The sequence below is a fragment of the Fluviirhizobium alvei genome, from assembly GCF_030551875.1.
Lineage (GTDB): Bacteria > Pseudomonadota > Alphaproteobacteria > Rhizobiales > Rhizobiaceae > Rhizobium_E > Rhizobium_E alvei.
The window spans coordinates 115,344-173,014 of sequence record NZ_JAUOZU010000003.1 but is presented as its reverse complement, the minus strand read 5'-3'; the positions used below and the strand labels follow the sequence as shown (position 1 = coordinate 173,014).

The following is a 57,671-nucleotide window of genomic DNA, read 5'->3' as shown; positions in this document are numbered from 1 at the left end:
ACCGGATCCTGACCGAAGTCGAGAACTTCTTCCAGATCCACTATGCCGAAGGCACCCATCCGGGTGGCATCCATGTCGAAATGACCGGCAATGACGTGACCGAATGCACCGGTGGCGCGCGCGCGCTTTCGGGTGCAGATCTCGGCGATCGTTACCATACCCATTGCGACCCGCGTCTCAATGCCGACCAGGCGCTCGAACTCGCCTTCCTGCTGGCTGAAAAGCTCAAGGCCGGTCGTGACGAGCGCAAGCTGGCCGTCAACGGCTGATTGCGGCCAATTCGGCAATAGAATGAAACCGGTCCCGGCCAAGCTGGGGCCGGTTTTTTATTGCGTATATACGCAAACTCTAATTTACACTTTTATGGCCAACTTGTAGTTTTGTCGCCAAAATGCAAGAGATGTTTTCCCGATCATTATTTTGCGTCGATTTAACTATGCCTGTTCGCGCCCTCTTGGCCCGTTCGGTGGCAAATTCCGCGAACTGTAGCCAAGCTTGCAATTGTAAATTCATTTGTAAGGGGAATTCGTGACCTATTCCATCTGGAAAAATACCAGCGGCATGACGGCCTATTCTTTTACATCGACCTAGGCCGAAACGACAGACATTTTCGGCGCAGTTGGGCTTTCCAATGGCGCTTCGGTCCTCCTCGATAGAGCGGAGAACTCGACGATGGATGTGGCGCAGACCATGTATTTCGGAGGCGCGGTTGTTTTCGAGAACGATGTTATCGGCGACGCGCCGGACATCGCCGCTTTCGGGGTTGAGTCTTGACGGACGATAAGCTCACAAGATCGGATCGGAAATGCTCAACCGGTCGGTCCAGACATTTACAATGACATGGCCATCATGGGCGATCCTGAACTCGCTTCGATCGAAGGCCGGCGTCTCGCCACCATCCTTGGAGAATGAGGCGCCCGTCAGGACGCCGCCGATTATGCCTTTGCTGACTTGGCACCCGGATCTCCGCCCCTGTGGAGATCCGGTCATTTCTTAACGGAAGCAGCAGGCTTCAGAGGAAGAAATCAGCCTTCGTAGGATCAACAAGTCCATTCAGTTGGATCAGGATATCGACCTTACGATCACCATTGGTATCACCCTCCACATAGGTGAAGTCCTTTGCAGAATCCGCGTTGTCCACCTGTCGATAATGAAGGTCGCCGGCACGCCCGGTGAACTTGGCATCGCCGATCCAGATGAAGTTGTCTTTCCGCGCATCGGTACCGATCGCCCGTAGATCGACATCGTCAATACCGGCCTCGAAGTCCACGATCACGTCACGCTGCACACCTCGGCTATCCGCCAACTTCTGGAAGATGAAATCGTCAGCCCCGGCTCCACCGATCATGCGGTCTTTCCCGGCACCGCCGATAATCGTATCGTTCTTGGCACCGCCATCGAGCTGGTCGGCACCGGCCCGGCCTGTCAGCACGTCGATACCGCCATTGCCAAAAAGCTTGTTGGCCACGGCCGAACCCAGCAGCTTGTCTGCGAATGACGAGCCCTCGATATTCTCGACCTGAGACATAACAATGGCATACGCATTGGGAACGACGAGTTTCTTGGTGAGATCGACAGTCATGCCGTTGTCGACGAGCTGTACGTCAAATTCGTCAGTGCCATATTGCAGCATGAATGTGTCTGATCCGGCGCCGCCGGTCACGGTTGTCGTTCCGCCGCCGCTATATCCGTAAAAGTTTTTAATATAGATCGAGTCGGCACCGCCGCCCAAATCGATCACGTCATTGCCACCGTCGATGTAAAGGGAATCGTTGCCAGAACCGGCCTTGAAATTATCCTGTCCGCCAGTTCCCATAAGGGTGTTGTCCTTGGTAGACGCAGATAGATCGAGTACCCAGTCGATGTTTGCGAATAGAGCCCGAAATTCATAAACATTCCCATCCAGAATTTGATTGAACGCGTATTGAAGCGTCTGTTTGGTTATGGAAAGTCCCTCGAACGAATAGGCAAGCTTTCCGTTATCGACAAAGCCGATACCTGTGACGACCCCATCGGGGTCTAGCAGGTCAGTGCCATTGAAGTTCACGGTCATCGGAGACGAAATGTCCGTGAGGGTCACAAGCTCGGAGGATTCGACTTTCAACCATACTGAAGATTGGGCAGTCCAAATGATGCCGGCTATGAAGTCGATACTGATTTCGGTCGTTTCAGGATTGACGGTGTTTTGCATCGCTTTTGCATCTTTCTCATTTCAAAAAACAAAGCGTTATCGATATGAGGGAAAACGATACGCCATCGATTTGGAACTACAGGATCAAAAAAACACTTCGGTTACTGCTGATTGTCAACAATAAGCAACGAAATCTACGTTTGTACAGAGAAAGGTTTGCGACCAACAATCCGAGCCTCCGGGAAACCGATTTCTTCTCCAGGCAAGATGCGCGGCTGCTCGGCTATGAAGATGCTCTGACCCGCGCCGATTTCACTTTGGGCGACTGGTACGGCATGTTGGGCCACGTGATATGGATCGATGACCGCACCCGGAAGCCCGACCACGCGCATACCGGAAACTGCTATTGCCGGCTGTTTCTTTCAGCGCGGAGAGAAAGGGCAGATTATCACGATGTTAACTTTGCTTGAGACGAGTTTAACGTGTTAGTGCGTCTTTAACGTGCAGTCCGATAGCGTCCCGACGAACTTTAAACTGGCTTTTGCCAATTCATGTGTCGGGGACCTTTCATGACCTATGCAATCTGGAGCAAGACCGGCGGGGTTTCCGCCCATTCCTTCACCTCGACCTATGATAATACGACGGAGGTGATGGGCAGCACGGGCCTTTCGAATGGTGGATCCGTCATCCTCAGTGACGAGATCAACTCTACCGCCGATGTGACGCAGACGGTGCTGGGTCTGGGTGGTTCGGTCAAGATACAGAACGGCATTGTCGGCGATGCGCCGGATAGTGGCGACGATGCAAGCTCCATGGTCGTGGCTTTCAATGGCGGCTATGCGATCGCCTGGGTCTCGACACCGACGGGTGCTGAGGCTTCCGATCTCTATCTGGCCATCTATGACAATAGCGGTGTCCAGATCGGCAGCGATATCCAGGTCGATACCGGCCATGCAGCGGGGTCGATTTCCCTGAATGGCATCGCAACCCATACAAGCGGGCTGATTTCGGTTCTGTGGTCCGATAGTTCAACCGGAACAAGTTACGAATCGATCCTCGGCGAAGGCGATGCGCCAGTCGCGCAGAGTTTTACCGCCTCGCTGGATGAGGATACGTCCTATACGTTCAGCGCAAACGATTTTGCATTCTTCGATGCTTTGGATACTGCGCCAACTTCGATCACGATCACCGAACTGCCGACAACGGGGACATTGAAGCTCAATGGCCTGACGGTGAGCGACGAGCAGGAAATCGCGTTCGCTGACATTTCAAATCTGGTCTGGACGCCGGATGCCAATGCCAACGGCTATGATGGGCTGGTTTTCAAACTGCGCGACAGCGATGGCAATTTCTCGCAGGAGGCAGGCGTTAGCTTCAATATCGCTGCTGTTGCCGACAAGCCGGTCACGGACAATGTTCACTATGATGTCGACCAGAAAGGTAGTTTCAGCTTCAAGGCGAGCGATTTCACCTTCTCCGATGCCGATGGGGATACGCTGAAATATGTCGTCATCACATCGCTGGCGACGAATGGATCGCTGACGTTCAAGGGTGATGCGGTTGAAGTTGGCGACAAGATCGCGGCGGGGCAATTGTCAAAGCTTGTCTATACGGCGCCAACCAACAAGGCGGGTGACGATCTCGCCTCCTACGGGTTCCAGCTGGAAGACAGCGCGGGCGACCTGTCACTCGCCAAGAACATCACCATCGACGTCAATGCCGTCAACACCGCGCCGGTGGCGAAGGATGATGCCGCGAATGCCTATGTCGACAAGGCGCTCAAGATCGATGTGCTCGGCAATGACACGGACAAGGATGGCGATAGCCTGACGATCACCAAGGCGACGCTTGAGAAGGGGGCGCCTGGTGAGGTGACCATCAAGAACGGCCAGCTGGTCTACGACAGCGGCAATGTGAAATCACTCGAGCATGGCGAGACGAAAACCTTCACGATCAGCTACACGGTGTCCGATGGCGCAAGCACGGATAAGGCGAATGTCACGGTTACGCTGGGCCATGCGAACGATATATTCGGGACGCAAAAAAAGGATGCAATTGACCTTAGAGACACAGATTCCTATCTCTTTGCCGGGGGAGGCGACGATAATGTCGCCGTGTTTGGCCGAGGTAATCGCGTGTTCGGCGGAGATGGTGGAGATACACTTATCGCCCATGTAAACGGTATTGAATTGTACGGTGGCGATGGCGACGATTACATTAGGCTGGCGGCGGTCGCCTATGGTGGTGACGGCAACGATCAAATTCTTGGTGCGGCGTACGCCGATGGTGGTGACGGCAACGACTTTGTTTTGGGATCTTCAGGTTTAGATCGTCTTTATGGCGGTCGCGGAAATGATACAGTCCACGGAAAGGTGGGCAACGATCAAATCTACGTTGGCGTGGGCAATGATGTGGTCTCTGGAGGTGATGGGCGTGATACGTTCCATATCATGGAGGGGAAAGGAGAAGTCTCCATCATGCGTGATTCATCATCCTATGGTGGAGACGTTATTGACATCAGCGCGTTTGATTTCAGTGGAGTGGCAGAATTGCGCAAGGCCGCGAAAAATGAAGGCGGTTTTCTTGTCGTAAAGCTTGATGAGGATTCATCCCTGAGATTTGAAACACCAGAAGTTCTATCTTCCAGTCATTATTGGGAATTTTGATTTTGTGTGAAAAGTCAGTATCGCTTGGCGCCGTTTCCCGTAGTGGCGCCCGGCATGGCGTAGACTGCTGAACAGGTCCGGACAATTTTCCTGCGCTGAAAGCGGATTGCCTCTTCATTCTTCCTCAATCCCGGGCTGGTTTAATCCGTTGGATTTTACACCAGCCGGGGACCGGAATGCCCATTTTCAGAACCAAAATCACGAAATCGCAGACAGCACCCGATGCGACCGGGTTTACGGCCGATACGGTCGCAACCAATGCCGAGGACGGCAACTGGAGCCAGGATAATAACTATCTCTTCAAGGCGGTCAGTTATCTGTCGGGGGAGGATACGCTCTACAGGCTCTACCTCTACGACATGAATGCGCATCAGACGATCTCGCTCCAAGAGGGCGTTGCCAAGCCATTCAGCGATCTGAGCCTGTCGAACTTCAGCTTTAACGGCTCGACCTTCTATTATGCCACCTATGTGCGCGCCGGCGCCGGATTTTACCGAGTGCTCGATGAAGACGGCGGTGTCGTCGTTGCCGAGACCAAGATCGGCAAGATGTCCGACATCAATGCGGTTTCCTTTGATGCGGATGGCAGCCTGATCGTTGAGGCAGGAAGCGGCTCCTTTTTCCGGATCGATCCGTCCAACAATGCGCCGGTTGCTGTCAAGGACACGGTGACGATGGACTGGGAGAGCAAGACCGCGCTCGATGTGCTGGCCAATGATACGGATGCCGATCAGGACGTACTCACAATCACCGCCGCGACCGTCAAGAGTGGTGACGCGACAGTGGCGATCAAGAATGGCAAGCTGGTGGTTACCTATACCGGCGACGATCTCGACAACAACGACAGCGTCAATGTGAAGATCAACTATTCGATCACAGACGGCATGGCGAGTGACACAACGACAGTGAACCTGCTCTTTGCCGGCAATGAAACGAAGATCGAAGGCAAGCAGACCGCCGAGACGCTTTTTGGAACCAGCGCCCGCAACATCATCAATGGCAATGGAGGCTCCGATATCATCTATGGCGGCGGCGGCAATGATACGATCAATGGCGGCTACGGCCTCGACCAGATTTATGGTGGCAAGGGCAAGGATGTAATGTCGGGATCGTTTGATCCCGATACCTACATCTTCAATGCGCTCAACGAGCTATCGACGGATATTTCGAAAACCGACGTGCTGGCAGATTTCTCGAAGGTCGATTACATCGATCTTAAAAATCTCGACGCCAACGAAAAAGTTGCGGGCGACCAGGCATTCAAGTTCATCGGCACGGATGACTTCGGCAAAAAGGCCGGCGAGCTGCGGTTCGAGAGACTGGACGGCTATTACGGCGTCTTTGGAGATAACGACGGCAATGGCAAGGCGGATTTCGCCATCCGCCTTAATTGCAACTTCGTGATCACGGAAGGCGACTTCATTCTCTGAGTCATGATTGTCGTAAAACGCAAAAGGCGGGCACCTTGGCCCGCCTTTTTACTGAATGAGGTTATTCTCAGAAGACGAACATATCCTTGGTCAGATGGTCGAGGTCGACATTGCTGAGCGTCAGCGTGTTGCCGTTGCCGCCATCGATAACGACATCATCGCCGTTCTGGGTCGCATGGTTCTTCATGAGGTCGCGGAAGCCGGTGACTTCCGAGAGATTGTAGAGTTCGATGAGGTCGTGATCTTCACCATGGGCGCAGAAGTCGGTGACGAGATCGCAGCCATAGCCATCGGCGAAGTAGAAAGTATCCTTGTCCTCGCCGCCGGTCATCGTGTCGTTGCCGAGGCCGCCATCGAGCACATCGCCACCTTTGCCGCTGGTCAGGATGTCATGACCTTCGCCGCCGCGGAGATAGTCATTGGTAGAGCCGGTGCGGAGAATGTCATCGAACTTGGTGCCGATGATGTTCTCGATGCTGACGAGCTTGTCATAGACGTAAGGGCCGGCCCAGACGCTGATCACATCGCGGGCATTGACCTTGAGTTCGATACCGGTGCCGACGCTCGAGAAATCAACCGTGTCATAGCCCTTGCCACCGTAATAGGTGTCGCTGCCGCCGCTTGCCAGGAAGTAATCGTGGCCGCCATTGCCCCAGAAGGTGTTGTTTTCGCTATTGCCGCCGAAATAATCGTTTCCGCGGCCGCCGATAAGGTTTTCGATGCGGAAGAGCGTGTCGGATGCGACGCCGTTGCCGATGACCGTGGCATAGCCATTCATGTCGAAGACGATTTCGAGCGGGCCCTTGTAGGACGAATAGTCGACTGTGTCGGTGCCGAGGCCGCCATCGATAAAGTCGTTGCCATCGCTCGACAGGATGGTGTCATCGCCGTCCATGCCGAAAATCTTGTCATCGCGGCGGGTGCCGGAGAGAATTTCAGAAGCAGAGGTACCAATGATCCGGGCCATTTGCAAAACTCCTTATAGTCGTATCGACCGTTGGGAGCTTTATTATTCTTTAACTTCGTCGTAGTGAAGCGAATATTAAAGGCGTACACGCAAAGATAAAATTAATATTAATGCTGCGAGATTGATTACAATTTTAATCAACGGCTTTTCTCTTTATGCTTCAAAGGCATGAGCTTTGAGAAACATTCACTCTGTCGTTGAAGACTATTCAATTGAAGGCCTTCCCGTTTCGGGCGACAGTGTGCCGAGAATAAAAACAGGGGACAAACATGAGTGAACATCGCGGATCGTGCCTTTGTGGCGCCGTGCGGTTTGTGGCCAGCGGGCCGTTGCGGGAGGTGGTGTTCTGCCATTGCAGCCAGTGCCGCAAGCAGACCGGCCTCTATTATGCGTCGACCAACAGCGCCGATGCGGATCTTACGATTTCCGGGGAAGACAATATCCGCTGGTACCGGGCGAGCGACAGCGCGCGGCGTGGCTTCTGCGGCACCTGCGGTTCGGCGCTGTTCTGGAAATATGACGGGCTGGATGTGACCTCGATCCAGGCTGGCAGTTTCGACCAGCCGTCTGGCCTTGTCGGCGGCTATCATATCTTCTGTGCCGACAAGGGCGATTTCTACGAGATCAATGACGGGCTGCCGCAATATGCCAAGGGGAGCCCAAAAATCGTGACCAGCGACGCCTGATCGTCACGGGAAAAACCGCGCCGCCCGGAGGAGGGGGCGCGGTTCCGATGTCAGGCGCGGATCAGGATCTTGCCCGGACGGCCGGGCTTTGCAGCTGCGGCAACGGCGTCCTTGACGTCGGCGAGATCGTAGATGCCGCCATCCTGCAGCGTTACGGCGCCCGATGCGACGAGACCGAGCAGTTCGCCGAACCAGCGGCCGATCGTTTCGCGCGGGGTCGTCTGCATGATCTTCGCCAGCCAGAAGCCCTTGACGGTGACCTGCTTGAAGATGAGGTCGCCGGCCGACAGTTCGAGCGGCTTGCCCGACATCAGGCCGAAGGAGACGAAGAGGCCGTTTTCACCGATAAGTGACAGAAGGTCATTGGCTTCAGGTCCACCGACGCCATCGACTGCAGCCTTGATCGGGGCGCCGCCTGCCAGTGCGCGGACCTTGTCCTTCCAGTCGGCATCGGCGGTCGAGATGACATTGTCGATCCCGAGGCCGTTGAGTTCGCTGACTGCATCGGCGCGACGCACCAGATTGATGACATGGATGCCGCGCGCCTTGGCGATCATGGCCAAAACCTTGGCAACCGCACCGGTGGCGGCATTCTGGATGGCCCAGTCGCCTTGTTTGAGACCGGCAAATTCAAGCAGGACCAGCGCACTCAGCGGCATCGAGACGAGCTGGGAGCCGGCCTCGTCGGAAATGGCTTCAGGCAGTGGAATGGCGCTCGCTGCCGGGCCGACGAAATACTCTGCCCAGGCGCCGCGGATGCCGGACATGGCAATGCGCTGGCCGACCGCAAGATGCGTAACGCCTTCACCGAGCGCATCGACAAGGCCCACGGCTTCGCTGCCGGCAACGGCGGGCAGTTCCGGCTTGTAGCCATAGACGCCCTGCACGGTCAGCAGATCGTGGTTATGGATGGAGCTCATGACCATCTTGACCCGGATTTCGCCGGCGCCGGGTGTCGGAAGCGGCTTTTCGGTGATGGTCAGAACGTCGGACGGGGTGCCAAAGCTGGCATGGGTGGCAGTACGCATGGTGTTTCCTTTGTCGTTGGTTATGGGGCCGGTTATCGTGCCGGCAACAGGGATCGGGTGGCGGAAAGAGCGTGGCGCAGCGGATCCATGCCGGCGACCACCTTGGCCATGAGGGCGGCACCGAGCCAGACTTGGTAAAGCGTGCGCGCGGTGGCCTCGACATCGAGATCGGATGGCAGGGAGCCGTCGTTGCGGCCCTCATCGAGCAGGGCGCCGATCCGTTCGAGCACCGCCTGCATGCCGCCCTTGAGGACCAGACGCATATCCTCGGACAGATCACTGACTTCGGCAGCGAGTTTGACCAGCAGGCAGCGCCGGGCCATGCCTTCCTCCTCGCCGGAGGCTTCGATCCAGGCGGAGAAATAGCGGATAAGGCGGGTTCTTGCATCGTCCTCGCCTGCCGTCAGACGATCGAAACGGTCGAGATAGAAGGTGATATAGTCCGTGAGCAGTTCTGTGCCGAATTGTTCCTTGGAGGGGAAATAATGGTAGAACGAGCCTTTCGGCACCTCGCAAACCTTTAAAAGCTCGCTGAGGCCCAGCGCGCTAAAACCCTTGCTCAGGATCAGCGTCTGGCCGGTGTCGAGAATGTGCCTGCGTGTCTGTTCGGCTTTCGGTGTCTTTGTCATGATCTCTATCTAAATAAAAATAGACCGGTCGTCTAGAGGCGGTCGCAAAACGCATCGTTCACAGTTTAGATCTTGAAACCGCCTCTCGTCGCGCGCATGCATGGAGGCGGATCGGGAGAGCTGGATGACTATGAGCGCTGAAAATCTGTCTTTGCTGGAACGTGCCGGCCTGCCGGCGGACATGCAGATCCTGCTGGCAAAATATCCGCGTGCCGACTGGGAATCGGTTCATACGATCGGCCATCTCGGACAATTCTGGATTTCGCGGCATGACATGTTCCGCGAACTCGGTGGAGCACTCGTTGCCTCGATCGATCATCTCCGCGAGGAGAAGATCGATGCGGCGGGCTTCGCGCGCTGGTTCGCGCCCCGGCTCAACCATTTTCTCGGCGATCTCGAAGGTCATCACCAGATCGAGGATTATCAGTATTTTCCGATGTTTGCCGCAGCTGACCAGCGGCTTGCGAAAGGCTTTGACCTGCTTGAACAGGATCATCACCTGATCCATGAAATGCTGGAACGCAATGCCAGTGCCGCCCAGGCCTTTCATGGCGATCTGATCGCCGGCGCGGACCGACTGGCCTTTTCGCGCGACGCCTATGCGAAAGAGGCGGAAAGCCTCCTGACGGGATTGCTGCGCCATCTCGAGGATGAGGAGGACCTGCTCATTCCGCTTCTCATCGATCAGGGCGAGGAAAAGTTCGGCGGTTATTAGGGTCAAAACTCAATCAGGATTTGGCGCGTGGTATGTGGGAAAATCGTTCGGTTTTAGAAGCAGATCCGAAGATGGATCGACCATCCATCGAGAATCTGCGACGCCAAACCGGGCGATTTTCACCATATCCCTTCGGGACGCGGCGGATTTTCGCTCTGAATGCGTCGAAAACCCTTTGTGGAGTTACGCTCCACGGCAGGCTTTTCTCCTGTTCAGAACCAAAATCCGTCTCGCGCCACGCCCGAAACCTGATTGAGTCTTGACCCTAAGCCAACTTGTCTTCGAGGCGCTGTTCGATTTTCGTCAATGTCTCGCGCAGGGCGCGAATTTCGGCGAGCACCTGCAAATCGATCTTCTCATGCAGGGCGAGCACTTCGATCTCGGCCTTGAGATTCACCTCATAATCCTTTGCCGCCATGAAACGGTCGCGCTCGGACTGGCGGTTCTGGCTCATCATGATGATCGGGGCCTGGATGGCGGCGAGCATCGACAGGACCAGATTGAGGAAGATGAAGGGGTAGGGGTCGAAACGATCCGCCGTCAGAAGCAGGGTGTTGGAGATGACCCAGAAGGCCAGGAATGTCAGGAAGCCGATGATGAAGGCCCAGGAGCCGCCGACACGCGCAATCGAATCCGCCAGCCGTTCACCGACAGTGGATTCGGCCATGAATTCCTGATGGGCATCGGTGGAAATCGTCTTGCGATCGCGCAGCCAGTGGATCAGCCGTCGTTCGATGGCCGTCAGCGTATCGACGGTTTTTCCGGAGGGAAGATTTTCGCGTTTTTCGGTGGTCATCGATGGCTCCTGCAATGGCGCGCCTGCCAGATCCGGAGCGCCAGCAAGCGGTTTCCGGTATCTGACCCCAAAGAGCTATCGTTTCAAGCAAGAAGATCCTGCGCGACGGTTTTGCCGAGGCTGGCCAGGCGACGGTAATGCGCTGCCCGAACGCTCTGCCGGCGCCAGAAGAAGCCGATGGTGCGGGAGCCGGACCAGTCTGCGATCGTCAGCAGCTTGACATTGCGCTCACCGGGGAACTCTGAACGAACATAGAGTTCAGGAAACAGCGACAGGCCCATCGAAATCGATACCATCTGCCGGATCGCATCGAGGCTGGTGCCTTCATAGTCCTCGACGAGGGATGCGCCGGAGGCGCGGGCCAGATCGCGCACATTCTGCAGCAAACGGTGCCCCTTGCCGAGCGTCAACAGATCCTCACGCGCCAGCGATGCCAGCGTCACCGTCTCACGTTCGGCGAGCGGGTGGTCGATCGGAACGCCGAGAAAGATCCGTTCGTCGCAAATGGCGTGAAACTCGAAGATTTCCACATCCGCAGGCATCGGTCCGAGACCGCAATCGATACTGCCATCGGCAACCTGTTCTTCCAGAAGCAAAGGTCGCTCTTCCCGGATATGGAGTTTGAGCCCGGGATAGGATGCATGCAACTCCGGCAGCAATCGCGGCAGGAAATAGGGCCCGAATGTGGGGACCGCACCGAGGCGGATGAGGCCACCAAGCGAGCCGCGGCTCGCTGAGGCCATTGCTACCATGTCATCGAGATTGTTCAGAACCTGCCGTGCTGCAGCGATGATGGAGGCGCCGGTCGGCGTGGGCGCGATCTGTCCCGGCGTGCGGTCGATCAGGGGGCAACCCAGCCGCTTTTCGAGGAGCGCGATCTGCACCGAGAGTGTGGGCTGGGAGACGTTGCAACGCTTGGCAGCCTCGCCGAAATGCCCGGTCTCTCCGAGCATGACAAGATATTCGAGCTGGCGGATCGTAGGGCGATGGGGCATGCCGATAGTTTTTAGCTATCAGTTCGATATTGTCAATGAATTTGAATAATGACCGACTCATTCGCATATTGGTGACGTCAACAAGGAGATCGACATGAACAGACTACTGAACGCGCTTCGGGCCAGACATGCGATCATGGAGACCCGGGTCTCGGAGGAACAACGGCGTCCCAAGCCGGATCCGATCCGTCTCCGCGCGCTCAAGAAAATCAAATTGCAGCTTCGCGACCAGATCGCTTCACTGGAGCGTATGGTCAGCCAGACCGCGGCACCGGTCACATCCCGCCTGCGCCCAAAGCGACAACCCGCCACGTCCTGATGGGCCCACCTGCGCCGCGCTATAACCGCCAGCCGGATGTCCGCCCCGGCTGGCGGTTTCTTGTGACGATCAGCCTCTGATCGTCCGGGACTGCAACAGGGTTATTCTCCGCTCATCGTTTCACGCATTTTCAAACGCGATCGCTGACCTCTGCGTCACGATCCTGATCTTAACGTGACCGTCATGACGCCCGTTGAAGGGGCGCATGGCGCCTTTTGCCTGGTTATTCTCATGGATCTCTATCTGTCTCTGGCGGCGCACAGCCTTTTGTCTGCGCCGGTGCTTTTCTTCGCGCTCGGTTTTCTCGCATCGCTTGCTGGCGGCCACATTGCCTTGCCGGGCGGGGTGGGCAAGATGCTGGCGCTCTATCTGATGCTGTCGATCGGCTTCAAGGGTGGTGTTTCCGTTGCCACCCATGGGCTGAATGCCGAAATGGCCTGGGCGCTGACGATCGGCATCGTGCTGTCGGCGACGATGCCGCTGATCGGCAATGCCATCCTGTCGGCCACGACCAGCCTCGGCGCCCGCGACCGGGCGGCGATCGCCGCGCATTACGGTTCGATCTCGATCGTCACTTTTGCCGCCGGCAGCGACGCGCTGGTCCGTCTCGGCATTACGTTCGACGGCGCAATGGTGGCGGTGGCCGCGGCGATGGAAGCGCCGGCGATCCTGACCGCACTCTGGCTGATCTTTCGCAGCCCGTCACCGGGTGGTGATGCGGCCGTTGCCGACAAGCGGCTCAATGCGGCGCTGCGCGATGTCGTGCTCAATGTCACGATCGTCATTCTGATCGGGGCCTTTGCCATCGGTGCCATCACCGGCGAGGCCGGGATGAAGGATCTGTCTGGCTTTATCGTCGATCCGTTCCGGGGCGCGCTCTGCCTGTTCCTGATCGATCTCGGCGCGATTGCCGGGGCGGGTCTGAAAAAGGAATGGCGGCGGATATCGCCGCTGCTTCTGGGCTTTGCCGTGCTGATGCCGCTGATCGGCGCCGCCCTCGCGCTGACTGCCTCCGCGCTTGCCGGGCTTTCCGTGGGCAATACGGCCCTGATGGTGACCCTTGCGGCGAGTGCCTCCTACATTGCCGTGCCGGCGGCGATGCGGATTGCGGTTCCGGATGCGCGTCCGGAACTCTATCTCAGCCTGTCGCTGGGGCTCACCTTTCCCTTCAATCTGCTTCTCGGGCTGCCCGTCTATGTCGGTCTGGCGCAGATGACAGGAGGGTAGGGCAACAGATAGCGCGGCGGGTGAGGGCTCGTCGCGTATCTGTTCGGCAAGCAGGCCGTTGCACTGGTCTCTGGTGCGCGCTAACAAAGGCGCATGACACAGATTAAAGACATATTCCGTATCGCCGTCGCCCAGCTTGATCCGACTGTGGGTGATGTCAAAGGCAATCTCGCCCGCGCCCGCGAGGCGCGTGCCGATGCGGCGCGTCAGGACGCCGACCTTGTGCTGATGACGGAACTGTTCATTTCCGGCTATCCGCCGGAAGACCTGGTGTTGAAGCCGGCTTTTCTCGATGCCTGCCTGGCTGCGGTCGAGAGCCTTGCGGCGGAAACGGCCGATGGCGGGCCCGGCATGATCGTCGGTTTTCCGCGCATGGGCGAGGATGGTCGCCACAATTCGGCGGCGCTTCTGGATGGCGGCAGGATCGTCGCGATCGCCGACAAGGTCGACCTGCCGAATTATGGCGAGTTCGACGAGAAGCGCGTCTTTGCCCCCGGCGGCAAGCCGAAAGCTTTCGATTTCCGCGGCATCCGCATCGGGGTGCCGATTTGCGAGGATATCTGGAACGATGCCGGCGTCTGCGAGGCTTTGCGCGACGATGGGGCGGAAATCCTGTTGCATCCCAACGGTTCGCCCTACTATCGCGGCAAGATCCATGTCCGCCATGATGTGGTGCTTCGGCAGGTGGAACTGACTGGGTTGCCGCTCGTGTTCGCCAACCAGCTCGGCGGCCAGGACGAACTGGTGTTCGACGGGGCGAGCTTTGCCTATAACGGCGATAAAAGCCCGGCATTCCAGATGGCGCAATTCGAGGAGTCCGTCGTCACCACGACCTGGAAGAAGCGCGACGGACGCTGGCAATGCGCCGAGGGGCCGAGCTCGCGGCTTCCCGACAGCGAGGAGGCGGATTATCGCGCCTGCGTTCTCGGCTTTCGCGACTATGTCAACAAGAACGGCTTCAAGAATGTCGTGCTCGGCCTGTCCGGCGGCATCGATTCGGCCATCTGTGCGGCGATTGCCGTCGATGCGCTGGGTGAGGATCGCGTCCGGACCGTGATGATGCCCTATCGCTATACGTCGAGGGAATCGCTTGTCGATGCCGAAGCCTGCGCCAAGGCGCTCGGCTGCCATTATGATATCGTGGCGATCGAGGAACCGGTTTCCGGATTCCTGTCGGCGCTCTCGGATCTGTTCGAGGGAACCGATGAGGGTATTACCGAGGAGAACCTGCAGAGCCGCGCGCGGGGCACCATCCTGATGGCGATCTCCAACAAGTTCGGCTCGATGGTCGTGACCACCGGCAACAAGAGCGAGATGTCGGTCGGCTACTGCACGCTCTATGGCGACATGAACGGCGGCTTCAACCCGATCAAGGACCTCTACAAGATGCAGGTCTATGCGCTGTCGCGCTGGCGCAATGCGCATGTGCCGCCCGGCGGGCTGGGGCCGACCGGCGAGGTCATTCCGCAGAATATCATCGACAAGGCGCCATCGGCGGAATTGAGGCCCAACCAGACCGACCAGGATTCGCTGCCGCCCTATCCGGTGCTCGACGATATTCTCGAAGGGTTGGTAGAGCAGGAACTGAGTGTCGAGGAGATCGTGGCGCGCGGCCATGATATTGCGACGGTGCACCGGGTCGAGCATCTGCTCTACATCGCCGAATACAAGCGGCGGCAATCGGCGCCGGGGGTCAAGATCACCCGCAAGAATTTTGGCCGCGACCGGCGCTACCCGATCACCAACCGTTTCCGCGACCGCAAGATGCGCTGACGGCGCAAAAATGCGTCACCTGGCTGCATCGGGATTTCGAGCGGCCAGTTTACGCACCGGCGTTGCGACGATAGGCTGCCTGTTGCGGACGGGAGGAACGGATGCAATTCGGCCATGTGACGTTGGACGAGGCTGAGGGCGCGATCCTTGGCCATGCAGTCAAGGCAGGCGACAAACGGTTGGCCAAGGGCACGCGGCTTAGCAGTGCCGACCTTGCGCTGTTGCGCGAATCCGGCGTCGGGGGTGTCATTGCGGCCCGGCTCGAACCCGGCGATTTGACCGAAGACGAGGCTGCTTCAGCTGTTTCAGTGGCGATTGCAGGCGACAACTTGCGCTTTTCACCGGCCACGACCGGTCGCGTCAATGTCTTTGCCCTTGCCAACGGCCTGTTCCGCGCCGATCGCGATTGTGTCGATCGGCTCAATCGCATCGATCCGGCCATCACGCTGGCAACGCTCGCTGACCGTTCCGACGTCAAGGCCGGCGATATGGTGGCGACGATCAAGATCATTCCGCTTGCGGTGGCCGGTGCTGCGGTCAATAAGGCGGTCGAGATCCTCGGAGGGTGCGTTCCCTTCGCTCTCAAGCCCTATTCGGCGCGGAAGGTCGGGTTGATTGCGACAGTGCTGCCGTCGCTGAAACCATCCGTGATGGACAAGACGAGGGCACTCCTCGAACGGCGCCTTTCGGCATCCGGAAGCGAGCTGACCGGCGAGGTGCGCACGGCACATACTGCCGAAGCGGTGGCCGGCGCCCTGAAGGATGCCGTCCTCAGCAATGGCATAGTGATCGTGTTCGGCGCCTCTGCCGTCACCGATTTCCGCGATGTGATTCCCGAGGCGATCCGCCTTGCGGGCGGCGAGGTCGAGCAGGTCGGCCTGCCGGTCGATCCCGGCAATCTTCTGGTTCTCGGCGAAATCAGCGGTGTGCCGGTGATCGGTGCGCCCGGTTGTGCGCGCAGTCCGAAGGAGAATGCCTTCGACTGGGTGCTGTCGCGCATTCTGGCCGGTGAGAAACCGAGCCGTTATGAACTGACCGGGTTGGGTGTCGGAGGCTTGCTGATGGAAATACCGACGCGACCGTTGCCGCGCCTTGGCGGGGATGAGAACAGGCCGGCCCGTGTCGCGACCGTGATTCTCGCCGCCGGCCAGGCGAGCCGTATGGGGGCGAGCGGCCATCACAAGCTTCTGGCCCGCTTTGGGGGCGAGCCTCTGGTCCGCCGCTCGGTTGCCGCCGTTCTCGCCTCATCGACGGATGCAGCGGTGCTCGTGACCGGTCACCGGGCCGATGCGGTGGAAACGGCAATTGCCGGGCTCGACTGTCCGATCGTGCGCAATCCCGATTTCGCGAGCGGCATGGCCTCGTCGCTGCGCACCGGACTTGCCGCCGTGCGCGACGAGGCGGATGGAATTCTGGTCATGCTTGCCGACATGCCGGGCATCACGGCGGATCATCTCGACCTGCTTTTGGACGCTTTCCGGAAAGAGAAGGGCAGGGCGATCGTTCGGGCTGTATCCGATGGCAAGCGCGGCAATCCGGTCATCCTGCCATCGAGCACATTCGAAGCGGTGGCGCGGCTCGAAGGCGATATCGGCGCGCGTCCGATCATCGAACGCAGCGGATTGCCGGTTCTCGATATCGATATCGGCCCGGCCGCGCATCTCGATACCGATACGCCCGAGGCCATTCAGGCGGCCGGCGGGGTTCTCGCCGATTGAGATGTTCCGCAGACTATCCCGTCAAATTTTCGAGAACATTTCGCCACTAACTTGACATAAATAGTCCACTTATGCAATTTCGACCGCGTGGAGCCGCAAGGTTCCGCAAGCGCCCATCATTAGCCCGCATCACATCGATGCCAGCCAGGCGGGACGATTGTCTGGAACATCGAAGGGGTTTGGCGTGGGCATGCATCGGGGTTTTGTGGCCGTGCTTCTGGCAGGGACGGCGTTTTTGGTTTCGGCTCAATCCGGCTGGGCCCAGCCCGTCGATGAAGACGAGATCGTTCTCGATGATCCGGGCGCCAGCGACACAGCCGACGATGCCGCGGCCAGCGACGGTACGACCAAACTCAAGCGCATCGTCGTCGGTGCGGATGGAACAGCCGGTGCGATTGCCGACAAGCCGGCGGCCGTCTCAGTGACGGATGCCGAGGCGATCAACGAACGTTTCGCTGGCGATCTCAACCAGGTCATGCGTTCGACGCCGGGCACCTTTACCCGCGAGGGCGCGGAACAGCCGGGCGTGGTCGTCAATGTGCGGGGCATGCAGGGCATGGGCCGCATCAACACCATGATCGATGGCGTGCCGCAGACCTTCCGCAATCTGTCCGGCCATGGCGGCTCGTTCGACAATATGGTCTATATCGATCCCAATCTTCTGGCCGGCGTCGATGTTTCGCGCGGCGCGGTGTCGGGAAGCGAAGGGCTGGGAACGCTCTCGGGAGCCGCCAACTTCCGCACGCTCGAGATCGACGACGTCTTGCTGCCGGGCACCAGTTACGGTGCGCTGCAGACGATCAAGCTCGGCACCAATGGTTATGATTTTTCGCGGCTGACGGCAGCAGGATGGAAGAACCCGATCGGCGATGAGGGTCAGATTTCGATCGTCGGCGCCATCAGCGGGTCGAATTTCTCCAACTTCAAGAATGGCGACGGGATCTGGTATCCCTATGATGCGTCGCAGGATCCGCGCTCGGGCCTGTTCAAGCTCGGCATTGCGCCCGACAGCGACCATTCGCTGACCCTCGGTGGCGTCTTCTACGACAATGCCTTTGCGGTGGAATCGGCCGGCTATGACTGGTTCATCAAGAACCAGACCTATACCGCCAAATACCGCTATACGCCCGGCAACGATCTGATCGATCTCAGCGTGAATGCCTATCTCAACAGGACCGACATTGCGATGGTCGGCCAATCCGATGGCGTCTTCAACGGTCGTGACGGGACCAATACCGGGCTTGGCTTCGACATCAACAATGTTTCGCTCGTCGATCTTTCGGCAGAGACCGAACTGAAGCTGACCTATGGCGCGGCGATCAATTCCGACGATTACATGGGCAACGACCAGCGCGGCGCCAATCCCGACGGGCGCCTGATCAAGAGCGGAGCCTTTGCCGAGGGCACCTTGACGCACGGCATGTTCGGCCTGACGACGGGCCTGCGCTATGATGCCTGGAATCTGTCCGGCATTACCGAATGGATCGAACCGGGCACCGGCGATTGCCCTGCGGGTGGCTCGATGTGCGCTGGCGAAAGCCTCGAGCGTTCGGGCGGCAAATGGAGCCCGAAGATCGGCGCCACCTTCACGCCGGCCGAATGGGTGCAGCTCTATTCCAGCTACTCCTATTCGATGCGGCCCCCGACCGCTTCGGAAATGTTCTATCCCGGCGGGCATAACTTTACCGGGACCGGCGACCCGATCTACAACAATCCCAACCTCGTGCCCGAACGCATGCAGGGGCTCGATCTCGGCGTCAATTTCAAGGGTGAAGACCTGCTGACGAGCGGCGACAAGGGGTTCGTCAAGCTCGGCTATTTCCGCAACCGGATCTCCAACTTCATCAGCTACGCAACCGATCTTTCGGACGGCGAGACCCGCTGGGTCAACCTGCCGGGCGTGACGGTGATGCAGGGGGTCGAAATCGAGGGTAGCTATGATGCGGGCTTCGCCTTCGGCCGGGTTTCCTTCACCGTTGCCGATACCGACCAGCCGCTCGGAGCCGGTGCCGGCTTCGGCAATGATGTCGGCACTTTGCCGGACGATTTCGCGACGCTCGAAGGTGGCATGCGCTTCTTCGAACAGAAGCTGACGCTCGGCGGGCGCATTCGTTATACCGGCACGTCGATGCAGGCCTATCTGAACGAAGACCTGACGATCGAGCGTGGCGCCTATACGCTCTTCGATCTCTATGGAAGCTACGATATCACCAAGAATTTCAAGCTGTTCTTTACGGTCGAGAATATTTCGAACAAGTCCTACTGGTCCGCCAATGCCGGTACGTCCGACATCTTCTCGGGCGTGACGAACGGCCGTGGCCGGACGATCATGCTGGGAGCGACCGCGCGCTTCTGAGATGCTTGACAGCGCCCCGTTCCGCCGCCGATAGTTGCGGCCGGGGCGGGGTTTTGGCATGGATAACGAAACGATCGAGGAACTTTTCCAGTCCGTCGGCAAGGTGGCGATCCGCCGCATGTTCGGCGGCAAGGGCATCTATTGCGATGGCGTGATCATCGCGCTCGTCGTTTCCGGCGACCTGATGCTCAAGGGCGATGCCCAATCCGGCCCGCTCTATGAAGAGGCGGGCGGCCGGCGCTGGACCTACAGGCGCGCCAATTCCGACAAAACAGCATCAATGCCCTACTGGACCATTCCCGAAGCGGCCTTTGACGATCCCGACGAAGCGGCGCGGTGGGCACGCATTGCCTATGAAACCGGTTTGCGCGCGAATTAAACGCCATCGTCGCACGTTCTCCCTTGGCTTGACCTCAATTGCGGATCCTCCATCCCATGCTGCGCATTCCTTCCGGCCTTCTTGCCTCGTCCCTTCTTCTGCTATCTGTTTCCACGGTGCTTGCGGAGGAGACGAAGACAGGTGTCTTTCATCCCGGCGCGAGCGTTTCCGCCCGGCTGGGATCGGCGCCCGAGGATGAAGAGGATGCCTGTTTTTCCGGCTGCGCGAGCCTGACAGGCTGCAAGGCCTATGTCATCGATAACGGAACCTGCCATTTCTACGCTGCCATTGAGGAAGGGACAGAGGGTGCCGGTGCCTATCTGCTCCATAGTTTCGACCCTGAGCTTGAGCGCCAAAACGCCTTGGCTGAATTGTCCTCCCGACTGCATGCCGATTACCTGCGCCGTGCAGAACGGTTGCGGAAGGAGGCGCCGTCGCTTTTCGACGGATCGTTTGCCGACAGTAGCGGCAGTCTCTTCAAGGCGCTCGACCAACAGAACTATGATCATGCGATCGAGCTGACCGGAGCGCTCGCCGCAACCGCTTCCGACAGCCAGTCGCAACGAACCCTGTCAGAACGGCTTCTGGTGGCTGCGTTGAATCCCGAGTTCCGGGGCAGGCCGGAAACAAGGCAGCGCCTGATCGATCAATCCGTAAGCACGGCCGTTCTTGCGGTGCTGCAATCGGTCGATGAGGTGGATCGGCGCGAAGCGCTGATGGTTCTCGCGCGAGCCCTTGCCGGAGCCGGTGATGTTTCCACAGCGGTCGCAGTCGGAGAGCGTGCAATCGAACTTGGCGCCGGTGGGGCCTTCGCCACATCGGTCGCGGGCTGGAAAGAACAGAAAGCACCGAGGCGCCTCGCGCCGGGAATCGCGATCGCGGATTCCGGCGACGATAGCCAGCTTTCCTGTGACAATGCGGGCGATTGCATTCTGACGCTGTTTTCCGGCGAGGGTGATCCCGTTCCGATCCTCGCACGGCTCGAAATCCGCCGCGATGCCGGTCCGGCTGCCTCGACCGAGGCCAAGCTTGTGGTTGCGACCTTTGAGGAGGTCGAGAGATTCTTTCCCAACCATGGCGAGGTGCCGAAGGGCATGGTTCGGCTCGATGGCGCCGGGCAGGATTTCTTTGCCGGGCTGATCTTTTATTCGCAGGCCGATGGCGACGAGATGCGGCTGTCTATCCCGACCGAACGGCTGGGGGATTTTCTGGCGGCTGTTGCGAAGAGCAAGGCACTCGAAATCATCGCCGAGGGCAAGGTTCTGGCGCGGATTCCGCTTGGCCAGGCGCAACAGTTGATGGCGCGAATGGATAGCTTGCAGGGCGTTGCCGGTTCGCCGCTGGCACTCGTTGCACCGGGGCGCGACAAGGCGCAGGCGCCGTTGCCTGCCTTGCTTCCGGACCTCGCGCTGCCGGAATTTTCGGCGCAGGCCATCAAGGGCAAGGTGCCTGCACCGGTGGCGGAGAAATGGCTCGCAGCCTGCGAGGGTGACGGCGAACTCACCGCCGATCGCCAGCCCGACCGACATGCGGAAGGCTGGGATCTCGGTGAAGGCCGGTCCTTCTGGTTGATCCAATGTTCCTCTGGCGCCTATCAGGAAAGCTATTTCCCCTTCCTGCTGTCGGCAGAGGGCGTGACGGATCTCAAGGCGGAGATGCTGGATGGCGAAGGCCGTCCATCCCCGAGCGACATGGAACTGACGATGCCTCAGGTGCGGTTCGCCAAGACGGTGACTGCGGACCTCGCGTCCGAGAACGAGGAGCAGGAGACCAAATTTGAGGGCATGCTGACCGTGGCGACCTGGGACCGCGGTCGTGGACCGGGCGACTGCGGGTCGCACGCGCTCTACGGTTTCGATGGAAACGGGCTCAAGCTCATCAGCCAAGAACGGATGCAGCTTTGCCGAGGACAACGTCCGGACTGGCCGACGGTCTGGCGGGCCAATGCGCATGCGGGTGAGGCGACAATTCCGCCGACGGCGAACGCCGATCCATCGTCGAGCGACGTGCCGCCAGACCAGAGTTCCGGCAAGACCGCCTGGCGGCTCAGCGATGTCACATTCCCGATCGGCTTTCGCGAATGCCTGGAAAATCAGGCTGGCGAGGAAGAGCCGATGCGGGCCTGCATCCGCGATGAACATGCATCCTGGGACCTGAGGCTCAACGAGGCCTACAAGCATCTGCGCCAGCAATTCATGAGTGGCGAGACAGGCGTGGTGACCAAGGATGCGGCCGAAAAACTCAAAGCGGCCCAGAAGGCCTGGATCAAGATGCGGGATGCGACCTGCGCGGCCGAGGCCGACATGTATGAAGGCGCCATGCCCTTCTACTGGCGCGATTTCTGCCTGTTGCGGGAAACCGCCTATCGTACCGATTTTCTGGAAAGCATGATCGAAGGAGGAGACAAGTGATGGCGATGTTCCGTCGATCCCTGTTGCTTGCAGGAATGCTGGTCGCAGCCGCGGGACCAGCTTTAGCCGACGAAGGCGACAACGGGTTGCTGCCGTTTCCGGTAAGTCAGGCCTTTTTCTCCGATCACTATCGCGATTGCAGCGAGGCCGGCCTGTCGAACGCGGACATGAATGCTTGCCGCGATGCGGAACTGTCTGCCTGGGACAAGCGTCTCAATGTCGCCTATAAGCGCCTGATGACGGCCGACAAGCTCGACAAGGCGGCCAAGGAGCGCCTCAAGACGGCACAAAAGGCCTGGATCGCAGATCGCGACCTCTCCTGTGAACTGCCCTATATCGCGAGCGGCGAAGGAACGATGGGCTTGGGATGGTCCGCCCATTGCACGGTCAAGGAAACGGCTCTCCGGGCCGAACGGCTCGAGGCCTGGGTCCAGTCACTCGGGCTTTAGAGCGTAGATCGACCTGATTGAATCATTCTGCGACAAGGAATTTTTGTCAGGATCAAGGGCTTTGTCGAGAGCGTACCTATAGGTACGGTCGATGACAAAGGCTGTAGAGATTGGCAAAAATTCATGTCGCCCAAAGGGTTGGCTGAAACTGGCTCTCCGCAATGTCGAGCGGCTTAGCTGTATGCGACGGCTACAGCTCGCGCCGCTCTCCTCGCGGAAAACCAGTTTGAGCCAACAGAATTGGTTCAATCAGGCCGATCTACGCTCTAGATCATCGCCGAGAGCTGCGACCGCATCATGGGCGAAGCGGGAAAGGGGTGAAGGAAGCGCATCGGCTGAAAACCAGCCGAACTCGGGCAGCTTTTCCGGCTCGGTGACGCGCGGCTCGCCTTCGATCTTGTCCGTCGTGTAGATGACAGAGATCCAGTGTTGGCGGTCGCTCTCGAAAATCTGTTCGGACAGGCAGAGAAAGCGGCATTCGGTGATCGAAAGTCCGGTTTCCTCCTCCGCTTCGCGGCGGGCCGCTGTGGCGGAATGTTCCATCACATCCACCTTGCCGCCCACGATGTTCCAGTGGCCGGGTTCGGGTGGTCGGGTTCTGCGATAGAGAAGAAGTTTGCCGTCGCGGACGATGGCAAGGCCGACCCCGAAACCGGGAAAATCGGTTCCGGGAATACCGCCGGCCACAGGCTTACTTGATACCGATGGCGGCGCTGGTCAGCATGAAGGCGGGGATATCATCGCCGAAGCCGACCGGAGTCGGGCCGTCATCCTGGTTGTTGTAGCGACGGCGGCGATCGTCATTGGCCGGACGCGGACGATCCTGATGGCCATAATCCTTCTTGGCGGTATTGTTCTTGCCCATCGTATCCTTGGCCCCGTTGGTATCCTTATTGACTGCGGCGACAGTATCCGCGGATTCGGTGACAGGATTGTGACCTGCCGCCGCTTCCTTGCGGCCACCATTCCTGTCCTTGCCGCCACGGCGATCCTTCGAGCGGGAATCGCGACGACCTGAAGAGGTGTCTTCCTTCTCCTCGCGCGCAGGCAGGTTGGTCAGATCGCCATTGTGCCATCCAATGGACTGGCCAGTCAGCTTCTCGATCGCGTCGAGATGCTTGCTGTCCTTTTTTGTCACGATCATGAAGGTGGAGCCCAGACGACCGGCGCGACCGGTGCGGCCGATACGGTGCACATAGTCTTCCGCATGAATCGGGACATCGAAATTGAAGACATGGCTGACATCGGGAATGTCGAGACCGCGGGCGGCCACGTCTGAGGCGACGAGGATCTTGAGATTGCCGTCGCGGAAATTCTGCAGCATCGTGGTGCGCGAGCGCTGGTCCATGTCGCCATGGAGCGCGCCGACCTCGAACCCGTGCCGTTCAAGCGAACGGAACAGATCGGCGACATCCTTCTTGCGATTGCAGAAGATGATAGCGTTCTTGATATCGGCTTCGACTTCCCGCAACAGATCACGCAGGACCGCACGCTTTTCCCAGTCGATCGCGTGGCTTGCGACCAGACGCTGGGTGACCGTCGTGGCCGTCGAGGACGGTTTGGCGACTTCGATGCGCTCGGGATTCTGCAGGAAGGTATCGGCCAGCTTCTGGATTTCCGGCGGCATGGTGGCCGAGAAGAACAGGGTCTGGCGGGTGAAGGGAATCATCTTGGCGATGCGCTCGATATCGGGAATGAAGCCCATGTCGAGCATGCGGTCGGCTTCGTCGATCACGAGGATCTCGACACCGGTCATCAACAATTTGCCGCGTTCGCAATGATCGAGTAGGCGACCGGGCGTGGCGATCAGCACATCGGCGCCGCGTTCGAGCTTGCGGTTCTGATCGTCGAAGGAGACACCGCCGATGAGAAGCGCGACTGTCAGCTTGTGGTTCTTGCCGTATTTCTCGAAGTTTTCCGCCACCTGGGCCGCAAGTTCGCGGGTCGGCTCGAGGATCAGCGTGCGCGGCATGCGGGCGCGGGCACGGCCTTTTTCGAGCAAAGTCAGCATCGGCAGGACGAAGGAAGCGGTCTTTCCGGTCCCCGTCTGGGCAATGCCGAGAATGTCACGACGCTGCAGGGCTGGGGGGATTGCACCAGCCTGGATCGGTGTCGGGGTCGTATAACCCGCATCGGCAACGGCAGAGGTGACTTTCTGGCTCAGGCCAAGATCTTCAAAAGTGGTCAAGGAAAAGGCTTTTCCGGTTTGCTTCAGTTGCAGGGGACTCGGCGCGATGTTTCCGGGCGCCACGGTTGGCCTGCACTTAATCGTTAACGGCCGTGAAGTCAAGGAAATCACGGCATTGCGGTAAATTGACGATTGAAACGATTTTAACGGGCCGCAAGGGCGGCCGCGCCGGTTCCGATCATCACTGTTCCGGAAAGGCGATTGACGCGCCGGCGGATGCGGGGCGAAGTGAGGAGATTCTGGCTCCGGAGAGCGATCCAGACATGGCCGCCGATGACGATGGTTTCGACCAGCATGATGACCACTGCAAGCTCGAACGCGCCTTCCAGGCCAATCGCCGAACCGGCGATGTTGGGCAAGAGGGCGATATAGAAAAGCGGCATCTTGGGATTGCCGAGATTGAGCGCAATTCCTGTGACATAGGCGGAAAGGAAGCCGGCACGCATCGCAGGCTTTCGTTCGGCGACCGGCTCGACCGGGGCTGTCCACAACCGGATCCCGGTCCAGATCAGCCAGATGGCGCCGCCATAGCGCAGAACGGTCATGACCACGCCCATCTCCTGGGCGAGAACGGACAGGCCGAAGGCCGCAAGCGCCAGAAAGAACAGGATGCCCGTGACGGTTCCAAGGCCATAGGCGATACCCGAAAGCGCGCCATGGCTGAGGGTGCGCGCGATGATCGTCATATTGTCAGGGCCGGGGCTGGCAGCGAAGACAAAGAAGGCGAGGGCGAAAGTCAGAAGCGTTGCCAGATCCATGCGAGTCTCCCCGATTGCACCCGGCTAGAGTGGCAGGCACAGGGATACGTTGCAACGGCAGTGTCAGCGGATAATGGACTCGAGCTTCATGCCGGCATTGAGAAAGCGCATCGGATCGACGGCCTGGCCGTTGCGACGGACTTCGTAATGCAGATGCGGACCGGTGGAACGACCGGTGGAACCCGAAAGTGCGATATCTTCGCCTTCCTCGACCCTGTCGCCCTTCCGGACCAGAATTTTCGACAGATGGCCGAAACGGGTGGTGATGCCGTTGCCATGATCAATCTCGACCATGTTTCCGTAACCACCGGCAGGACCTGCGGCAATCACTGTGCCAGCACCGGGCGCGACAATGGCGGTGCCGACGGGCTGACGGAAATCGATGCCCGCATGCATGGCAAGACGCTTGAAGAAGGGATCGAGGCGATTGCCGAAGGTCGAGGTGATGGTTTTTCCCGGCGCGGGATTGCCGAAGGGAAGCTTGCGGGCAAAGCGCGTCATCGATTCGAGCCGGTCGAGCGCGACGTCGAGGCCGGTGATCGTGCTTTCGAATTCGGCAGCGGTTTCCGGTTCGACAAACGGACCGCCGATATCGCTGCCGTCATTGACGGCGTTTTCATCGACGGGGATGCGGTCCGGCACGGTGACGCCGGTGTTCTTGAGGATGCGGCCGATCTTGTCGGACCGTTCCGATGCATCTGCGGTCAGCGACTGCAGATGGGCGAGCTGACGGCGTTCGATTTCCTTGAGCGACAGGGTCACCTTGGAAAAGAGCCGGTCCGCACGATCGGCGATGTTGCCGTCCGTCGGCATGAAGCCCAAGGCGCGCGTCCTGGGGGAGGCGGTTTCGTTGGTCGCGACCTTCTTGCCAAGCAATGTGTCGAATGCGCCGATGGGCGAAAGCGAGGCATGGTCTTCCGGCTTCTGTTCGTCAATCTCGACCGGCTCGGGTGCGATCGATGTGTCGAGACCGGAATTTTCGGCCCGCTCGAGTACCGTGCCTAGCTTGCCCTGGCGGTTCGTGAGCGCCATCTGCTGTTCGAGAAGCTTTTCGACCTTGTCCTCGACCACCTGCTGGTCGAGCAACTGGCGCGAAGTGATGCGATCGACCTGGGCCCTGAGGGCTGTGATACGGTCTTCGTATTCGGACTGCATGCGGGCCTGGCGGGCCATCGAGGCACCGATCAGGTCATCGCGCAGCACGAGATAGGCGGTTGCCGTAAGGTAACCGACCGAAAAGAGGCTGATGATGCCCACGGCAAGCGCCGTCATCCAGGGGCGGATCGTCATATGGCGGACGTCATCGCCGCGCGCCAGAACCAGGACGTAGGGTTCCTTCGTTTGCCCGAACATGCCCGATTGCCTGACCCTGGCCACCTGCCACTCCCTTACCGTTCGCTGGCTGACGCGAATCCCGGCAGGATTTCGCTTGCCCGCGATTACAAACCATTAAGGTTAACAAATGGTCTATTCGGTGGATTTCAGGCGCTGGAGAGTGAACTCAGGGCGCGATAGAAGCTCGGTGTCAGACCGGCGGCTGCGCGAGCGAGATCATTGAAGGGCGGTTTCGTTCCGCCACGGAAATTGGTGCGTACGAGGTCCTGATAGGCCTGGGCCGGGTCGCGCTTTTCGCGCGCGCAGAGGAAGCGAAACCATTTGGCGCCGATCGCGACATGGCCTTTCTCATCCTCATAGATGATGCTGAAAATGTCGGCACTTTCGTGATCGCCCAGTTCGCGCAGCTTGTCGCGCATCGATGGGGTGACATCGAGCCCGCGCGCCTCGAGGATGAGCGGGACGACGGCCAGCCGTGCCGTGAGGCTGTTGCGTGTCGAATGCGCGGCCTGCCACAGTCCGTCATGGGCGGGCAGGGCGCCGTAATCCGAGCCGAGCGAGCGAAGCCGGTCGCGCACCAGCATGAAATGCTTGGCCTCTTCGAAAGCCACCTGCATCCAGCCATCGAAGAAGGAGCGCGGTACCGGCTGATCGGCAAAGCGCGCCACGATATCGAGTGCCAGATCCACGGCGTTCAGTTCGATATGGCAGATGGCATGCAGAAGCGCGATACGACCATGCTCACTGTGTAGCGACCGCTTCTTCATCTGGTTGGGTGGTACGAGCAGCGGTTTTTCAGGCCGACCCGGTCGCTCCGGTACAGAAGGATCAAGTGGTGTCCGAAGCGACAGGCACCGTTCATTCCAGAGCTTGTAGGTGCGTCGCGTCAGGGCGATCTTGCGGTCGAGATCGGCCTCCGATACAGCCATGACGGCTCCAGCCCGGAGGCTTTCGATCTCGACTTCTTCAATCATGTGAATCGCTTGCGACGCTTTGTTGCTATTCCGATTCCTCTTATTGAAGCGCCTTGACAGCTTCAAGCACCTCGGCGGCATGGCCTTCCGGTTTTACCTTGCGCCAGATGGCGGCGACACGGCCGGTTTCGTCGATCATGACGGTGGAGCGTTCGACGCCCATATATTTGCGCCCATACATGCTTTTCTCGACCCAGACACCGTAGGCCGAGAGAATCTGCGATGTCGTATCGGATGCCAGGATGAGGTTGAGCGCATGTTTCTTGCAGAAACTGTCATGCTTGCGCGCCGTATCCGGCGACATGCCGATCACCACGGCGCCAGCCTTGTCAAAGGCATCGGCAAGCGCAGAAAATTCCTGCGCTTCCAAGGTGCAGCCGGGTGTGTCATCCTTCGGGTAGAAATAAAGGACGACCTTGCGGCCGGCATAGGCGGAAAGTGAAATGTTGGAGCCGCCGTTGCCTGGCAGCGTGAAATTGGGAGCAGTATCGCCAATGGCAAGTTCAGTCATGTTGCATTCATCTTTCCTGAAGGAATAACTGCGGTCGAAAACCGGAATCACCGGCATCCCTGTTACGCGCGAGATCGCAAAAGGTTCATTACGTGAAGGACATTCGTGGAGAAAAAGTGGTTTTCGGCAAGGGCGACTTCCGCTCGCTCGATGCCATGCCCTCTGCCACTGCACCGGATGCGGTCATTCTTCACACCCCGCGGCGCAACTGGCCTCGTCGGCTCGCCAAATTGTTCCTGCTGCTCTTCCTGTTCGTCGGCATTGCTGTGGGAGGCCTGTTTGTCACGCTGGAGCGCGGCCTTCTGGATGCAACGCTGACGACGGAAGCGGAAAGCACGCTCCGCCAAAATCTCGGCGACGATTTCGATGCGAAGGTTGGTGCCGTGCGTCTGCGCTTCCTGCGTAACTGGATGCTGGGGCTTGAGGCGCAAGACGTTCGCGTCGAACACAAGTCGAGTGGCATCCGGGCGTTCGAGGCCGATTCGATCCGCACGGTTCTTGATCCAGTTGCCCTTCTCAGGGGCAAGGTCGTCGTGGCGATCGCCGAAATCGGCCGGGCGCAGGGTAATCTGACGTTCCTGCCGAAGGGAGCCGGGATCGATCCGAGGCTGATCCGGGTCGATGCCGTTCCCGCCTGGCTGGACACTGCCTATCCGGTTCTAGAACGGTTTGCTGATCTACTCGTATCGAGCGGTACCGAAACGATCAGCGCCAGCGAACTGACGCTGAGGCTACCGGGGCTGGAGCAGAAGCCGCTCAGCCTGTTCGGGGCCCGTTTTTCGGGCGCTGATGAAAATCGCCTGTCGCTGGCGGCTGGCTTTCGTGCCGGCAAACTGGCTCCGGTGGTCAATGCCGCGATTTCGCGCGATGCCAATGGTGTGACCGGTTTCGTTCTCGATGTCCGCGGTCTGGCGACCGAACCATTCCTGTTCAAATATTCCAAAAAGAATGGCGAGCCGCGCTATGGGCTCGACGGATCGCTGCATGTGCGGCTGACGAGCGAACGCGGCCGGGCGCTGCTCGTCAATGCCGATATGGCCAATGGTCGCTTCGTGGCCGATGGCGATACCCAGCCGGTGCAATCCCTCAAGGCGATCGCTGTCTATGACTTCGACCGCAAGAAGATCGAGATCAGCGACGGGCTGATCGATCTCGGCGATACGGTCGTGCCCTTCGAAGGGGCGCTGATCGATCTGAAAGCAGATAGCGCAAGCGACGACCATGGCTACGCTTTCGAGGTCGTCGCCAATGATGGCATGGCGCGTTCGGAATATTCAGGCGAGCCGGCAGAGGGGTTCAATGGCGCCGCTTCCGGTTTCTTCAAACCAGCGACACGCGAACTGCAACTCGACCGGCTGGGCGTGATCACGGCATCGGGAACCTTCAACTCGTTCCTCAATGTCCGTTTCGTGGAACCATCTCCGGCGGTGGTCTTCACCGCACGAACCGACAGGCTGTCGGTGCGATCGGTCAAGCAGCTCTGGCCGTTCTGGTTTGGTAAGAAAGCCCGCAAATGGGTCGAAGAGAACATAACGGGCGGCGAGATTTCGAACGGTGTCATCGACATTTCGTTGGCTGCCGGCCGTATTCCCGAACATCCCGAGCCGCTTGTGTTCCGCGAAGGCGAATTGAAGATCGCTTTCGACGCCAAGGATGCCGAATTGCGCTACCATCCCGATCTGCCGGTGTCGTCGCCGACGGCCGGCCATTTCGAGATGCAGGACCGGCAAGTTGCCGTGCGGATCGATTCCGGGACGATGCGGCTTGACAGCGGGCAGGTGCTCACGGGAAGTGCCGGCGAATTTACGATCGATGATATTTCGAAGAAACCGCTGATGGGGCATCTCGATCTCGGCGTCGCCGGACCTGCCCGGGGCGCGATCGACTTCGTCGGCCTGAAGCCCTTTGCCTCGATGGCCCGGCTGCCATTTGCGGCCGCCGATATTTCCGGCGCCTTCAAAGGACGGGTGACGGCGACATTCGGTCTCGACAAGGTGGATCATCCGCCCAAGCCGGTCTGGAATGCCGCTCTGAAGCTCAGCGATGTCAGCCTCGCCAAACCTTTCGAAGGACGCAAGTTCAGCAATTTCGACGGTGAGCTGACAGCCGATGGCAAGGCGGTGACGCTCGATGGCCGTGCCGATATCGACGGGGCCAGCCTCGAAGTCGCGGTCAAGGAGCCGCTTGGCGCCGACAACAAGGATGGCCGGTCCTGGAAGGTTTCCGGCACGCTCGACGAGAGCGAGTTGCTCAAGATCGTGCCGTCCCTCAAGGGCATTGTGTCCGGCAAGGTGAAGGTCGAACTCGAACAGGTGAAGAAGGGCATACAAAAGGTCGAGGCCCAGCTCCACGGTGCGAGCGTCTCGGTGCCGATGATCGGCTGGCGCAAGGGGCCCGGCGTTCCGGCCAAGGTGAGTTTCACCATGGATACGAAGGATGGCCAGGCGAGGCTCGACGATTTCGCATTGCAGGGTGACGGATTCGGCGCGCGCGGCAACCTGACGCTTGACACGAAGGGGCTTGTTTCGGCTCGGTTCGAGCGCGTGAAACTGTCGGCAGCCGACAATTTCTCCGTCAGCGTGACGCGCAAGAGTGGCGGCAATGCGATCGAAGTGTCCGGCGCCTCGGTGGATGCACGACCCTTTCTCGATCTCGTCAAGGTTTCCGCGCCCAAGGAAGGCGGGACGAAGGATCTCTCGAACAACAGCATCCATGTCGCCGTCAAGCAGGCGCAGGGTTATAACCAGCAGAGCCTGCAGACGGTTGACCTAAGGCTTCAGACCGTCGATGGCCGCATGACCTCGGTCAAGCTGAGTGCGGTGACGGAGAGCGGCCAGGCCCTGATCATCAATCGTGACCGGGCGAATGGCGTCATGGAAATCACGAGCGGCGATGCGGGTGCTGTGGCGCGGTTTGCCGATCTCTATCGCAACATGAATGGCGGCCTGCTCAACATCAAGCTCAAGGCGACCGGTCCGGACAGCTGGCGCGGCAATATCGATATCCGCAATTTCGCGCTGATCAACGAGACGCGGTTGAAATCGATCGTTTCGGCGCGGACCGGCGAAGACGGGCGCAGCCTTTCGGATGCGGTGAAGGCTGATATCGATACGAGTTCGCAGAAGTTCCGGCGCGGTTTCGCCCGGCTGACGCTCGACCGCGGGCGGATGGAGGTCGAAAACGGCGTCGTGCGTGGCGATCAGGTGGGCGCGACCTTCCAGGGAACCGTGCGTGACGCTTCGGGCCATATGAACCTTACCGGCACCTTCATGCCTGCCTACGGGCTCAACCGTCTGTTTGCCGAACTGCCGCTGATCGGCGTCATTCTCGGCAATGGCCGCGATCGTGGCCTGCTCGGCATCACCTTCCGCCTCGAAGGTCCCTACCAGCAGCCGAAACTGACGGTAAACCCGCTGTCCCTGATCGCGCCCGGCGTGTTCCGCTCAATCTTCGAATTCGAATAGGTCCCGCATCCTTTCCCGGTCGTCATCCTTGGTCCGCCAGGCAATGAAGGTTGCGGGTGAATTCGGCGGCAGCAGATGGTCGGGACAAGCCCGACCATGACGAAGAGGGGGGCGCCCGACCGCGACGGAAAGGATGCGTCCACCATGACGGAAAGGGGCGCCCGATCACGACAGAGGCTGAGACCTCTCGACCGTCATCCTTGGCCCTGTGCCGAGGATCTGCCTTGGCCTGCCAGGCAATGGAGGTTGCGGGTGAATTCGGCGGCAGCAGATGGTCGGGACAAGCCCGACCATGACGGCGGTTGGTAAGCCCGACAATGACGGATGTCGGTGATGCGTATTCGCAAAAAACGAAAGCCGCGACGGAGAGCGTCGCGGCTTTGATTGAACGTCATTTATCTGGGATCAGACCGGCTTGACGAGCACGTGCTTCTTCTTGCCGAGCGACAGTTTGATCACGCCGCCATCTTTCACTTCGCCCGAACCGATGACGGTCTTCTCATCGGAAACTGCCACATCGTTGATGCGGACGGCGCCGCCCTGGACATGCCGGCGGGCTTCGCCGTTCGAAGCGGCAAGGCCTGCCTTGACGAAGAGTGCCAGGAGTCCGATGCCGGCCTCGATCTCCGAAGTTGCGATTTCGACCGTCGGCAGGTTGGAATCGAGCGCGCCTTCCTCGAACACCTTGCGGGCGGTCTCTGCTGCCTGTTCGGCAGCGGCGCGGCCATGCAGGATGGCGGTGACTTCGGTCGCCAGAATCTTCTTGACCTCGTTGATCTCGGAGCCGGCGAGCGCCGACAACCGCGCGATCTCGTCCATCGGCAGTGTCGTATAAAGTTTCAGGAAGCGCGCGACGTCGGCATCCTCGGTGTTGCGCCAATACTGCCAGAAATCGTAGGCCGAGAGCATGTCGGCATTGAGCCAGACGGCTCCTGACAGCGACTTGCCCATCTTGGCACCGGAAGCGGTGGTCAGAAGTGGCGAGGTCAGCGCATAGAGCTGCGGCGTGCCCATGCGGTGGCCGAGATCGATGCCGTTGACGATGTTGCCCCACTGGTCGGAACCGCCCATCTGCAGGCGGCAATCGTAGCGCTTGTTGAGCTCGACGAAATCGTAGGCCTGCAGGATCATGTAGTTGAATTCGAGGAAGGACAGCGACTGTTCCCGGTCGATACGCGTCTTGACGCTGTCGAAGGACAGCATGCGGTTGACCGAGAAATGGCGGCCGACATCACGCAGGAATTCGAGATAGTTGATCTTGGTCAGCCATTCGCCGTTGTTGACCATTAGCGCATCGCGCGGGCCTTCGCCATAGGTGAGGTAATTGGCAAAGCAGCGCTTGATCGAGGCGATGTTGTCCTCGATCGTCTGCACCGTCATCAGCTGGCGCGCCTCGTCCTTGAAGGACGGATCGCCGACCATGCCGGTGCCGCCGCCCATCAGCGAGATCGGCCGGTGGCCGGTCTTCTGGAACCAGTGCAGCATCATGATCTGGATCAGCGAACCGGCATGCAGCGACGGCGCCGTCGGATCATAGCCGATATAGGCGGTGACGATTTCCTTGTTCAGCAGATCGTCAAGGCCAGTCTCGTCGGAGATCTGGTGAATGAAGCCGCGCTCGGACAGCGTGTGGAGGAATTCGGACTTGAACTTGGACATGGCTCATCGCTTTGTGCTTGGTTTGGCCGCGGCTTTACCAAAGTTTTTTGCAAGATGCACCTGTTTCGGCCATGAATGTTGCTCATGCGATTCATTCACGGAAGACCAATATGGCCGCGCGGCAACTGAAAACGGCAATCGGGCTGATGAGCGGCACCTCGATGGACGGGATCGACCTGGCGCTCGTGAAGACCGACGGGGTTGCAGTGGTCGAGCGTGGTCCAGCCCTCGAGATCGCCTACGATCCCGCTTTCCGCCGCCAGTTGATCGAGGCGCTGGAGCTCGCAAAGAGAATCGAAAGTCGCGACCAACGTCCGGAAAACCTTGGCGAAATCGAACGTGAATTGACTCTGCGGCATGCCGCAGCGGTAGAGATGTTCCTGAAGCGATTCAATCTTGATGCCAAAGATGTTGATTTCATTGGCTTTCACGGCCAGACGGTGCTGCATCGACCAAGGCAGGCGCTGACGGTTCAGATCGGCGACGGGCCGCTTCTGGCGCGCAGGACCGGGATCCGCGTGATCTATGACATGCGGGCAAACGACATGCGCCATGGCGGGCAGGGGGCGCCGCTGGTGCCTGCCTATCATGCAGCACTTGCCGCCGGGCTCGCGGGGTATCAGGGCCGCAATGTCATGCTCGTCAATATCGGCGGCATCTCGAACCTTACGTTCATTGGTGCGGATGGCGAAATCGTCGCTTTCGACAGCGGGCCGGGCAACACGCTGATCGATCAATGGGTGGAGGCGGAAGCCGGCATTCCTTTCGATCAGGGCGGGGCGATTGCCTCGGAAGGCGTGGTGCAAGCCGAACTGCTCGCCCGTTATCTCGACCAGAGGTTCTTTACCGCCGACGAACGGATCTCGCTCGACCGCAACGATTTCCTGCCGCCGAAACCGGGCGACCTTGGCCTGCATGACGGCGCCCGCACGCTGGCGCGGCTGACAGCGGAAGCCATCCGTCTTTCTATGCGGCATCTGCCGGCAAAGCCCGATCTGGTGATCGTCTGCGGTGGCGGTCGTCTGAACCGTACGATCATGGCGGATCTTTCCGACGTGCTGGCGCCGGCCCGGGTGGAGCCCGCCGAGCAGTTCGGCTTCAATGGCGGCTCGATGGAGGCCGAAGCCTGGGCCTATCTCGCCGTGCGGGCAAGCCTCGGCCTGCCTCTGACCTTTCCGGGCACGACGGGCGTGCTGGCGCCGGTCTCGGGCGGCGTTCTTGCGCTGCCCTGATTGTCAGGCCAGCGTCCGCGCGAACGTTTCGCCATCCTTGAGGCCGAGTTCGTAGGCATGGCGCAAGCCGTCCGGATCGCGGATCGTAAACTTGTCGACCGTGATATCTTCCGACGGACCGACGACTGTTCGATTGGCTGCGGAAGGCGGCATGCGCCCGTAACGGGTGGTCAGGAGGAGGGTGCGACCGCCCTTCGCTTCGGTCTCCCGGAGCTTTATGAGCGGCGGATTGTCGACCAGACCGCCATCGAGACTGGCCCGGCCGTTTACTCTGCCGACCGGCATGAAGGGCGGTACCGAGGAGGTTCCCATGATTGCATCGACCAGCTCGCGGCCGCTCGCCATGTCATGGGTGGAGATCCAGGCAGGCTTGAGCCCGAGATAACGGCCGGCTTTCGAATGGGCGCCGCCGGTCAGCGCCTTTTCGATCTGGTAGGCGGCGATCGACCCGAGTGCCGCTGCTGCGGACGGCATCCAGCTAGGTGGATGCGCAAGCTGCATGAGAATCGGTGGTGCCTCTTTCAGCGAGGCAAGATCCTGATCGGTGAACATGGTCGAGAGGAATTCATCGAAGAGGCCGCCGACGACAAATGGCGACTGGCCGCGTGAAAGACGCGACCAGTCGGCATCCGGCAATCCGCGCTCGGCAAAGGCGATTGCCGCGGCACGGATGGTCGCGGCCTTGCCGATGATGTTCATCGCGCAATGATAGGCGCCGGCGGAAACCGCCACATAATATTCCGGCCGTTGCGGATGGACGGCAGAGAACGCCTCCCAGAAACCGGACTGCCAATAACAGCGGTTGCCGCCGCCCGCGAAACCGATCGCATCGAACTGAGTGGTCGCCATGGACTCTGCCGCTATACTGTTGTGCCTTGAACAATGAAGCGGATTTTGCGTTGCCGTGCAACAGGAACTGGAACGGCGATCATTAGGCGCGCGGTCGCCGTTCCGACTTTGGCTCAGCGATTATAGACGGCTGTGATGCGGGCCTTCGCGATCGTGTTGGCGCCGATCATGAAGCCCGCGAGCGCATTGCTCGGCTTTTCCGGCAGTTCGAGATGGTCGACCGACAGGGCTTGGATGGTGAAGATGTAGCGGTGCACCTCGCCGGGCGGCGGGCAGGCGCCCCCGAAGCCTGCGACGCCATAGTCATTGGCGATTTCCAGCGCGCCCTTGGGCATCTGATCGGTCCCACTGGCGCCAACGGTCAAAGTGGTGGCGGATGCGGGGATGTTGACGACATTCCAGTGCCACCAGCCCGAGCCGGTCGGCGCATCGGGATCATAGGCGGTGACGGCAAAGCTCTTCGTGCCTTCCGGCGCCCCGGACCAGCTGAGCTGCGGTGAACGGTTGCCACCTTCGCAGCCGAAGCCGGCGAACACGAAATCGGATGCCAGTTGTGCGCCTTCGCTGATCGATGTGCTTTCGAGTTTGAAATCCTCAGCTGATGCAACAGTAGGAATGGAGGCGGCAAGGAGGAGTGAGAGGAGAGAAGCGGTCTTCAGCATGATGGGTCCTTTCGGGACGGTTGATCATGCTCATGCAATAGCGTTCACCGAGCAGAGCCGCTTTCGGCCAACAATCAAACTCTATCGAAAAACGATCAAAACTCGGCTGACCGGATCAGTTTCGGCTTGATCTCGAATCTTTTTCGAAAGGCTTCAGAAAAATGCGATGGGGTCTTGAAGCCGCAGTCCAGAGCGATCTCGGAGATCGGACGATCGGTAGTCTGGAGCAGCGCCAGACCCTTTTCGAGCCGCGTGTTGAGGAGGATCTGGGCAAAACCGAGTCCGGATCTCGTCAGCCAGCGGCGAAAGGTGGCTTCGCTCATGGCAAAATGGTGGGCGACTTCGCCGACGCGCCAGGGGTAGGCGACATCGGTTTCGATCAGCCGCCGGACCTTGCTCCAGGGCAGGTCATTCTCTCGGGCTGGAAGCTGAATGCCGCACTGCTTTAGCCACACCAGCGGCTCAAGCAACCGGTGCTGCCGGACCATCTGCGGCAGATCGTTGCGCGAGAGCGTTTCCTTGAGGAGATCCAGAATCTGAAGCGGGTTGTGCGTTTGACCCCGCAGAACCTGGATTCCCGGCGCCAGCTGGTGCGGTTGCTGGTCGGCGAACGCCTCATCGAAAAGCGCGTGGTCGAAATAGACGCCGTCGGCCAGGTAGTTGGCGTCGGGACGCGGCCGGTTCTCAAGTGTCACAAGCGAGCCCGGCGGAAAGATCAGGAGATCGCCTTCCTCGCCGATCAGTTCGCCATGGACCGGGCAGACGACCCGTTTACTACCGGAGCGGATGAAGCAGAGGAAGGTCTGGCCGATGAAAAGATCGGTGAAGGTGGCCGCCGTTGCCTGACTGATCGGGAAGAGCGTTACGCCCGCTGCAACCGGGGCCAAGTTATCGCGATCGCGCCTGTTCAGCTGGTCCATCGGCGGCGGCCTTCGGAAGGAATGGGGCCCTTGCAAGAAAAAGCCCGGGACGTGCCCGGGCCGGATTGTCAGCGGATGCGCTTGGCGGCGGGTTCCGGCACCAGTTCGCCGGCCATGCGGCGATCGAGATAGTCACCACAATCGTCTATCAGGCCTTCCATCTGGCCCGAGAAGAAGTGGTTGGCGCCCGGCACCGTCTTGTGGGTGATCAGGATGCCCTTCTGCTGCTTGAGCTTGTCGACGAGGCCGACGACATCCTTTTCCGGCGCCACCTTGTCGGCATCGCCATGGATGATGAGGCCGGAGGACGGGCAGGGGGCGAGGAAGGAGAAATCGTAGATGTTCGGCTGCGGCGCCACCGAAATGAAGCCTTCGATTTCCGGACGGCGCATCAGAAGCTGCATGCCGATCCAGGCGCCGAACGAATAACCGGCCACCCAGCAGCTCTTGGAATCGGGATGTAGGCTCTGCACCCAGTCGAGTGCGGAGGCGGCATCCGACAATTCGCCGGCGCCATGATCGAATTCACCCTGGCTGCGGCCGATCGAGCGGAAATTGAAGCGCAGCGTAGTAAAACCGCGCTTCTGGAACATGTAGAACAACTGATAGACGATCTGGTTGTTCATCGTGCCGCCGAACTGCGGATGCGGATGCAGGATGATGGCGATCGGCGCGCTTTTCTGCTTGGAGGGTTGGTAACGACCTTCGAGCCTTCCGGCTGGTCCGTTGAAGATTACCTCGGGCATTCTCACTCCAGTGTTGACGGCTATAAAAAACCCTGAGATCAGCATTCCAGTCTTGACGAAACCAGTCAGCTTTTCTAAGAGCTAGTTTAGAACCATTCGAAAATAAGGCCTTGCTGTCCTTTGTTTGACGCTTCATAGGACAGGCCGGACCGGAAATACAAGAAAAATGCGATTCCGGGCATGCCTTGGAGAGGATTGACGTAAATTGGCTGCATCTCGCGCCTATCTGGATTGGAATTCGACCGCGCCGCTCTCGGATGTGGCGCGCGAAGCCTTTCTGCGCGTGATCGCCATGCCGGGCAACGCGTCGTCGGTCCATCGTGAAGGCCGGGCGGTGCGGGCGGAAATCGAAGCCGCACGCCGCAAGGTCGCCAAAGCGCTGGGGGCCAACTCCGCCAGCGTGATCTTTACCAGCGGTGCGACGGAAGCGGCCAATATGGTGCTGACGCCGGAATACCGCATGGGACGTGCAGCCCTTCCGATCGGTCGCCTCTATGTTTCTGCTATCGAACACAAGGCGGTCGCCGAGGGTGGACGGTTTTCGCCGGACCAGATCACGTCCTTTGGCGTGACCAGGGATGGTGTAGCCGACTTGGCCGAACTCGAAAGCCTGCTTGCGGCGCATGATCCGGCATCGGGCATTCCGCTCGTGGCGCTGATGGCGGCCAACAACGAGACGGGCGTTCTCCAGCCGGTGCGGGCAGCAGCAGACCTCGTGCATGCAAGGGGTGGCCTCTTGGTTGTCGATGCCGTTCAGGCCTTCGGTCGTATCGCCCTCGATATCGAAGCGCTGGGTGCCGATTTCCTGCTGGTGTCGAGCCACAAGATCGGTGGACCGAAAGGGGCGGGAGCCGTGATCGCCCGCGGCGAAACGCTGATGCCGAAAGCGCTGATCCGCGGCGGCGGCCAGGAGAAGGGCCATCGCTCCGGAACGGAAAATGCAGCGGCGATCGCAGGCTTCGGCGCGGCAGCCGAGGCAGCCGGTGGCGATATCGACGCACGCATGCAGCGGCTCGGCCGGATGCGCGATGGGCTCGAGGCAGAGATGCTCGCGCTGGTGCCCGAACTGGTGGTGATCGGCCGTGGTGCAGATCGGCTGGCCAATACGATTTTCTTTGCGCTTTCCGGGCTGAAATCGGAAACCGGGCAGATCGCTTTCGATCTCGAAGGGGTGGCACTTTCGGCCGGATCGGCCTGCTCTTCGGGCAAGGTGGGCGAGAGCCAGGTGCTGAAAGCCATGGGTTTCGATCCGCGCATGGGCGCCTTGCGTATATCGATGGGCGAGACAACCACGGACGATGATATAGCGATGGCGCTCGAGGCTTTCCGGCGTGTCGCATCGCGGATCAAGAAGGCGGATGCCGCCTGATAAAGAATTGCGGAAAATCAAATTTCCGCTTGCCAGACGGGGTGAAAAAGTCCTTCTGGCCACACTATATATGACAGCGTAAGCTGTCTGACGACAACAAGCTGCCGGCCTTGACCCGGCGAGATTGGAGATCGAAATGGCCGCGGTTCAGGAAACCATCGACCAGGTTCGCGCGATTGATGTGGACCAGTATAAATACGGTTTCGAGACGGATATCGAAACCGACAAGGTCCCGCCCGGACTGAACGAGGACGTGATCCGGCTGATCTCGGCGAAAAAGAGCGAGCCGGAATGGATGCTGGAATGGCGTCTCGAGGCCTACCGCCGCTGGCTGACCATGGAAGAGCCGACCTGGGCGCGCGTCCATTATCCGAAGATCGATTTCAACTCGATCAGCTATTATGCGGCACCGAAGGGCCAGACCGGCCCGATGTCGCTCGACGAGGTCGATCCCGAACTCTTGAAGACCTACGAGAAGCTCGGCATTCCGCTGCGCGAGCAGGAAATTCTTGCCGGCGTGCAGAAGTCGAAGATCGCCGTCGATGCGGTGTTCGATTCCGTCTCGGTCGTCACCACCTTCAAGGAAGAGCTGAAGAAGGCCGGCGTGATCTTCATGTCGATCTCCGAAGCGATGCGCGAGCATCCCGATCTCGTAAAGAAGTATCTCGGTTCGGTCGTACCGGTGACCGACAACTATTATGCGACGCTGAACTGCGCTGTCTTCACGGACGGATCATTCGTCTATGTGCCGAAGGGCGTGCGCTGCCCGATGGAACTGTCGACCTATTTCCGTATCAACGAGAAGAATACCGGCCAGTTCGAACGTACGCTGATCATTGCCGAAGAAGGGGCCTATGTCTCTTATCTCGAAGGCTGCACGGCGCCGCAGCGCGATGAGAACCAGCTGCATGCGGCGGTGGTCGAGCTTGTTGCGCTTGACGATGCGGAGATCAAATATTCGACGGTGCAGAACTGGTATCCGGGCGACAAGGACGGCAAGGGCGGCATCTACAATTTCGTCACCAAGCGTGGCGATTGCCGTGGCAAAAACTCCAAGATTTCCTGGACGCAGGTCGAGACCGGTTCGGCGATCACCTGGAAATATCCGTCCTGCATCCTGCGCGGCGATGGTTCGCGCGGCGAATTCTATTCGATCGCGGTGTCGAACGGCTACCAGCAGGTCGATTCCGGCACCAAGATGATCCATCTCGGCAAGAACACGTCGAGCCGCATCATCTCCAAGGGCATTTCGGCCGGTCATTCCAACAATACCTATCGCGGCCAGGTGGCGGTGAACCGCAAGGCGGAAAACGCCCGCAACTTCACCCAGTGCGACTCGCTTTTGATTGGCAACAATTGCGGCGCTCATACCGTGCCCTATATCGAGGCGAAGAATTCGACGGCGCAGCTTGAGCATGAGGCAACCACCTCGAAGATCTCGGAAGACCAGCTGTTCTACTGCCTGCAGCGCGGCATTCCGGAAGAGGCGGCGGTGGCGCTGATCGTCAATGGCTTCGTGCGCGAAGTCATCCAGGAACTGCCGATGGAATTTGCCGTCGAGGCGCAGAAGCTGATCAACATCTCGCTCGAGGGAAGCGTGGGGTGATGCGGTTTGCCCGCCCGTTATTGCCGTCATCCTCGGGCTTGTCCCGAGGATCTGGTGAAGGTGGATCGGCAGGACCGGCGTGCCTGGGGGCGAGGTGATCAAATCCTCGGGACAAGCCCGAGGATGACGAAACGGGGCGGATGGCGTGACAGGCTATGTCTACATGATGTCCGACAAGCCTCGCGGGGTTGTTTACACCGGTGTCACCAGCGACCTTCATGGGCGCGTTTGGGAACATCGGAATGCAGTGAAGGAAGGATTTACCGAGAAATACAAGGCCAAGCATCTTGTCTGGTTTGAGCGCCATCCGAATATCGTGTTGGCGATACAAAGAGAGAAGTCGCTGAAGCGGTATTTACGGGAATGGAAGGTCAATCTTATCGAAGGTTTCAATCCGACATGGTCGGATTTGTTTGATAGGATTGATGAATTGGACAATCCGTATCGGCCACATCCCGGTACGGAAATGTGGGATGATTATCGTTAAGGGGGGTGGCTGGAGCCATACTGGCTGATCAGTCGGCCAAACCCACGACGTCATCCTCGGGCTTGTCCCGAGGATCTACTGATGAAGACGGGAATAGGACAGTGCAGCATGCGTGCTGCGGGTGAAGCGGGCGGCGCGGCTTGGGCTATTCACAGTGTGGCCCTTGGCTAGCGCAGCAGATCCTCGGGACAAGCCCGAGGATGACGATAGTTGAGGCGCCGTGCGCAGAATGTGAACGGTTTGCGGTTGTGGGATAGTTCGAAGGCGACCGTGCAACAGTCTCGACCGTCATCCTCGCCCTTGTGGCGAGGATCTGCGGAGGAAGCGGAAGGTTCGACGAAGCGGCTGAATTGCCGTGGCTGTGACGACGAAGGAGAATAAAGGTTTGGGCCGGGACGGCTTGGATCATTCACGGAGTGGCCCTTGGCTAGCGTAGCAGATCCTCGGGACAAGCCCGAGGATGACGGAGGTCGGGGCTGTGTCCTCGCCAACAGAAACATACCGGACAGCGTCCGGTGACCGGAATATCAAACAGGCGGCCTTTGATCCGCCCGATGAACAGGGAAGAAACGAAATGCTTGAAATCAGGAACCTGCATGCCCGGATCGCCGGGACGGAGACCGAAATCATCCGCGGCCTCAACCTCACCGTCAAGGCCGGCGAAGTGGCAGCCATCATGGGCCCGAACGGCTCGGGCAAGTCGACGCTTTCCTATATCCTGTCCGGCCGCGAGGATTACGAGGTCACCGACGGCGATATCCTGTTCAACGGCGAAAGCATTCTCGAACTCGAACCGTCCGAGCGCGCTGCCAAGGGTATCTTTCTGGCCTTCCAGTATCCGGTCGAAATTCCGGGCGTTGCCACCATGCAGTTCCTCAAGGTGGCGATGAACGAACAGCGCAAGGCGCGCGGCGAAGCCGAACTGACGACGCCGGATTTCATGAAGCGGGTCAAGGCGGCAGCTGCCGAACTGCAGATCAATCCGGACATGCTCCGGCGTCCGCTCAATGTCGGCTTCTCCGGCGGCGAGAAGAAGCGCGCCGAGATCCTGCAGATGGCGCTTCTGGAGCCCAAGCTCTGCGTGCTCGACGAAACCGATTCCGGCCTCGATATCGACGCACTGAAGATCGTTTCCGATGGCGTGAACGCGCTGCGCTCGCCCGATCGCGCCGTCATCGTCATCACCCACTACCAGCGCCTGCTCGACCATATCGTGCCGGATACGGTGCATGTTCTCTACAAGGGCCAGATCATCAAGACCGGTCCCAAGGAACTGGCGCATGAGCTGGAAGCCAACGGTTATGCCGACATTATCGGCGAGGCGGCCTGAGCCGGAAAGGGTCTGACATGAACATCCAGACACCGATCAAGCCGACGGTGGCCGAAACCGCGCTCATCGAGGCGTTCGGCCATGCGATCGGCCAGCTGCCCGGCGATGCCGGCGTGACGGCGCGGCGTTCCGAACTCGTGGGCGCCATCAAGGCCGAAGGCCTGCCGACCCGCCGCCGCGAGGCCTGGCACTATACCGATCTGCGCAGCCTGTTGCGGACCATCCCGCAGGAAGCGGCGACTTCGGTTGCCGCGCTTGCACCGCTGGTGGAAGGCTCCACGGTCGTGACGCTTCTCAACGGCAAGGCATCAGCTTCGGCTTCGATTTCCGGCACCGTCGTGACGACCTATGCCAGCCGTCTTGCCGACGGTTCGGCGCTCTCCGGTCTCACCACCTATGACCGCGACGATTTTGTCGCGCGGCTGAATGGCGGTTTCGTCAGCGACGGCTACGACATTGCCTTTCCGGACGGGTTTGAGGCTGAAAAGCCGGTCGAAATCCAGGTCGTGCAGGGCGGCGGGCTTCAGGCCGGACGTTTTCCGGTCCGCTTCGGCGCCGATAGCCGTGCGACCGTGATCGAGCGCCACGTTGCTGCCGGCGACAAGGCGGCGATCGTCTCCAGCGTCAGCGAACTGACGCTCGGCGATGGTGCCGAAGTGACCTGGATCCTGGTGCAGACCGAAGGGGCCGACGACAGCTATTTCGGCCAGATCCGCGTCTCACTCGGCAAGGACGCCAAGCTGAGGCTTTATCTGCTCAATGCCGGCGGCAAGCTTGTGCGGCAGGATATTCATATCGAAGTGGGCGGCGAGGGATCCGATCTCATGCTGCGCGGCATCAACCTGCTTGGCGGCGACAGCCATACCGATGTGACGCTGGTGCTGAACCACAATGTCGAGAACACGACCTCGACGGAGATCATGCGCAACGTGGTGTTCGATCGCGCCAAGGGCGTGTTCCAGGGCCAGATCAAGGTGGCGCAGGCGGCCCAGAAAACCGATGCGCGAATGGCCTGCAACTCGCTGCTGCTGTCTGACGAAGCGGAATTCTCCGCCAAGCCGGAACTCGAAATCTTTGCCGATGACGTGCAGTGCGGCCATGGGGCCACGGTGACCGATATCGACCACAACCATCTCTTCTATCTCGCCTCGCGCGGCATTCCGGAAAAGGCAGGACGGGCGTTACTCGTTCAGGCCTTCGTGCAGGAAACCGTCGAGGAACTGGAAGACGAGGCCCTGGTCGAGGCGCTCGAAAGTGTGATCCAGGCCTGGCTCGATCGGCACGGCTGAGAATGAAATGAGGGGGAGGTTTCTACCTCTTCCGAACCCATCAGGAACGAACCATGTCTCCCAACGGGACTTATGACGTCGAGGCCATTCGCAAGGATTTTCCGATCCTGTCGCGGACGGTCTATGGCAAGCCGCTCGTCTATCTCGACAATGGCGCTTCGGCGCAGAAGCCGCAGGTGGTGATCGATGCGGTCGCGCATGCCTATACGCATGAATATGCGAATGTGCATCGCGGCCTGCATTTCCTCTCCAATGCCGCTACGGACGCCTATGAGGGTGCGCGCGAGAAGGTGCGGCGCTTTCTGAATGCCGGTTCGGTGGATGATATCATCTTCACCAAATCCTCGACCGAGGCGATCAATACGGTCGCCTATGGTTGGGGCATGCCGAACATCGGTGCCGACGACGAGATCGTCGTCTCGATCATGGAGCATCACTCCAACATCGTGCCCTGGCATTTCATTCGCGAACGCCAGGGCGCCAAGCTCGTCTGGGCACCGGTGGACGATGACGGCGCCTTCCACATCGACGATTTCGTCAAATGCCTGACCGACAAGACCAGGCTGGTGGCGATAACCCACATGTCGAATGCGCTCGGCACGGTGGTCAATGTCAAGGAAATCTGCCGGATCGCGCATGAGCGCGGCATTCCGGTGCTGGTCGATGGCAGCCAGGGCGCGGTCCATATGCCGGTGGATGTCCGCGATATCGATTGCGACTGGTATGTCATGACCGGCCACAAGCTGTATGGTCCGTCGGGCATCGGCGTTCTTTATGGCAAGCCGGAACGGCTGAAAGCCATGCGGCCCTTCATGGGCGGCGGCGAGATGATCTCGGAAGTCACCACCGATTTCGTCACCTACAATGATCCGCCGCACCGGTTCGAGGCGGGTACGCCGCCGATCGTGCAGGCAATCGGGCTTGGCTATGCGCTCGACTATATGGAAGGGATCGGCCGTGCCGCAATCGCCGAGCACGAGGCGGGACTGGCAGCCTATGCTGCCGAGCGGTTGCGTTCTGTCAATTCGCTTCGCATCATCGGCAATGCGCCGGGCAAGGGCGGCATCTTTTCCTTCGAACTCGCGGGTATCCATGCCCATGACGTTTCGATGGTGATCGATCGGGCGGGTGTTGCCGTCCGCGCCGGCACCCATTGTGCGCAGCCGCTTCTGTCGCGTTTCGGCGTGACATCGACCTGCCGTGCCTCGTTCGGGCTCTACAATACCCGTGCCGAGGTGGATGTGCTGGTCGAAGCGCTGGAACATGCCCGCAAATTCTTTGCCTGAGAGGAAGACGCCATGGAAAGCGGCGAAGCAAAAGAAAAGATCGATGTGCGCGAGGGGCTGGTGCAATCGGCCATTCCCGCCGATGAACTGGCGCGGCTGGCCGACGATGTGATCGCGGCGCTGAAGACCGTCTATGACCCGGAAATTCCGGCCGACATCTATGAACTCGGTCTCGTCTACAAGATCGATATCGAGGATGACCGGATGGTGAAGATCGTCATGACGCTGACGGCACCCGGTTGCCCGGTGGCCGGTGAAATGCCGGGCTGGGTGGAAAATGCGGTGAGCGCCGTGGAAGGTGTGTCTGGCGTCGAAGTGTCGATGACCTTCGATCCGCCCTGGACGCCCGACCGCATGAGCGAGGAAGCGCAGGTCGCCGTCGGCTGGTATTGAACCTCTGGCGTGCCTCCATTACATTGGATTCGAGACGCCGGATCTTGACCCCGGTTGTTGAAGGAGACTGACGATGGCCTTTGCCGTGATGACCATGACTGATGCTGCAGCCGAACGGGTGCGGGAAATCGTCGAGAATGCCGATGACGGAGCCTTGGGTATCCGCGTCGGCATCAAGAAGGGCGGTTGCGCCGGCATGGAATATACGATCGATCTGGTGCGCGAAGCCAATCCCAAGGATGACATGATCGAGCATCAGGGCGCAAAAGTGTGGATCGAACCGTCGGCGGTTCTCTACCTGCTCGGCACCCAGATGGGTTTTGAAGTGACGACGCTGCGCTCCGGCTTCACCTTCACCAATCCCAACCAGACTTCGGCCTGCGGCTGTGGCGAAAGCGTGGAGCTGAAGCCCGCCGATCTCGCCGCACTTGCCGCGCGTGGCGATGCAGTGGTGCGCGCCGGCTAGTTTTTAAGGCGGGCGCGATCAGTCGCGCTTGACGATCCGCAGCATGTCCCAGAGATCGGCGCCGGATTCGAAGGCCGCAGCATTGGCCGCAAACAACTGGCCCGCTTCCAGCATAGAGCGCATTTCCTCGGCCGGATCGATGTCGCCCGAACCCGATCCATGGCGACGGTGACGCCATCGGATGCACGCGTCTCCGTATCCGCCTGCATACGGCTATGATCGGGGCGGTTGCTGTTGGCAAGATTGTCGGCACTGGCCGAAAGATGCGCTGTCTGGGCCTGCATGCCCGAAAGCGCAATCGATGTGACTGACGAGAGATCCATCATGCTCATCCCGTTGAGAATGAGCCTTTTTAGCCGTAGCGACTAAACAAAGAGTGAAGCCGAAGCCTCACTCTTTATCGTCCATCGTCCGAAATCAGCGCTTGCGAACGAATTCCGTGCGCAGAACCAGACCTCTGATCGTCTCGTGACGGCAATCGATTTCCTCGGGATTGTCGGTGAGGCGGATCGAGCGGATCACGGTACCTTGCTTGATCGTCTGACCGGCACCCTTGACCTTGAGGTCCTTGATCAGCACGACAGAGTCACCATCGGCGAGTTCGTTGCCGGAGGCATCGCGGGCGACCGGTTTCGCGTTGGCGGCTGCTGCGACCTCGGAGGCCGGACGCCATTCACCGGTTGCCTCGTCGTAGACATATTCATCATCGGCCATGGCCATCTCCCATCTGTTGAATTGCAGACGGGTTATAACAGTCGCTCCAGCTATGCAATGGGCTCGCGGCTAATCAGTGCCTTGCGAGCCCGCTTGCAGAGGACGCGATCAGTGCCCGGCCGATCTCTTGCGCAGTCGTGCGTTGCGGGCGAACATGTTGAGCACCTCAACCAGCGCTGAGAATGCCATGGCGGCATAGACGTAGCCCTTCGGCACATGGAAGCCCATGCCCTCGGCAATCAGCGTGGTACCGATCATCAACAGGAAGGCGAGCGCCAGCATGACGATGGTCGGGTTTTTCTCGATGAAGCGGGCGAGCGGGCCCGAGGCGACCAGCATAACCGTGACGGCAGCCAGAACGGCGACGATCATGATCGGCAGATGCGGCGTCATGCCGACGGCGGTGATGATGCTATCGACCGAGAAGACGAGATCGAGGATCAGGATCTGGCCGATGGCGGCGGTAAAGCCGGTGGTGACGGAAGAGGCAATGAAATCCTCGTCCTTGTCGGCCGGATCGACATTGTGGTGAATTTCCTTGGTGGCTTTCCAGACCAGGAACAGGCCACCGGCGATGAGGATCATGTCCTTCCACGAGAAACCATGGCCGAAGGCTTCGAAAACCGGCGTCGTGAGCTTGACGATCCAGGCCACGGTGCCGAGCAGCGCCAGACGCATGACGAGCGCGAGACCGATGCCGAGCCGGCGCGCGCGTTCCCGATGTTCGGGCGGCAACTTGTTGGTGAGGATGGAGATGAAGATGAGGTTGTCGATGCCAAGCACGACCTCCATGACAACGAGCGTCACCAGCGCCACCCAGGCGGCCGGATCCTGGACGAGCATCATGATATCCTGCATAGGCGAAATGTCCCTCTCTTTCCCCAACTTGATCTTTGCCATTTAGGGGTCGGCAGCGCAATTGCAAGGGCAGGGTGGGGAAATGTTTGGGCAGGCGTCAAGTGCTTGGGAGCGAAATTGCGGATTATCGGGAGAGCCATCGGTATCGGGAGGAACCGATCGTGTGGATGGAACAGAGTAAACTCTGAAATAGTCTTGTATTAGCAAGAGCAAAATGAATAACTAAGGCGTCCATTCCTGGCGGCTATAACAAGAGTTTATCGTATGGATCAGAGTATTGTCTCCGAGAAGCCGTTGTGGCTGCGGGTTTTGCAGTTTCCCCTGACGCGGATCTTCCTGCTTGGCAGCGCCATCTTTTTCATGATGACCACGAACAACGGCTTCATGGAGAAGTTCAAGGGGACGCCACTCGTATCTATCGCCGTCACCATTTGCATGGCCCTGTTGGCAATCGCAATCTATGTCGCCTGGGGACGGTTGATCGAGCGACGCCCGGTCAGCGAACTGTCGCTTGCCGGTATGGGGCGGGAATGGGCTACCGGCGCGTTGATCGGCGCAGGTCTCATCGCAACCTGCGTCCTGATCCTGATCGTGCTCGGCATGTACCGTATCGAGGGGTTCAATCCCATCAGCTTCCTTCTGCCGGCGGTCGCCATGGTCATCAGTTCGGGGACATTCGAGGAACTGTTCTTTCGCGGAATCCTGTTCCGATCGGTCGAAGACCTGTTCGGTTCCTGGATTGCGGTGATCGTTTCTTCATTGATTTTCGGCTTCGTGCATCTTCTCAATCCGGAAGGCACCATCGTCGGCGCGATCTATATCAGCATCGAGGCCGGTCTTCTGCTGGCAGCTGCCTATCTGATCACCCGCCGGCTCTGGATTGGCATCGGCCTTCACATGGCGTGGAACTATACCCTGTCGGCGATCTTTTCCGGCATTGTTTCAGGTGGCGTCAGCGATCCCGGGCTGATCAAATCCACTATCGAGGGTCCGGACTTTCTGACCGGCGGCAGTTTCGGCCTTGAATCGTCGATTTTGGCCCTCATCCTCTGCACCTCCGCCGGCATTGTCCTGATGATCATTGCCATCAAACGGGGTCACGTTCTGCCGCCGCCCTGGAAGCGCTGAGGTTTGCGCCGAGAAAGGCAAAGGCCCACTTCCAGTCCTCTGGATGGGATGATTGACAGGCGATCTGCCTGCGTCTAGCTATGCCGCGTCTCAAACTATTGGCGGATCAAGTCCGCTTTCGTCCCATGAAAATTGATTTTCGTATTGGTGACGGCCCGAAAGGCGGGCTGAACTTCGTTTTCGTGCCAACGCATGAACCTCCAGGCAGCGCATGTAACAGGTCGTCTCCCGAGGTCTTTCATGTGCGGGAACAAGCATTTCTGTTTATCGAATGGACCCTTTTCGACGTCATTCCGGAATATCGATGCTACGGCCATTGGGGCAGTACCTGGGTAGATTTGGGAACCTGGCGGCTTATCTTCGGGCGTCTTCCGGCTCTTCGCCGCGCCTTGCTTGGCAATGCCCGGCAAGACTTCATCATCCGACATTATGTCTCGTCACCTGGTCTGCTGCCGCGCAGGTTTAACCTGCACCGGAAGGCGCTTCTGGATTTTCTCGATCGTTTCGAGGCCCGCATTCTCGATCTTTGCGACCGCTATCCCTTCGTCATCATCGACGGTATTTAGGTTTCGTCAGCCTGATCGGTCAGTCTGCCATCGATCATTCGGTAGATGCGATCGAGGCGGCCGAGGATCTTTTCGTCATGAGTGACGGCGATGATGGCGGCATCCTGTTCGATTGCGACCTTGTGGAGCCCGTTTGGCAAGAAGGCTAATCTATCGGGCGCAAGTGCCTCTATCCGCCACAGTCTAGCCCTAGTCGGTTGTCAGTTCCGTCAGGGCAAGATCGAGCACATGTGTATCAGAACTGACCCAACCGCCAGGCCGATAGTGATCGATATATCCTTGCATGTCTTCGACGGAAATGTCGCCTGAGAGTGCGACGCGATTTCCCAGTGAATCGAAGGTTCCATGCGCGCGCATTTCGTAGATCGCCTCAATGAGGTCTGAGCCCGCTTCGGTGTTGCCTTCGGTTACATCCGGCAAATAGGCTTTGCCACCTTCGATCGTGCCACCGGTGACGCTTTCCCACAGTGCGATATCGGTGGAGGTCATGTAATCGATCGGGTTTCTGACGGTGCTGGACTCATTGCCGCCGGCAACCTGTTTCTGCGTCTCCGTCAAAAAGGCCTGAAAGCCCGATGCGAAAGATGCGTCGCCTGCTGCGCTGCGGTTCCCTCCGCTATCGGCAGTCGATTTTTTGAGTGTGGTCTGGTTGTCTTTTGCAAAGATAGAATACTTCTCTGTCTGGGAATTTGAAATCAGCATTATTCAACTGCCTGTTTTGAAAATCTCCATGCGATCCTCGATTTTCTGAATTGTGCGGGGCTTGCGCCTCCTCGCATTAAGGTTGAGTACGCCGCGGCACCGACGAAATCAGTGATATTACCGGCCCGCTACACAAGAAACGGCGGCACTTCGGACCGGCTCCAGACGATGCCCACATTGTCAGCCATCGTCCTCCTGATCGGTCAGTCTGCCATCGACCATTCGGTAGATGCGATCGAGGCGGCCGAGGATCTTTTCGTCATGGGTGACAGCGATGATGGCGGCATCCTGTTCGATTGCGACCTTGTGGAGAAGATCCATCACGCGGCCGGCCCGTTCGGAATCGAGAGCTGCGGTCGGTTCGTCGGCGAGGATGATGCGCGGACGGTTGGCGAGCGCACGCGCAATCGCCACCCGCTGCGCTTCGCCGCCGGAAAGTTGGCCGGGCATCGCCTCCATACGGTGATCGACCTGGAGATAGGCCAAAAGTTCGCGGGCGCGTTCGACGGCTGCCTTTTTCGGCCAACCGGCCAGCGTGAGTACGATGGCGACATTGTCGGTGCAGTTGAGGAAGGGCAGCAGATTGTGCTTCTGGAAGATGAAGCCGATCTTCTCGAGCCGCAGCCGGCGGAGATCTCTGCGCAGCCAGCGATTGTCATAGACCACGTCGCCATCGAGCCGCATCCAGCCGCTGTCGGGTTCGAGGATGCAGCCGATCGCATTGAGAAGGGTGCTCTTGCCCGATCCGCTCGGGCCGAGCAGCCCGACGACCTCGCGGGCATGGATCGTCAGGCTGACGTCCCTGAGCGCGTCGACCCGGGTCGCTCCCTCGCCAAAATGCTTGGACAGTTGTTTGAGTTCGACGAGGGCGGTTGTTGTGTTTTCGTTCATGACGTCACCCTGCCAAAGCCGTGGAAGGATCGACCTTCACGGCGACCCGGACACCGAGCGCACTGGCCGCCAGGCAGACGAAAATGACGACGATGAAGAGCGCACCGATATCCGATGGCAGCATCTCGATGCGGCGTGGAAAGACGTTCTGGAACGCATAGACAAGCCCGGTGCCGACGACAAAGCCGACCATTCCCATGATGAGCGCCTGCTGGACGATCAGCCCGATGATCGTGCGGTCGGGTGCGCCGATCATCTTCAGCGTTGCGATATCGCGGGTCTTGTCGAGGGTCATCGTATAGACGATGAGCGCGATGATGACGGCTGAGACCAGCGTCAGGATCGACATGAAAAGGCCAAGCTGCCGGCTGGCGCGCTCGATCACCGTTCGGGTGAGCAGTGTCTCCTGATCCTCGGCCGTCAGCACCGAAAGATGTTTCCAGCGGGCGATTTCGCTCGCGATCAGGGAAGCCGGGATATTGGGCGAAATGCGGGCGACCACGGCATTGACGAAATCGGTGCCCGATTTCTGCGCGCCTCTCGCTGCCTCTCGGCGGGCGGCGGTGGGGGCGATTTCGAACTGCAGTTCCTGCGCATCCTTGAGCGTCATGTAGAGAACGGAATCTCCCGAGAGCGTGACGACGCCCTGGGTGAGGCCGACGACGGTGAAAGTGCGTTTTCCGAGTTTCAGCTGTTCGCCGACCTGCAGGCGCGTCTGGCGGTCGGCAATGATCTCGTAATGGCTGCTGGTAATGGTTCGACCCTCGACCAGTGTTTCGGGCGCCCCCGGCTGGCCGGGTTCGAACCCCACCACCTGCAATCGCATCCGCTTGCCACCGCGTTCGATCTGCATGGTCTGCAGGGTGAGGGAGCCCGCGCGCTCGACGCCATGAATGCGCGCGATGAGTTCTCTGGTATCGCCCGGCACCCGCGAGGCTTCCGCAAACGGGCCGTGGGAACCTGCTTCGACGACCCAGATATCGGCGCTCATTGTCTTGAGAAGCGCAAGCGCATCCGCAGTCTGGCCGCGGTATATGCCGGCCATGGAAACGACGACGCCGAGAAGCAGGCTAAGGCCGAGGCAGGTGAGGACAAACCGTCCCAGCTTATAGCGAATGTCCCTGAAGGCGAGGTTCATGGCCCGGCCTGCACGATCTTCACCTTGCGTCCCTGCCGCAGACCGGCTGTCGGAGCCGTCACGATCTGAAGCGTCTCAAGTGCTTCGCCGACGATCTCGATACGCCCGTCGAGCGTTTGCCGGCCAAGCTCCACCGGAACAGAGGCCAGTTTGCCGTCTTCGATTGCCCAGACCCTGCCGTGCCGGGCGTTGAAATCCGAGACGGCAGCGATGGGCACCATCAGCACATGGTCGATCTTATCCACCGCGATGATGACTTCTGCCTGTTCGCCGAGATGGAAATCGGTCGGGCAATCCTCGCAGCTGACAGAAATGCGCCGTTCCTCATTGACGCGGTCGCTTTCGATTTCGATGCGCGCGACGCGGCCCTTGAAACGTTTACCGGCCATCGACCGGAGGGAAATCGTGGCGTCCTGTCCGACCCGGATCGGTCCCGCCCTCGATTCATCGATATAGGACAGGATCCAGATCGAGGCCGGATCAACGAGCGTGAACAGGACTTCGCCCGGATTGAGCATCGAGCCGAGATCGCGCTGGCGGTTGACGACGACGGCATCATAGGGGGCTGTGAGACTGTATTTGGCGAGTTTCGCCTCTTCCACTTCAAGAAGCGCCTTCGACTGGGCGAGGTTCTGATCGGCAACCGCGATGGCGCTTTCGGCAAGTGCGACATCTGCGCGGGCCATTTCGAAGGCAGCGCGGGCCTCTTCGTTGGCTTCGTTGGCTGTCGCTCCCTTGCGGAAAAGCTCTTCGCGCCGTTCGCTGATGCTCTGTTTCTGGCGGAGTGCCACTTCGGCCCGTTGCAGCGCCACGCGCGCCTGTTGCGACAGGGCTTCCGTCTGGGCGACAGCGGCCCTGGCAAAATCGACCTTCGCCCGCTGCTCACTATCCTGCAGCCGGGCGAGAAGTTGGCCCTTCATGACCCGGTTGCCATAATCGCCGTTGAGATCGGCGATAGAGCCGGCAACCTCGAAGCCGAGGCGCGAAAGCGTCCGCGCTTCCACCGTTCCGAGACCAAAGACTTCGATGGCAACCTTGTCCTGAAAACCGGCGACCTGCACGGCTAGCGGACGCGATTGAAAGAAAAAGATACCGCCAATCAGGGCGCCTATGACCACCAGTGCGGTTGCCGCAAGTGCCAGTCGTTTGTGTTGCGTTCTGGAGGCCATGGGGTTCCCGTCTTCCGATGTTTTTCGAAACATTCTAAAAGACGTGCCACGGGAAGTGGCAGAACAAATTGATTTATATCATCGAAACGTTATTTACGCCGCAATCCGGGATTTTCCGGCCAAAAGAGGGAAGCCTGCGGAGCGATCCTTGTCGTTCCGCAGGCTTCACATGTCGATCCGAATGGCTGGAGGCTCAGAATTCTTCCCAGCTGTCCGATGCCGGGCGGGCATTCATCGCGGATGCCGCGCGTTTCTGCAGCTGCCGTGCCGGAGAGGCAACCGGTGTGGAAGACGCTTGCCTTCCGGCGGGCACCGGGCGGGCAGGGGCGTGGCGGGCGGGCGCGGCGCTGCGATTGCCGAGGGAGAAGTGATCGATCAGCGTGCGCAGCTTGTCGGTTTCGCCGGCAAGCGTGACACCGGCTGCATTCGTTTCCTCCACCATGGCCGCATTCTGCTGCGTGACCTGGTCCATCTGGTTGACGGCGGAGTTGACTTCGCTCAGGCCCGTCGACTGTTCGCGGGCGGAGGTGGAGATCGCTTCCATATGACCGTTGATCTGCTGGATGAAGCCGCCGATCTGGTTCAGCGCCTGGCCGACTTCACGCACAAGCTGGACGCCGTTACCGACTTCTGTCGAGGAGTTGCGGATAAGCTCCTTGATTTCCTTTGCCGCCTGGGCCGAACGCTGGGCAAGCTCGCGCACTTCCTGTGCCACAACGGCAAAACCCTTGCCGGCCTCGCCGGCGCGTGCGGCTTCAACGCCCGCATTAAGGGCGAGCAGGTTGGTCTGGAAAGCGATCTCGTCGATGACGCCGATGATGTTGGAAATCTGCTGCGAACTGGCTTCGATCCGGCTCATGGCTTCTTCTGCATGGGCGGCGACCTCTGCCGATTTGATCGCATTGCGGTTGGCTTCGGTGGCGACCTCGCGGGCCTCTTCCGTACGCTTGGACGAACTGGTGACGTTTGCCGTGATCTCGTCCAGGGCCGCAGCCGTCTCTTCCAGCGAAGCCGCCTGTTGTTCGGTCCGGTGCGACAGGTCCGAGGCACTGTTGGAAATGTTGCGGGTCCCGGCATCGATTTCCGAGATCGAATCGGAGACGGATGTCAGCGTTTCGCGCAATTGCCGGGCAGCATTGTTGAAATTGGTGCGTAGGCTTTCGAAGTCCGGAGCGAAAGCCTGGTTGATGTTGATGTCCAGTCGACCGGCGGCAAGCTCGATCAGGCCGCGACCGATCTCGTTGACGGCATGGACGCGCTCGGTCACGTCGGTTGCGAATTTGACGACCTTGGCGACTTTGCCGCGTTCATCGAAGATCGGATTGTAGGAGGCGTTGATCACCACGCGCTTGCCACCCTTACCGACCCGTTCGAACTCGGCGATCTGCGGGCGGCCGGCATTCAGTTCGGACCAGAAGCGCTGGTAATCCGGACTGGATGCATAATCCTTGTCGACGAACATGCTGTGATGCTTGCCGGTGATCTCGTCGAGCCGGTAGCCGAGTGCCTTGAGGAAATTGTCATTGGCGGTGATGACCTGACCTTCGGGCGAAAACTCGATGATCGCCTGGACGCGGCTGATGGCCTCCATCTGGTTTCTGTAGTCGATATTCTGCAGACGATCGCTGGCGTTGGCCCATTCGACGACAAAGCCGTCGTTTCTGTTGCCCGAGGTCAATGGTGCCACCACGAGATCGAACGAATGGCCACCGACCTTGATTGTCGCCTTCAAGGGCTTGCTGAGCGATGCGAGCATCCCGCGCTGATGGGCGGGGTTCTTGTGAAAGATATCGATGTTGGAACCGACGATCGTGGCCATATCAAAGCGTGGCAGTTCCCGCTTGAGATCGGCTTCCACTTCCTTCAGCAGAGAGCGTACAGCCTCGTTGATATAGATGATGTTCAAGTTCTTGTCAGTGATCATCACTTTGGCGGTGATGGCATCGACTGCGCGCTTGTGGTGAGAACCCGATTTGGATCCGAATAACTGCACTTATGCCTCCTGCCATTTCAGCTGAAACAAAATGGCCCGCTCGAGTGAGCCTTAACTTTGAGGCAAGCGTATAAGAATTGGGTAAATTTTGGGTTATGAATAAGAAAATACTAATTGTCGGAAAACTTAAGTGCCTGGGTCGCTTTTTGTCGACCGAACCATCGCGGTGCCTGTTTCACCGCGATGGAGGCTGGTGCGGTAACTTTTTACTCGGCGGCTTCCCTGTATTCGCTCATCGGCGGGCAGGCGCAGACGAGATTGCGGTCGCCATAGACATTGTCGACGCGATTGACCGGCGGCCAGTATTTATCGACGCCGAGCGAGCCGGGCGGGAAGCAGGCTGCTTCGCGGCTATAGGGACGATCCCATTCGCCCACCAGATCGCGCACCGTGTGCGGTGCATTCTTGAGCGGGTTGTTGAGCTTGTCCATACGACCATCCTCGATGGCGCGGGCCTCCTCGCGGATTGCCAGCATCGCATCGCAGAAACGGTCGATTTCGGCCTTGGTTTCGCTTTCGGTCGGCTCGATCATCAGCGTGCCCGCCACCGGCCAGCTCATGGTCGGGGCATGGAAGCCGCAATCGATCAGGCGCTTCGCTATATCTTCCACCGTCACGCCGGAGGTCGCCTGCAGCGGACGCGTATCGATGATGCATTCGTGCGCCACGCGACCCTTGTCGGACTTGTAGAGCACGTCGTAGGCGCCTTTGAGGCGGGCGGCGATATAGTTGGCGTTGAGGATCGCCACTTTCGTCGCCTGCGTCAGGCCTTCCCCGCCCATCATCAGGATATAGCTCCAGCTGATCGGCAGGATCGAGGCCGAACCGAAGGGGGCGGCCGACACGGCGCCCTCGGCACCATCTGTCTCCGGATGACCGGGCAGGTGGGGTGCAAGATGGGCCTTGACCCCGATCGGCCCCATGCCGGGACCGCCGCCGCCATGCGGAATGCAGAAGGTCTTGTGCAGGTTGAGATGGGAGACATCCGAGCCGATATCGCCGGGGCGGGAAAGCCCCACCATGGCATTCATGTTGGCGCCGTCCATATAGACCTGGCCGCCATGGGCATGGGCGATGTCGCAGATCTCGCGCACCGTTTCCTCGAACACGCCATGCGTCGAGGGATAGGTGATCATGATGCAGGAGAGATTGGCGGCGTATTTCTCGGCAAGGGCCCGGAAATCATCGACATCGATGTCGCCATTGTCGCGCACCTTGACCGGCACCACCTTCATGCCCGCCATCTGCGCCGAGGCCGGGTTGGTGCCATGCGCCGAGGTGGGAATGAGGCAGACATCGCGATGACCTTCGCCCCGCGCAATATGGTAGTTGCGGATGGTCAGAAGCCCGGCATATTCACCCTGCGCGCCGGAATTCGGCTGCATGGAGAAGGCATCGTAGCCGGTGATGTCGCAGAGCTTGGCCGAAAGATCGTCGATCATCACCCGATAGCCGCGCGCCTGGTCTTCCGGCACGAACGGGTGGATCTCGGAAAATTCCGGCCAGGTGATCGGCAGCATCTCGGCGGTGGCGTTGAGCTTCATCGTGCAGGAACCGAGCGGGATCATCGCCCGGTCGAGCGCCAGATCGCGATCGGACAGACGCCGGATGTAGCGGGTCATCTCGCTTTCAGCGCGGTTCATGTGGAAGATCGGATGGGTCAGATACTCGCTGGTGCGCAGCATCGCTTCGGGCAGGCGGTAGCCGGCCTCGATATCCTCCGTCAGGAAATTGCCGCCAAAGGCGCGCCAGACCGCTTCGAGCGTCACCGGACGCGATCGTTCGTCGAGCGAGATACCGATCCGGTTCTGACCGATCTTGCGCAGGTTTACCTCTTCGGCGACGGCGGCATTAAGGATGACGCCCTGCAACTTGCCGACCTCGACGGTGATCGTGTCGAAGAAGGTGCCGGGTTCGACCGTGTAGCCGAGCCGTTCGAGCCCGCGGGCCAGCCGCACCGTTTTCTGGTGAACGCTCTGGGCGATCGCCTTCAGCCCCTTGGGGCCATGGAAGACGGCATACATAGACGCCATGACGGCGAGCAGAACCTGAGCGGTGCAGATGTTCGAGGTGGCCTTCTCGCGGCGGATATGCTGCTCGCGGGTCTGGAGGCTGAGGCGATAGGCGCGGTTGCCGCGCGCATCGATGGAAACGCCGACCAGACGGCCGGGCATTGAACGTTTCCACTCGTCCTTCACGGCCATATAGGCAGCGTGCGGACCACCATAGCCAACCGGCACGCCGAAACGCTGGGTGGAGCCGACGGCAATATCGGCGCCCATTTCGCCGGGAGACTTGAGAAGGCAAAGGGCG

The 57,671-nt window shown here is 59.5% G+C and carries 51 protein-coding genes and 1 pseudogene (2 of these 52 cut by a window edge); 26 read left to right on the top strand and 26 right to left on the bottom strand.

Features of this window, described 5'->3' with window-relative positions; translation table 11 throughout:
• Nucleotides 1–269, top strand: partial view of a class II 3-deoxy-7-phosphoheptulonate synthase gene (locus Q4481_RS04380; protein WP_304375071.1) — the end only. The gene continues 1,105 nt to the left of window position 1, outside the view; only the last 269 of its 1,374 coding nucleotides appear in the window; its start codon lies beyond the left edge, outside the window; it ends in the stop codon at nt 267–269.
• 743 nt (nt 270–1,012) lie between these two features.
• Here Q4481_RS04380 and Q4481_RS04375 read toward each other — a convergent pair.
• Nucleotides 1,013–2,191 (bottom strand): calcium-binding protein, encoded by a 1,179-nt coding sequence (locus tag Q4481_RS04375; RefSeq protein ID WP_304375070.1) that lies wholly within the window; start codon nt 2,189–2,191, stop codon nt 1,013–1,015.
• Between the two features lie 44 nt (nt 2,192–2,235).
• Here Q4481_RS04375 and Q4481_RS04370 point away from each other — a divergent pair.
• The 3 genes and pseudogenes from Q4481_RS04370 to Q4481_RS04360 all read left to right on the top strand — a co-directional run.
• Nucleotides 2,236–2,544, top strand: a pseudogene (locus tag Q4481_RS04370) (3-deoxy-7-phosphoheptulonate synthase); the annotation flags it as partial.
• A 156-nt stretch (nt 2,545–2,700) separates the two neighbouring features.
• Nucleotides 2,701–4,797: a calcium-binding protein gene (locus tag Q4481_RS04365; RefSeq protein ID WP_304375069.1), complete on the top strand. Its 2,097-nt coding sequence runs from the start codon at nt 2,701–2,703 to the stop codon at nt 4,795–4,797.
• Nucleotides 4,798–4,973: 176 nt separating this feature from the next.
• Nucleotides 4,974–6,227 (top strand): Ig-like domain-containing protein, encoded by a 1,254-nt coding sequence (locus tag Q4481_RS04360; RefSeq protein WP_304375068.1) that lies wholly within the window; start codon nt 4,974–4,976, stop codon nt 6,225–6,227.
• A gap of 67 nt (nt 6,228–6,294) precedes the next feature.
• Here Q4481_RS04360 and Q4481_RS04355 read toward each other — a convergent pair whose 3' ends face one another.
• On the bottom strand, nt 6,295–7,194 hold the full coding sequence (locus Q4481_RS04355; RefSeq protein ID WP_304375067.1) for a calcium-binding protein: 900 nt from the start codon (nt 7,192–7,194) through the stop codon (nt 6,295–6,297).
• Between the two features lie 269 nt (nt 7,195–7,463).
• On the opposite strand from Q4481_RS04355, the gene Q4481_RS04350 reads away from it, so the two are divergent.
• Nucleotides 7,464–7,880 carry a GFA family protein gene (locus Q4481_RS04350; RefSeq protein ID WP_304375066.1) on the top strand — a complete coding sequence of 139 codons (417 nt, stop codon included), beginning with the start codon at nt 7,464–7,466 and terminating at the stop codon, nt 7,878–7,880.
• Nucleotides 7,881–7,930: 50 nt separating this feature from the next.
• Here the strand turns inward: Q4481_RS04350 and Q4481_RS04345 are convergent, their stop codons facing one another.
• Both Q4481_RS04345 and Q4481_RS04340 read right to left on the bottom strand, forming a co-directional pair.
• Entirely contained in the window at nt 7,931–8,908 is a 978-nt protein-coding gene (locus Q4481_RS04345; protein ID WP_304375065.1) for a zinc-binding dehydrogenase, read from the bottom strand.
• A gap of 32 nt (nt 8,909–8,940) precedes the next feature.
• A complete protein-coding gene (locus Q4481_RS04340; protein WP_304375064.1) occupies nt 8,941–9,537 on the bottom strand; it encodes a TetR/AcrR family transcriptional regulator in 597 nt (198 codons plus the stop codon).
• Nucleotides 9,538–9,661: 124 nt separating this feature from the next.
• On the opposite strand from Q4481_RS04340, the gene Q4481_RS04335 reads away from it, so the two are divergent.
• Nucleotides 9,662–10,252, top strand: coding sequence for a hemerythrin domain-containing protein (locus Q4481_RS04335; RefSeq protein WP_304375063.1), 591 nt, complete (start codon nt 9,662–9,664; stop codon nt 10,250–10,252).
• 265 nt (nt 10,253–10,517) lie between these two features.
• Here the strand turns inward: Q4481_RS04335 and Q4481_RS04330 are convergent, their stop codons facing one another.
• Together Q4481_RS04330 and Q4481_RS04325 are read right to left on the bottom strand one after the other, a co-directional pair.
• The gene (locus tag Q4481_RS04330; RefSeq protein ID WP_304375062.1) at nt 10,518–11,048 is read right to left on the bottom strand and encodes a DUF1003 domain-containing protein; all 531 of its coding nucleotides are present in this window, start codon (nt 11,046–11,048) and stop codon (nt 10,518–10,520) included.
• 83 nt (nt 11,049–11,131) lie between these two features.
• Nucleotides 11,132–12,043 (bottom strand): hydrogen peroxide-inducible genes activator, encoded by a 912-nt coding sequence (locus Q4481_RS04325; RefSeq protein ID WP_304375061.1) that lies wholly within the window; start codon nt 12,041–12,043, stop codon nt 11,132–11,134.
• A gap of 94 nt (nt 12,044–12,137) precedes the next feature.
• Between Q4481_RS04325 and Q4481_RS04320 the strand changes: the two genes are divergently transcribed.
• From Q4481_RS04320 to Q4481_RS04285, 8 genes are all read left to right on the top strand, one after another.
• Nucleotides 12,138–12,362, top strand: a complete 225-nt coding sequence (locus Q4481_RS04320; RefSeq protein ID WP_304375060.1) for a YdcH family protein — start codon at nt 12,138–12,140, stop codon at nt 12,360–12,362.
• Nucleotides 12,363–12,545: 183 nt separating this feature from the next.
• On the top strand, nt 12,546–13,589 hold the full coding sequence (locus Q4481_RS04315) for a sodium-dependent bicarbonate transport family permease (protein WP_304375059.1): 1,044 nt from the start codon (nt 12,546–12,548) through the stop codon (nt 13,587–13,589).
• 93 nt (nt 13,590–13,682) lie between these two features.
• A complete protein-coding gene (locus tag Q4481_RS04310) occupies nt 13,683–15,362 on the top strand; it encodes an NAD+ synthase (RefSeq protein ID WP_304375058.1) in 1,680 nt (559 codons plus the stop codon).
• Nucleotides 15,363–15,463: 101 nt separating this feature from the next.
• Complete coding sequence (locus tag Q4481_RS04305; RefSeq protein ID WP_304375057.1) at nt 15,464–17,080, top strand: NTP transferase domain-containing protein; 1,617 nt, start codon at nt 15,464–15,466, stop codon at nt 17,078–17,080.
• Between the two features lie 190 nt (nt 17,081–17,270).
• Nucleotides 17,271–19,436, top strand: a complete 2,166-nt coding sequence (locus Q4481_RS04300; protein ID WP_304375094.1) for a TonB-dependent receptor domain-containing protein — start codon at nt 17,271–17,273, stop codon at nt 19,434–19,436.
• Between the two features lie 58 nt (nt 19,437–19,494).
• On the top strand, nt 19,495–19,815 hold the full coding sequence (locus Q4481_RS04295; protein ID WP_304375056.1) for a TfoX/Sxy family protein: 321 nt from the start codon (nt 19,495–19,497) through the stop codon (nt 19,813–19,815).
• 56 nt (nt 19,816–19,871) lie between these two features.
• Entirely contained in the window at nt 19,872–22,226 is a 2,355-nt protein-coding gene (locus Q4481_RS04290; protein WP_304375055.1) for a DUF1176 domain-containing protein, read from the top strand.
• Nucleotides 22,226–22,675 carry a lysozyme inhibitor LprI family protein gene (locus tag Q4481_RS04285; protein ID WP_304375054.1) on the top strand — a complete coding sequence of 150 codons (450 nt, stop codon included), beginning with the start codon at nt 22,226–22,228 and terminating at the stop codon, nt 22,673–22,675. The genes Q4481_RS04290 and Q4481_RS04285 overlap by 1 nt, the downstream gene beginning before the upstream one ends.
• A 249-nt stretch (nt 22,676–22,924) precedes the next feature.
• On the opposite strand, the gene Q4481_RS04280 is transcribed toward Q4481_RS04285, so the two are convergent.
• The 6 genes from Q4481_RS04280 to bcp all read right to left on the bottom strand — a co-directional run bounded on the left by Q4481_RS04280 (nt 22,925) and on the right by bcp (nt 28,441).
• Nucleotides 22,925–23,362, bottom strand: coding sequence for an NUDIX domain-containing protein (locus Q4481_RS04280; RefSeq protein WP_304375053.1), 438 nt, complete (start codon nt 23,360–23,362; stop codon nt 22,925–22,927).
• Nucleotides 23,363–23,366: 4 nt separating this feature from the next.
• Nucleotides 23,367–24,863, bottom strand: coding sequence for a DEAD/DEAH box helicase (locus Q4481_RS04275; RefSeq protein ID WP_304375052.1), 1,497 nt, complete (start codon nt 24,861–24,863; stop codon nt 23,367–23,369).
• A gap of 143 nt (nt 24,864–25,006) precedes the next feature.
• Nucleotides 25,007–25,621, bottom strand: coding sequence for a LysE family translocator (locus Q4481_RS04270; RefSeq protein WP_304375051.1), 615 nt, complete (start codon nt 25,619–25,621; stop codon nt 25,007–25,009).
• Between the two features lie 63 nt (nt 25,622–25,684).
• Entirely contained in the window at nt 25,685–26,998 is a 1,314-nt protein-coding gene (locus Q4481_RS04265) for a peptidoglycan DD-metalloendopeptidase family protein (RefSeq protein ID WP_377353287.1), read from the bottom strand.
• A 104-nt stretch (nt 26,999–27,102) separates the two neighbouring features.
• Nucleotides 27,103–27,930: a ferritin-like domain-containing protein gene (locus Q4481_RS04260; RefSeq protein WP_304375049.1), complete on the bottom strand. Its 828-nt coding sequence runs from the start codon at nt 27,928–27,930 to the stop codon at nt 27,103–27,105.
• A 40-nt stretch (nt 27,931–27,970) separates the two neighbouring features.
• Nucleotides 27,971–28,441 (bottom strand): thioredoxin-dependent thiol peroxidase, encoded by a 471-nt coding sequence (gene bcp, locus Q4481_RS04255; RefSeq protein ID WP_304375048.1) that lies wholly within the window; start codon nt 28,439–28,441, stop codon nt 27,971–27,973.
• Between the two features lie 92 nt (nt 28,442–28,533).
• Here bcp and Q4481_RS04250 point away from each other — a divergent pair, with 92 nt between their 5' ends.
• The gene (locus Q4481_RS04250; protein ID WP_304375047.1) at nt 28,534–31,905 is read left to right on the top strand and encodes a YhdP family protein; all 3,372 of its coding nucleotides are present in this window, start codon (nt 28,534–28,536) and stop codon (nt 31,903–31,905) included.
• Between the two features lie 405 nt (nt 31,906–32,310).
• Here the strand turns inward: Q4481_RS04250 and tyrS are convergent, their stop codons facing one another.
• Nucleotides 32,311–33,564 carry a tyrosine--tRNA ligase gene (tyrS, locus tag Q4481_RS04245; RefSeq protein WP_304375046.1) on the bottom strand — a complete coding sequence of 418 codons (1,254 nt, stop codon included), beginning with the start codon at nt 33,562–33,564 and terminating at the stop codon, nt 32,311–32,313.
• 110 nt (nt 33,565–33,674) lie between these two features.
• Between tyrS and Q4481_RS04240 the strand changes: the two genes are divergently transcribed.
• The gene (locus tag Q4481_RS04240) at nt 33,675–34,796 is read left to right on the top strand and encodes an anhydro-N-acetylmuramic acid kinase (protein ID WP_304375045.1); all 1,122 of its coding nucleotides are present in this window, start codon (nt 33,675–33,677) and stop codon (nt 34,794–34,796) included.
• A gap of 3 nt (nt 34,797–34,799) precedes the next feature.
• Here the strand turns inward: Q4481_RS04240 and Q4481_RS04235 are convergent, their stop codons facing one another.
• The 4 genes from Q4481_RS04235 to Q4481_RS04220 all read right to left on the bottom strand — a co-directional run bounded on the left by Q4481_RS04235 (nt 34,800) and on the right by Q4481_RS04220 (nt 37,973).
• A complete protein-coding gene (locus Q4481_RS04235; protein WP_304375044.1) occupies nt 34,800–35,645 on the bottom strand; it encodes a patatin-like phospholipase family protein in 846 nt (281 codons plus the stop codon).
• 113 nt (nt 35,646–35,758) lie between these two features.
• On the bottom strand, nt 35,759–36,307 hold the full coding sequence (locus Q4481_RS04230) for a YbhB/YbcL family Raf kinase inhibitor-like protein (protein WP_304375043.1): 549 nt from the start codon (nt 36,305–36,307) through the stop codon (nt 35,759–35,761).
• Nucleotides 36,308–36,402: 95 nt separating this feature from the next.
• Nucleotides 36,403–37,227 carry a helix-turn-helix transcriptional regulator gene (locus tag Q4481_RS04225; RefSeq protein ID WP_304375042.1) on the bottom strand — a complete coding sequence of 275 codons (825 nt, stop codon included), beginning with the start codon at nt 37,225–37,227 and terminating at the stop codon, nt 36,403–36,405.
• Nucleotides 37,228–37,295: 68 nt separating this feature from the next.
• A complete protein-coding gene (locus Q4481_RS04220; RefSeq protein WP_304375041.1) occupies nt 37,296–37,973 on the bottom strand; it encodes an alpha/beta hydrolase in 678 nt (225 codons plus the stop codon).
• A 205-nt stretch (nt 37,974–38,178) separates the two neighbouring features.
• On the opposite strand from Q4481_RS04220, the gene Q4481_RS04215 reads away from it, so the two are divergent.
• From Q4481_RS04215 to sufA, 8 genes are all read left to right on the top strand, one after another.
• On the top strand, nt 38,179–39,342 hold the full coding sequence (locus tag Q4481_RS04215) for a cysteine desulfurase family protein (RefSeq protein ID WP_304375040.1): 1,164 nt from the start codon (nt 38,179–38,181) through the stop codon (nt 39,340–39,342).
• Nucleotides 39,343–39,478: 136 nt separating this feature from the next.
• Entirely contained in the window at nt 39,479–40,948 is a 1,470-nt protein-coding gene (gene sufB, locus Q4481_RS04210; RefSeq protein WP_304375039.1) for a Fe-S cluster assembly protein SufB, read from the top strand.
• A gap of 145 nt (nt 40,949–41,093) precedes the next feature.
• Entirely contained in the window at nt 41,094–41,435 is a 342-nt protein-coding gene (locus Q4481_RS04205) for a GIY-YIG nuclease family protein (protein WP_304375038.1), read from the top strand.
• Between the two features lie 574 nt (nt 41,436–42,009).
• Nucleotides 42,010–42,765, top strand: coding sequence for a Fe-S cluster assembly ATPase SufC (gene sufC / locus Q4481_RS04200; protein WP_304375037.1), 756 nt, complete (start codon nt 42,010–42,012; stop codon nt 42,763–42,765).
• A 17-nt stretch (nt 42,766–42,782) separates the two neighbouring features.
• Nucleotides 42,783–44,054 (top strand): Fe-S cluster assembly protein SufD, encoded by a 1,272-nt coding sequence (gene sufD / locus Q4481_RS04195; RefSeq protein ID WP_304375036.1) that lies wholly within the window; start codon nt 42,783–42,785, stop codon nt 44,052–44,054.
• A 53-nt stretch (nt 44,055–44,107) separates the two neighbouring features.
• The gene (locus tag Q4481_RS04190) at nt 44,108–45,340 is read left to right on the top strand and encodes a cysteine desulfurase (protein WP_304375034.1); all 1,233 of its coding nucleotides are present in this window, start codon (nt 44,108–44,110) and stop codon (nt 45,338–45,340) included.
• Between the two features lie 12 nt (nt 45,341–45,352).
• The gene (locus Q4481_RS04185) at nt 45,353–45,733 is read left to right on the top strand and encodes an SUF system Fe-S cluster assembly protein (protein WP_304375033.1); all 381 of its coding nucleotides are present in this window, start codon (nt 45,353–45,355) and stop codon (nt 45,731–45,733) included.
• Between the two features lie 73 nt (nt 45,734–45,806).
• Nucleotides 45,807–46,199: a Fe-S cluster assembly scaffold SufA gene (gene sufA, locus Q4481_RS04180; RefSeq protein ID WP_304375032.1), complete on the top strand. Its 393-nt coding sequence runs from the start codon at nt 45,807–45,809 to the stop codon at nt 46,197–46,199.
• 417 nt (nt 46,200–46,616) lie between these two features.
• Here the strand turns inward: sufA and Q4481_RS04175 are convergent, their stop codons facing one another.
• Both Q4481_RS04175 and Q4481_RS04170 read right to left on the bottom strand, forming a co-directional pair.
• Nucleotides 46,617–46,919, bottom strand: a complete 303-nt coding sequence (locus Q4481_RS04175) for an alkylphosphonate utilization protein (RefSeq protein ID WP_304375031.1) — start codon at nt 46,917–46,919, stop codon at nt 46,617–46,619.
• Between the two features lie 102 nt (nt 46,920–47,021).
• Nucleotides 47,022–47,771, bottom strand: a complete 750-nt coding sequence (locus tag Q4481_RS04170) for a TerC family protein (RefSeq protein ID WP_304375030.1) — start codon at nt 47,769–47,771, stop codon at nt 47,022–47,024.
• A gap of 264 nt (nt 47,772–48,035) precedes the next feature.
• Between Q4481_RS04170 and Q4481_RS04165 the strand changes: the two genes are divergently transcribed.
• On the top strand, nt 48,036–48,899 hold the full coding sequence (locus tag Q4481_RS04165) for a CPBP family intramembrane glutamic endopeptidase (RefSeq protein WP_304375029.1): 864 nt from the start codon (nt 48,036–48,038) through the stop codon (nt 48,897–48,899).
• Nucleotides 48,900–49,024: 125 nt separating this feature from the next.
• A complete protein-coding gene (locus tag Q4481_RS04160; protein ID WP_304375028.1) occupies nt 49,025–49,465 on the top strand; it encodes a hypothetical protein in 441 nt (146 codons plus the stop codon).
• Here Q4481_RS04160 and Q4481_RS04155 read toward each other — a convergent pair.
• The 7 genes from Q4481_RS04155 to gcvP all read right to left on the bottom strand — a co-directional run.
• Nucleotides 49,462–49,605 carry a hypothetical protein gene (locus Q4481_RS04155; protein ID WP_304375027.1) on the bottom strand — a complete coding sequence of 48 codons (144 nt, stop codon included), beginning with the start codon at nt 49,603–49,605 and terminating at the stop codon, nt 49,462–49,464. The genes Q4481_RS04160 and Q4481_RS04155 overlap by 4 nt on opposite strands.
• Before the next feature lie 49 nt (nt 49,606–49,654).
• The gene (locus tag Q4481_RS04150; RefSeq protein WP_304375026.1) at nt 49,655–50,023 is read right to left on the bottom strand and encodes a hypothetical protein; all 369 of its coding nucleotides are present in this window, start codon (nt 50,021–50,023) and stop codon (nt 49,655–49,657) included.
• A gap of 324 nt (nt 50,024–50,347) precedes the next feature.
• Complete coding sequence (locus Q4481_RS04145) at nt 50,348–51,058, bottom strand: ABC transporter ATP-binding protein (protein ID WP_304375025.1); 711 nt, start codon at nt 51,056–51,058, stop codon at nt 50,348–50,350.
• A 4-nt stretch (nt 51,059–51,062) separates the two neighbouring features.
• The gene (locus Q4481_RS04140) at nt 51,063–52,196 is read right to left on the bottom strand and encodes an ABC transporter permease (protein ID WP_304375024.1); all 1,134 of its coding nucleotides are present in this window, start codon (nt 52,194–52,196) and stop codon (nt 51,063–51,065) included.
• Entirely contained in the window at nt 52,193–53,365 is a 1,173-nt protein-coding gene (locus Q4481_RS04135; protein ID WP_304375023.1) for an efflux RND transporter periplasmic adaptor subunit, read from the bottom strand. Before Q4481_RS04135 ends, Q4481_RS04140 begins: the two co-directional genes overlap by 4 nt.
• A 193-nt stretch (nt 53,366–53,558) precedes the next feature.
• Nucleotides 53,559–55,289: a methyl-accepting chemotaxis protein gene (locus Q4481_RS04130; RefSeq protein WP_304375093.1), complete on the bottom strand. Its 1,731-nt coding sequence runs from the start codon at nt 55,287–55,289 to the stop codon at nt 53,559–53,561.
• Nucleotides 55,290–55,564: 275 nt separating this feature from the next.
• Nucleotides 55,565–57,671 carry the 3' portion of an aminomethyl-transferring glycine dehydrogenase gene (gcvP, locus tag Q4481_RS04125; RefSeq protein ID WP_304375022.1) on the bottom strand. Its footprint extends 758 nt past the window's final position, so the window shows 2,107 of its 2,865 coding nt (coding positions 759–2,865); the start codon falls outside the window, past its right edge; the stop codon is at nt 55,565–55,567.

Excerpts from the sequence above, each read along its gene's own strand:
- Q4481_RS04185 (WP_304375033.1), top strand. The coding sequence starts at position 45,353 with ATGGAAAGCGGCGAAGCAAAAGAAAAGATCGATGTGCGCGAGGGGCTG.
- Q4481_RS04175 (WP_304375031.1), bottom strand. The coding sequence starts at position 46,919 with ATGGCCATGGCCGATGATGAATATGTCTACGACGAGGCAACCGGTGAA.
- Q4481_RS04235 (WP_304375044.1), bottom strand. The coding sequence starts at position 35,645 with ATGGCGACCACTCAGTTCGATGCGATCGGTTTCGCGGGCGGCGGCAAC.
- Q4481_RS04330 (WP_304375062.1), bottom strand. The coding sequence starts at position 11,048 with ATGACCACCGAAAAACGCGAAAATCTTCCCTCCGGAAAAACCGTCGAT.
- Q4481_RS04135 (WP_304375023.1), bottom strand. The coding sequence starts at position 53,365 with ATGGCCTCCAGAACGCAACACAAACGACTGGCACTTGCGGCAACCGCA.
- Q4481_RS04300 (WP_304375094.1), top strand. The coding sequence starts at position 17,271 with ATGCATCGGGGTTTTGTGGCCGTGCTTCTGGCAGGGACGGCGTTTTTG.
- Q4481_RS04345 (WP_304375065.1), bottom strand. The coding sequence starts at position 8,908 with ATGCGTACTGCCACCCATGCCAGCTTTGGCACCCCGTCCGACGTTCTG.
- Q4481_RS04290 (WP_304375055.1), top strand. The coding sequence starts at position 19,872 with ATGCTGCGCATTCCTTCCGGCCTTCTTGCCTCGTCCCTTCTTCTGCTA.
- tyrS (WP_304375046.1), bottom strand. The coding sequence starts at position 33,564 with ATGTCCAAGTTCAAGTCCGAATTCCTCCACACGCTGTCCGAGCGCGGC.
- Q4481_RS04285 (WP_304375054.1), top strand. The coding sequence starts at position 22,226 with ATGGCGATGTTCCGTCGATCCCTGTTGCTTGCAGGAATGCTGGTCGCA.
- Q4481_RS04145 (WP_304375025.1), bottom strand. The coding sequence starts at position 51,058 with ATGAACGAAAACACAACAACCGCCCTCGTCGAACTCAAACAACTGTCC.
- Q4481_RS04350 (WP_304375066.1), top strand. The coding sequence starts at position 7,464 with ATGAGTGAACATCGCGGATCGTGCCTTTGTGGCGCCGTGCGGTTTGTG.
- sufB (WP_304375039.1), top strand. The coding sequence starts at position 39,479 with ATGGCCGCGGTTCAGGAAACCATCGACCAGGTTCGCGCGATTGATGTG.
- sufC (WP_304375037.1), top strand. The coding sequence starts at position 42,010 with ATGCTTGAAATCAGGAACCTGCATGCCCGGATCGCCGGGACGGAGACC.
- bcp (WP_304375048.1), bottom strand. The coding sequence starts at position 28,441 with ATGACTGAACTTGCCATTGGCGATACTGCTCCCAATTTCACGCTGCCA.
- Q4481_RS04335 (WP_304375063.1), top strand. The coding sequence starts at position 9,662 with ATGACTATGAGCGCTGAAAATCTGTCTTTGCTGGAACGTGCCGGCCTG.
- Q4481_RS04315 (WP_304375059.1), top strand. The coding sequence starts at position 12,546 with ATGACGCCCGTTGAAGGGGCGCATGGCGCCTTTTGCCTGGTTATTCTC.
- Q4481_RS04340 (WP_304375064.1), bottom strand. The coding sequence starts at position 9,537 with ATGACAAAGACACCGAAAGCCGAACAGACACGCAGGCACATTCTCGAC.
- Q4481_RS04190 (WP_304375034.1), top strand. The coding sequence starts at position 44,108 with ATGTCTCCCAACGGGACTTATGACGTCGAGGCCATTCGCAAGGATTTT.
- Q4481_RS04365 (WP_304375069.1), top strand. The coding sequence starts at position 2,701 with ATGACCTATGCAATCTGGAGCAAGACCGGCGGGGTTTCCGCCCATTCC.
- Q4481_RS04230 (WP_304375043.1), bottom strand. The coding sequence starts at position 36,307 with ATGCTGAAGACCGCTTCTCTCCTCTCACTCCTCCTTGCCGCCTCCATT.
- Q4481_RS04320 (WP_304375060.1), top strand. The coding sequence starts at position 12,138 with ATGAACAGACTACTGAACGCGCTTCGGGCCAGACATGCGATCATGGAG.
- Q4481_RS04375 (WP_304375070.1), bottom strand. The coding sequence starts at position 2,191 with ATGCAAAACACCGTCAATCCTGAAACGACCGAAATCAGTATCGACTTC.
- Q4481_RS04140 (WP_304375024.1), bottom strand. The coding sequence starts at position 52,196 with ATGAACCTCGCCTTCAGGGACATTCGCTATAAGCTGGGACGGTTTGTC.
- Q4481_RS04170 (WP_304375030.1), bottom strand. The coding sequence starts at position 47,771 with ATGCAGGATATCATGATGCTCGTCCAGGATCCGGCCGCCTGGGTGGCG.
- Q4481_RS04220 (WP_304375041.1), bottom strand. The coding sequence starts at position 37,973 with ATGCCCGAGGTAATCTTCAACGGACCAGCCGGAAGGCTCGAAGGTCGT.
- Q4481_RS04165 (WP_304375029.1), top strand. The coding sequence starts at position 48,036 with ATGGATCAGAGTATTGTCTCCGAGAAGCCGTTGTGGCTGCGGGTTTTG.
- Q4481_RS04270 (WP_304375051.1), bottom strand. The coding sequence starts at position 25,621 with ATGGATCTGGCAACGCTTCTGACTTTCGCCCTCGCCTTCTTTGTCTTC.
- Q4481_RS04160 (WP_304375028.1), top strand. The coding sequence starts at position 49,025 with ATGAAAATTGATTTTCGTATTGGTGACGGCCCGAAAGGCGGGCTGAAC.
- Q4481_RS04360 (WP_304375068.1), top strand. The coding sequence starts at position 4,974 with ATGCCCATTTTCAGAACCAAAATCACGAAATCGCAGACAGCACCCGAT.
- sufD (WP_304375036.1), top strand. The coding sequence starts at position 42,783 with ATGAACATCCAGACACCGATCAAGCCGACGGTGGCCGAAACCGCGCTC.
- Q4481_RS04305 (WP_304375057.1), top strand. The coding sequence starts at position 15,464 with ATGCAATTCGGCCATGTGACGTTGGACGAGGCTGAGGGCGCGATCCTT.
- Q4481_RS04325 (WP_304375061.1), bottom strand. The coding sequence starts at position 12,043 with ATGCCCCATCGCCCTACGATCCGCCAGCTCGAATATCTTGTCATGCTC.
- Q4481_RS04260 (WP_304375049.1), bottom strand. The coding sequence starts at position 27,930 with ATGATTGAAGAAGTCGAGATCGAAAGCCTCCGGGCTGGAGCCGTCATG.
- sufA (WP_304375032.1), top strand. The coding sequence starts at position 45,807 with ATGGCCTTTGCCGTGATGACCATGACTGATGCTGCAGCCGAACGGGTG.
- Q4481_RS04240 (WP_304375045.1), top strand. The coding sequence starts at position 33,675 with ATGGCCGCGCGGCAACTGAAAACGGCAATCGGGCTGATGAGCGGCACC.
- Q4481_RS04310 (WP_304375058.1), top strand. The coding sequence starts at position 13,683 with ATGACACAGATTAAAGACATATTCCGTATCGCCGTCGCCCAGCTTGAT.
- Q4481_RS04130 (WP_304375093.1), bottom strand. The coding sequence starts at position 55,289 with ATGATCACTGACAAGAACTTGAACATCATCTATATCAACGAGGCTGTA.
- Q4481_RS04355 (WP_304375067.1), bottom strand. The coding sequence starts at position 7,194 with ATGGCCCGGATCATTGGTACCTCTGCTTCTGAAATTCTCTCCGGCACC.
- Q4481_RS04225 (WP_304375042.1), bottom strand. The coding sequence starts at position 37,227 with ATGGACCAGCTGAACAGGCGCGATCGCGATAACTTGGCCCCGGTTGCA.
- Q4481_RS04295 (WP_304375056.1), top strand. The coding sequence starts at position 19,495 with ATGGATAACGAAACGATCGAGGAACTTTTCCAGTCCGTCGGCAAGGTG.